Origin of the sequence: Pseudomonas sp. SJZ103 (assembly GCF_007828335.1) — a bacterium.
Taxonomy (GTDB): domain Bacteria; phylum Pseudomonadota; class Gammaproteobacteria; order Pseudomonadales; family Pseudomonadaceae; genus Aquipseudomonas.
Genome location: NZ_VIUN01000003.1, coordinates 459,314 through 515,861, shown reverse-complemented (window position 1 = coordinate 515,861; position 56,548 = coordinate 459,314). Strand labels below are relative to the sequence as shown.

The window sequence follows — 56,548 nt, the reverse complement described above, 5'->3', positions numbered from 1 at the left end:
CTGGCCCATGCGCGGCTGCGGCAGCTGACGGCGGGACAGTACCTGTTCAAGCGCGGCGACCCGCCCTGTGGCTTGTATGCGGTGCTCGACGGCACCCTGCGTGTCAGTGCGGTGAATGAGCACGGCAAGGAAGCGCTGTTGAGCCTGGTGGGGGCGCCCTACTGGTTCGGCGAGATCTGCCTGTTCGACGGTTTGCCGCGCACCCATGACGCCTGCGCCACGGGGCCGTGCACGCTGGTGCAGGTGCCGCAGCAGGCGCTGTTGAAGATCCTTGATGAATCCCCTCGGTACTGGCGCGACCTGGCGTTGCTGATGAGCCAGAAGCTGCGCCTGAGTTTTATTGGCCTCGAACAGCTCAGCCTGATGCCCGCCTCGGTTCGCCTGGCCCATCGACTGTTGATGATCGTTGAGGGTTACGGCGACATGGAACTGTCAAAGCGTGTGCTGCAACTGCCCCAGGAAGACCTGGCGGCGATGTTGAGCCTGTCGCGCCAGACCACCAATGCCTTGCTCAAGGACCTGCAAACCCAGGGCATCGTGCGCCTGGGCTACGGCGAGATCGAAATCCTCGATGCACAGCGGCTACGAGAGGCGGCGCACACCTGAGGGTGTTAGCCTGCAAACCTGATCAATCGAGGTGTGTTATGCGCGTCCTGTTAGTGGAACATGAATCCGAAGAGGCACAGCGGATGGCCCAGGGCTTGAACGAGGCCGGTTACACCGTGGAAGTTGCGGCCAACGGCATGGCGGCGCAGCGCTTTGTCGAAAGCGCTGAGTACGACCTGGTGATCCTGGATGTGATGCTGCCTGGCCTGAATGCCTGGAAGCTGCAGCAGGCGATCCGGCAGAAGGGCGAAACGCCGGTGTTGTTCCTGACCACGCCGGGCGGGATTGAGGATCGCCTGCGCGGCTTGGAGCTGCATGAGGATGATTACCTGCTCAAGCCGTTTGAGGCCAAGGGGTTGGTGATGCGGGTGAAGAAACTGTTGCGGCGCGATCGGGGTCGCTGATTGATCCCGTCACTGTAGTGCCTGAAAGATTGCCATCGGGAGCAAGCCCCCTCCCACAGGAGAACGCATTTCAAATGTGGGAGGGGGCTCCCGATGAGGCCTTCAGCCTCCCCACAAATCCCCCTACCGCAACCCATCCCGAAACTGCCCCGGCGTCATCCCCGTCCAGCGCTTGAACGCCCGGTTAAAGCTGCTGGTATCAGCAAACCCCAACAGATGACTGATCTCCGCCAACGAGCACTGTGGATCACGCAGATGCAACAACGCCAGATTCTCCCGGCACTCATTGAGCAGCGCATCAAAACGACACCCCTCATCCGCCAGATGCCGCTGCAAACTGCGCAAACTCAAGTGCAGTGCCTGGGCAATCCGCTCGGCACTCGGCTCGCCATCGGGCAGTTGCGCCTCGATGGCCGCGCGCACCTTGCGTTCCCAGGTCAGCGGTTGCAGTTGGGCGAGGGTGCGTTTGAGCACGGTTTCGTTGTGTTCGGCCAGTTCCGGGTTGGCGTCGTCCAAGTGGCTGTCGAAATCGCTGGCGGCGAATTCAAGGCGGTCTTCCTCGGCGCCAAAAAACACCGGTGCGCGGAACACCGTGTGCCAGGGCTTGGGGTCGGCAGGTTGCGGGCGCCGTAGGTAAACCGCCAACGGCGCATAGTCGCGGCCCAGGCGGTTGCGGCACGTACGCACATAGATCGCGGCAAACGCATCGATGGCTTCCAGCGCCGGCGCCGGGCTGCCCGGCGGTTGCAGCAGGCGAAAGCGGTAGCGCTCGCCATCGCCGCTGAGCTCCAGGGTCAGGGCATCGCTGACCACCTGGTGATACCGCACGATGCGCTCGAACACCTCGCGCAGGCTGCCGCTCGCCACCAACGCATAACCCAGCGCATGAAAGGTGGTCGGGCTGACAAACCGCGACACCCGCAACCCGATTGCCGGATCGCCGCTGGCCTGCACCGCCAGTTCCCACAAACGCGTGGTGGCCGACAGCGGGTAACGCGCGTTGGGGTCGTCCATCTGCTGCGGATCGAGCCCGGCCTGGGCGCACAGCGCGGCGCTGTCGAGGCCCAGGGCATCGAGCTGCTTGCGCAGGGCGCGGGTCCAGCTGGCGAGGGAAGTCGGTTCGGTCATGGCGATTGGCGCTTGCGGTCAACAGGTTGGCGTGTGGGGCTAGCGTCCTGCAAGAAGCCCTGGTGCAGGATGTAACCATCAATGAATAAGAGGATGGGAGCATGGACGGTACTTCTGCAAGTCCCCAGCAGATGAACGCGCAACAGCGTTCGGCGCATATCCGCGAGGTGGTGCTCGCCGAAGGCGTGCGCTTGCGTCGCCGGCACCCGTGGTTGCAGCATCAGGACGCCCTGGGCGCGGGCATCCTGGCCTTTGCCTTGCTGGGCATGATCGGCTCGGCGGCGCTCTATATCAGCGGTCACATGGCCTGGTGGGCCTGCCTGCTGCTCAATGCGTTCCTGGCCTCACTGACTCACGAGCTGGAACACGACCTGATCCACAGCATGTACTTTCGCAAACAGCGCGTGCCGCACAACCTGATGATGGGCCTGGTGTGGCTGGCGCGGCCGAGCACCATCAACCCGTGGATCCGTCGCCACCTGCACCTCAATCACCACAAGGTCTCCGGCACCGAGACCGATATGGAGGAGCGTGCGATCACCAACGGCGAGCCCTGGGGCTTCGCGCGGTTGCTGATGGTGGGCGATAACGTGATGTCGGCGTTTATCCGCATGCTGCGCGCCAAGACCTGGGGCCACAAACTCAAGATCCTCAAGCGCTCGCTGCTGGTCTACGCACCGCTGGCGCTGCTGCATTGGGGCGCGTGGTACCTCTTCCTCGGTTTCCATGCCGCCAACGGCATCGCCAGCCTGCTGGGCACGCCGATCGACTGGTCCACCGGCACCTTGCAGATGATGCACGTGATCGACATCGCCGCCGTGGTGATCATCGGCCCCAACGTGCTGCGCACCTTTTGCCTGCACTTTGTCAGCTCCAACATGCACTACTACGGCGATGTGGAACCGGGCAATGTGATCCAGCAAACCCAAGTGCTGAACCCGTGGTGGATGTGGCCGTTGCAGGCGTTCTGCTTCAACTTCGGCAGCACCCACGGGATTCACCATTTTGTGGTGAAGGAGCCGTTCTACATCCGCCAGATGACGGCCAAGGTGGCGCATAAGGTCATGGCCGAGATGGGCGTGCGCTTCAATGATTTCGGTACGTTTGCGCGGGCTAATCGGCTTGGCTTTCCACCGCCAGCAGCGTCTCGATCAACGCTTTCGCCGCAGGCGACAAGCGCACCCCAGCGCGGCTGATCACACCACAGCGGTTGTTCAAGCTGTCGAGGGCGTGGGGCAGGTTGCGCCAGTGCAGCACCTGCAACTCGCCCCGGGCGAATGCCTCGACTAAGGCTTCTTCAGCCCCCAGTCCGATGGCGTCCGCCGCGCGCACGAAGCTGCGGTGTTCGTTGTAGCGCAGTCGGCGAAGGTCCATGGTGTGCCCGGCATCCTGTGGGAGAACCGGGATTTTAAGAGGGTTACTTATTCCGTCAACGAAGCATTGTTGGTTTATGTAGATCTTAAATGCATGTCTATAGAGCAGGCGCAGTCCGATACGTGGCCGGGCTGAACACTCGCGTCACCACCAGCATCGCCACCGCCGTGACAGTCAGCACCACCCAGGCGCTGACAAAGTTGCCGGTCAGCTCGCGCAACCAGCCGGTCATCCACGGCGACACCGCGTTGATCAAGAAACCCACGCCTTGCACAAAGGCCGCCAGTTGCCCGGCTTGGCGCGGGTCGCGGTGGTGGTCGAGGGTCAGCAGCAGGCTCAAGGCGAAACACGCGCCCAGGCCGAAGCCGCACAACGCCACCCAGAGGTGCGCAGACGCCTGCGGCGCGACGATCAGGCCGAGGTAACCCACGGTCTGGGCCAGCAGGGCGATGCCCAGCAGCGGCCGACGGTCGATACCGCGCTGCGCCAGCACCGGCATCAACAGCGCGGCGATCACCTGGAAAATAGTCATGAACGCCAGCAGCGAACCACTGGGCAACACACCCCAGCCCAGTTGCTGATAGTAGGCCGGTAGCCACGCCACCAAGCTCATGTAGCCGCAATTGACCAGGCCGAAATACAGCGCCAGCAACCAGGCGCGGCGATTGCGCAGGTCCTTGAAGGCCGGCACCACCTGTGGATTTCTGGCCGCGCCCAGGGGCAGCCAGGCCCACAGCAGCAAGGCGCCCAGCGCCGGCAGCAGCCACACCCCCAACCCCGCCTGCCACTCCTGGAAATGCGTGGCCACCAGCGGGCTGAGCAGCGCTGCCAGCCCGCCGCCGGCCATCAGCGAGGCTGAGTACACACCCATCGCCACCGGCACGCGATGACGGAATTCGCGCTTGATCATCGCCGGCACCAAGGCCTGGATCAGCGCCACCCCCGCGCCGCCGAGCAGCGCCGTGACCAGCAGCGCCGACGCCTGGCCCATCAACCAGCGTGCCAGGCACGCCAGCAGGATCATCATCAAGCCCAGGGCGATGCCGCGCCGCTCGCCCAGACGGGCTTCCACGCGCACGCCCACCAGCGCCACCAGCCCCATGCACACCACCGGCAGGCTGGTCAGCAGGGCGCTGCTCTGGAAACTCAGGCCGGTGGCCTGGCGAATCTCGCCGAGCAACGGGCTGATGGAACTGAGGATCGGCCGCAGGTTCAGGCCGAGCACCACCAGCAGGCCCCAGCCGGCGAGGGATTTATTCAGGGTCATGCAACGCTCTTGCAGTCGGCAAATGAGGCGTGAGTATGGCCAGCACCAAAGGTATTCTGAAATTAAATATAACCATGCCAACCAGTGGCAAAGAGAATGGTGACGCTGATGTTCGATCCCGTGTTGTTGCGCAGCTTTGTCGCCGTGGTGGACTGCGGCAATTTCACCCGCGCCGCCGAGCGCCTGCACTTGACCCAGTCCACCGTGAGCCAGCAGATCCGCCGCCTGGAAGAGGCGGTGGCGTGCCAGTTGCTGGACCGCGACCAGCGCCGCGTGGTCGCCACCGCTGAGGGCGAGCGCTTACTGGCCTATGCACGGCGCATCCTCGCGCTGCATGAAGAAGCCGCCGATGTGTTGATCAACCAACAGAGCGACGGCGTGCTGCGCCTCGGCGTACCGGAAGACTTTGCCGCCGAGCGCCTGATGCCGTTGCTGTCGGCGTTTGTGCTGGCGTATCCACGGGTGCGGCTGGAGGTCACCAGCGGCCTCGGCCCCGAGTTGCAACGCCAATACCGCAGCGGCGAGTTCGATGTGTTGCTGGTCAAGCAGATGGGTGACAGCGCCGACTGCCTGGCTTCATGGCCCGAGCCACTGTGCTGGGTCGACAGTCGCAACACGCCGTGCCTGGGCCGTGATCCGTTGCCGTTGGTGGCCTTTCCGGTGGGCGGCCTGTACCGCAATGAAATGCTGCAACACCTGGAAGTGGACGGCTGGCGCTGGCGTATCGGGTATTCCAGCGCGAGCCTGGCCAGCGTGTGTTCGGCGGTGGCGGCGGGATTGGGTGTGAGTCTGTTGCCGCGACGGGTAGTGCAGCCAGGGCATGTGGAACTGGGGCCGGACAGTGGTTTGCCCGTGGTGCAAGGCGTGCGTCTGGCGTTGTATGCCCGTCATGGCCTGAGTGCCGCAGGGCAGTGCTTACAGGCTGAACTGTTCGATTTGTGCGCAAACAGCCCCGTTGAGCCATGCCTTAACTGAATATTTTGTATGCCTGAAAAGCATCAAAAAAAACCACCTCGGCGCCAAGCACCGAGTGGTGAGTTGGTCGACCTTGGGCGGCCGCACCGCGCGCCGTTGGGGCAATTGCGAACGCAGCAAACCCCGAAGCGCTTTTGCAAGCTGACGATGGAGTGAACTACGGCGAAGTGGCGCGAGCCATGGCGTCTATCGAGCGCGGGCATTACCAAGCTGTCGGTGATCACCGCACGTTAGTGGCAAAAGCCTCGACAAGTTTTTGGCCGTCTCCTTGGCAGGGTGAGGCCTTTTTTTGCCTGGAATTCAAGCCACGCCGCCAAATCCCAATGTGGAATGTGGAATGTGGAATGTGGAATGTGGAATGTGGAATGTGGAATGTGGGAGGGGGCTTGCTCCCGATGGCGGAGTGTCAGTTGGCCTGTTTGTCAGCTGATCCACCGCCATCGGGAGCAAGCCCCCTCCCACATTTGAACCTCATGCAGGTTTGAGTTTTTGGTTATTAATAAATAGCTTCTTATTCCTTAACGAATATAACCCTCGTCCCTATACTGTCCTGCAACGTTAAACGCTGCAGGAGGGCACACCCATGCACAGCGAGTCGATTCGTTACCTGATCGTGCCTGGCTGGCAAGGATCGCCAGAAGATCATTGGCAAACTCATTGGCAGAACAGCCTGCCCAACAGCGCGCGCGTTGAGCAGGCCGATTGGCTGACGCCGCGCCGCGAAGACTGGGTAGCCGCGCTGGCCGAGGCGATCGCCGCCGACAGCACCCCGGTGATTCTGATCGCCCATAGCCTGGGCTGCATCACCGTGGCCCATTGGGCTGCCACTGCACCCGTGCAGTTCCTGCGGCAGGTGCGCGGGGCCTTGCTGGTGGCTCCTGCGGACGTCGAACGTCCGGCGTGCTCGCCCGCGCTGCGCAACTTTGCGCCGATCCCGACCGACCTGCTGCCCTTTCCCAGTCAGGTGGTCAGTTCCGATAACGACAGCGCCGTCAGTGCCCCCCGGGCCTTGGAGCTGGCGCGTCACTGGGGCGCCGAAGCCGGCATCCTATCGGGGGCCGGGCATATCAATGTGAAATCCGGCCACCAACGCTGGGAGCAGGGGTTCGCCTACCTGTATCGCCTGCAAAGCCGCCTCGAGCATCACGCCCGGCGCACCGCCTGATATTTTTTCAACGCCCCGTCCCTGAGTGGATTTGGGGCGGGAGCCTGCCATGAGTCTGCATGAAACCTTTGGTCAGCCACTGCTGACCTTCCCCGACGCCGAAAAAAGCCCGCTGAGCATCCGCGCCAAGGCGCTGGTGTTTGTCGACCCACGCTCGCGCAAGCTGCGCGAAGACCTGGAAAATCTCGCCCCGCGCGCCTTGCCCGTATTGATTCGGGGCGAGACCGGCAGCGGTAAAGAGTTGCTGGCGCGGCATATTCACCGGGGCAGCGACCGCTCCGGTTTGTTTGTCTCGGTCAATTGCGGCGCCATCAGCCCAACCTACGCCGACGCCGAGTTGTTCGGCTACGCCGCCGGCGCCCACAGTGGCGCGGCCAGCAGCCGGGCCGGATGGTTTGGCTCGGCGAATGGCGGCACCTTGTACTTGGATGAGATCGGCGACTTGCCGCTGCCGATCCAGGTGAAACTGCTGGCGGCCCTGGAAAACCATGAAGTCACCCGCGTTGGCGCCCACCAGCCGAGCCCGGTGGACGTGCGCCTGGTGGCCGCCACCAGTATCGACCTGGCCCAGGCCGTGGCAGCCGGCAAGTTTCATGAGCGGCTGTTCCATTACCTCAGCGAGGGCCAGTTGGACCTGCCGGCGTTGCGTGAGCGGGTGGGCGATATCCTGTCGTTGGCTGAATACTTCCTCGGTATCTACAGCCAGCGCCTGGACCTGCCGGTGCCGTTGATCAGCGACGCCGCCCAGCGCGTACTGGAACACCACAGCTGGCCGGGTAATACCCGCGAGCTGGAGAACGTCATTCACTTCGCCTTGCTGGTGAGCAGCGGCGACGAAATTCTGCCCGAGCATCTGAACCTGCCAGTGGCGGGGTCGCCCTTGGAGCAAGTACAGCGCATCTTCGCCAATGCCGGCCTGGCTGAGCGGGAAACCTTGCGCAGCTTTCTACGTGAACAAGCCCTGCATGAGCAAAATGGAATATCAACGTGAATAAAAGATATTGTTCGGGAATAAAAAATATAGGTATTGTCCCTTCCACGCCGCGATAGCACTTCGCTGGCACACCACATAAAAAACGGTCGTCAGAGACGCCCCGCAATTCCAATAAGGACACTGCATGAAAAAGGTTCTGTTGTTTACCGCACTGGCGGCTGCCCTGACCGCAAGCTTCGCCCAGGCCAACGAGAAACTGGTGGTTGCCGCGACCCCGGTCCCGCACGCCGAGATCCTCGAACTGGTCAAGCCAGCCTTGAAAAAAGAAGGCGTGGACCTGGAAATCAAAGTCTTCACCGACTACGTCCAGCCAAACGTGCAGGTTGCCGAGAAGCGCCTGGACGCCAACTACTTCCAGACCCTGCCGTACCTGGAAAACTTCAACAAGGGCAAGGGCACCAACCTGGTCACCGTGGTTGGCGTGCACGTTGAGCCCTTCGGCGGTTACTCGAAAAAGATCAAGAATATTTCCGAGCTCAAGGATGGCGCCACCGTGGCCATCCCGAACGAAGGCTCCAACAGCGGCCGCGCCCTGTTGCTGCTGCAGAAAGCCGGTGTGATTACCCTGAAAGACCCGACCAACGCCCTGGCCACGCCGAAAGACATCGCCAGCAACCCGAAGAACCTGAAGTTCAAAGAGCTGGAATCGGCCCTGCTGCCACGTGTGCTGGACCAGGTTGACCTGGATATGATCAACACCAACTACGCGCTGGAAGCGGGTCTTAACCCGGCCAAGGACGCGCTGATCATCGAAAGTGCCGACTCGCCTTACGTGAACTTCCTGGTGGCTCGTCCGGACAACAAGGACAGCGACGCTATCCAGAAACTGTCCAAGGCCCTGACCAGCCCGGAAGTCAAAGCCTTCATCGAGAAGAAGTACAACGGTGCAGTCGTGCCCGCGTTCTGATGTAAGCCAAAACTCCCTTCAAGGTTTCAACGCCGACGGCTTGTAGAGCGTCGGCGTTTTTTTATGCCTGGAATTTGGAATGCAATCGAAATGTGGGAGGGGGCTTGCTCCCGATAGCGGTGTGTCAGTCAAAGATGTACTGACTAAACCACCGCTATCGGGAGCAAGCCCCATCCCACAATTGATCTTCATCTCACTTTGGATTGTTAGTGGTTTTAGAGCGCTCGGCTGTTAATCGCCCTGCGCAACGCCACCAACCATTTCACCAGCTCCTGCGGATCAATCGGTTTCGCTTTGTTCATTGTTCATTCCCTCGAAAACAGACCCCCCAACCATAGCTGTCACCTGCCAAACCCGCGAATCGGGGCTGAATGTTACGGTTTCTACCGCCACGCTCGTGCTACGCGACGTTGGCCCTGTCGAGACGGAAGATGAGCCTGCCCCTGTTCAATGGGTAATCCGATAGTTTTCCGAGGCGCCCATCTCGCCATTTCCTTGGCCGATTCGAATCATGTAGTGGATGGGATGGACGCCCAGGTGTTGCAGCAATACAGCTCGGGGAATATGTGTGCGAATTTGCTGCGGTGGGTTGTTGTTGAATTCGATATCCACCACCGGCCGCCGGCTGATGAAGATCTGGAGACGGTCCTTGCTCGTACCTATATCGGTCGGCTGGATGATGACCGTCGCTCCTTGGTCGGGGACATTCTTCAAGGACAGTTCATAGTGGTCGGAAGGCGGCGTCGGCGGCGTGGCTTCGGTAATCTGCAGGGGTGGAAGCATTTTTTTATCTTGGCTGCTCATTGGGTCTACCTCAGTACAGGGGGCGTGATTTGCTTGCACTGCAGCACGCGCGAATGACCGTGCAGCAAGACCGGGGTCAATGTTTACGAGGGTTGTCGAGGGCTGTCTACTGTTAGAACTCACAGGTCGCGCCGGCTTGGGAACCCTGATCTAAGCTCACAGTCGCATACACACTGGCACATCGCATCGCGCACAAGGAGTCCGCATGGGCGGTCGTATTTCCACCTGTATCGTCGGTTTGGGTTTAGTAGTGTTGCTGAGCGCTTGCGGCCAGGAAAACGCCGAACCCAAGCAGCATTCCCGAGTATTTGTGCAAACCGTGCAACCCGCGGATTTCGCCGCTGCCGTCACGTTGACCGGGGATATCCAGGCGCGCGTGCAGACCGACTTGTCCTTCCGCGTCGGCGGCAAGATCATCCAGCGCATGGTGGATGTGGGTGACCGCGTGACCGCCAGGCAAGTGCTGGCCAAGCTCGATCCCAAGGATTTGCAGACCAACGTCGATTCCGCCCAGGCCCAGGTCGTGGCCGAACAGGCGCGGGTCAAGCAAACCTCCGCCGCGTTTGTGCGCCAGGAAAAACTCCTGCCCAAGGGCTACACCAGCCGCAGCGAATACGATTCCGCCCAGGCCGCGCTGCGCAGCAGCCAAAGTGCCCTGGCCGCCGCGCAGGCGCAGTTGGCCAACGCCCGTGAACAACTCGGCTATACCGCCCTGATTGCGGATGCGCCGGGAGTGATCACTGCGCGCCAGGCCGAAGTCGGTCAGGTGGTACAGGCCACCGTGCCGATTTTCAGCCTGGCCACCGATGGCGAGCGCGATGCGGTGTTCAACGTTTATGAGTCACTGCTGGTTGAGCCGCCGCCCGATGCGCCGATCACCGTCAGCCTGCTGGATAACCCGAGCATCAAGGCCGTGGGTAAAGTGCGTGAAGTCACACCGGCCGTGGCCGCCAATACCGGCACGGTGCAAGTGAAGATCGCCCTGCAATCGTTGCCCGAAGGCATGCGGCTTGGTTCGGTGGTCAGCGCCACCGCGAATGGCCCGGCCAAATCGAGCATCGAGCTGCCCTGGTCGGCGTTGACCAAAGACCTCAGCGAGCCCGCCGTATGGCTGGTGGACGGCGAGGGCAAGGCGCAACTGCACAAGGTCACGGTGGCGCGTTACCTCACGGGCAAAGTGATTATTGCCGAGGGCCTTAAAGGCGGCGAAAAAGTCGTGGTGGCCGGTGGGCAATTGCTGCACCCCGGCATGCTGGTCGAGATCGCCCAGCCAGGAGCCCAGCCATGAAGCACCTGACGGTTGTACTCGCCGCCAGCCTGTTGCTGATGGCCTGCTCCAAGGAAGAACCGGCGCCCGAGCCCGTGCGCCCGGTGCTGTCCATGGAGGTGAAGTCCGAAGACCAGGAGACCCTCGGCCGCTTCGCCGGCACCATCCAGGCTCGCTACGAAAGCAACTTGGGCTTCCGCGTCCCCGGTCGCATCGCCCGGCGTGCCGTGGATGTGGGCGCCGAAGTGGAGAAGGGCGCCTTGCTCGCCGTGCTCGACCCTACCGACCAACAGAACCAGTTGCGCGCCGCCCAAGGCGATTTGGCGCGGGTGCAGGCGCAGTTCATCAATGCCCAGGCCAATGCCCGTCGCCAGCAGGAGCTGTTCAACCGTGGTGTCGGGGCCCAGGCCCAACTGGATGTGGCCCAGACCGACCTGAAAACCACCCAGGCCTCTCTCGACCAGGCCCGGGCTTCGGTCAATCAAGCCAAAGACCAGCTCAACTACGCCGAACTGCGCACCGACCACGCCGGCATCGTCACCGCCTGGAATGCCGAGGCCGGCCAGGTGGTCAGCGCCGGTCAGCAAGTGGTGACCCTGGCGCGCCCGGACATCAAGGAGGCGGTCATCGACCTGCCCGCCGGCCTCGCCGAGCGCCTGCCGCCGGATGGGGTGTTCCTCGTCGCCGGGCAACTCGACCCCAGCGTCAACACCACCGCCACCGTGCGCGAGATCGAACCCCAGGCCCAAAGCGCCACGCGCACCCGTCGCGCGCGCCTGACCCTGGCCGAAACGCCGCCCGCGTTCCGCCTTGGCACGGCGGTCAGCGTGACCTTGAGTTCGGCCATCGCCCCACGCATCGAGTTGCCCCTGAGCGCCTTGCAGGAAGTCGACGGCAAGACCCGCATCTGGTTGCTCGATACCCAAAGCCAGACCGTACAACCGCGCGACATCACGGTGCTTAGCCGTGACGCTGACAGCGCCTTGCTCAACGGCGGCGTCAAACCCGGCGAACGTATCGTTACCGCCGGCGTGAACAGCCTGAAGCCCGGGCAGAAAGTCAAAATCGACGAGGACAGCCCGCGATGAAAGGCAGCTTCAACTTATCCGAGTGGGCCCTCAAGCATCAGTCCTTCGTCTGGTACCTGATGTTCGTCGCGCTGCTGATGGGCGTGTTCTCCTACATGAACCTGGGCCGCGAGGAAGACCCCTCGTTCACCATCAAGACCATGGTGATCCAGACCCGCTGGCCGGGCGCGACCCAGGAAGAAACCCTCAGGCAGGTCACCGACCGCATCGAGAAAAAGCTCGAGGAACTCGACTCCCTCGACTACGTGAAAAGCTACACGCGACCGGGTGAATCCACGGTGTTCGTGTTCCTCAAGGACACCACCAGCGCCAAGGCGATTCCGGAGATCTGGTACCAGGTCCGCAAGAAGATCGACGACATTCGCGGCACCTTCCCCCAGGGCTTGCAGGGGCCGTCGTTCAACGACGAATTCGGCGATGTGTTCGGCTCGGTGTATGCCTTTACCGGCGACGGCCTGTCGATGCGCCAGTTGCGCGACTACGTGGAGCAGGTGCGCGCCGAGATCCGTTCGGTGCCGGGGCTGGGCAAGGTCGAGATGATCGGCCAGCAGGACGAAGTGATTTACCTGAATTTCTCCACGCGCAAACTGGCGGCCCTGGGCATTGACCAGCGCCAGGTGGTGCAAAGCCTGCAATCGCAGAACGCGGTGACCCCCGCCGGGGTGATCGAGGCCGGGCCGGAGCGCATCTCGGTGCGTACGTCGGGGCAGTTCGCCTCGGAAAAAGACCTGGCCAACGTCAACCTGCGCCTCAATGACCGCTTCTATCGCCTGGCCGATATCGCCGAGATCAGCCGTGGCTATGTTGACCCTGCGCGGCCGATGTTCCGCTTCAACGGCAAGCCGGCGATTGGCTTGGCCATCGCCATGCAGAAGGGCGGCAACATCCAGTCGTTCGGCAAGGCACTGCACACGCGCATGGACGAACTGACCGCCGACCTGCCGGTGGGCGTCGGTGTGCATAAGGTCTCCGACCAGGCCGAAGTGGTAGAAGAGGCCGTCGGCGGCTTTACCAGCGCGCTGTTCGAAGCGGTGATCATCGTGTTGGTGGTGAGCTTTATCAGCCTCGGCATGCGTGCCGGGCTGGTGGTGGCGTGCTCGATTCCACTGGTGCTGGCGCTGGTGTTCGTGTTCATGGAATACAGCGGCATCACCATGCAGCGCGTGTCGCTGGGTGCGTTGATCATCGCCCTCGGCCTGTTGGTGGACGACGCAATGATCACCGTGGAGATGATGATCACACGTCTGGAAAAAGGCGAAACCAAGGAGCAGGCGGCCACCTATGCCTACACCTCCACGGCATTCCCGATGCTCACCGGTACCTTGGTGACCGTCGCCGGTTTCGTGCCGATTGGCCTCAACGCCAGTTCGGCGGGGGAGTACACCTTCACCCTGTTCGCGGTGATTGCCGTGGCGATGCTGGTGTCATGGGTGGTGGCGGTATTGTTTGCGCCGGTGATCGGCGTGCATATCCTCAGTGCCAAGGTGAAACCCCACAGCGCCGAGCCGGGGCGCATCGGCCGCGCGTTCAATGGCGGCATGCTGTGGGCCATGCGCAACCGTTGGTGGGCCATCGGCATCACCGTGGGCCTGTTCGTGGCGTCGGTGTTCTCCATGCAGTTTGTGCAGAACCAGTTCTTCCCGTCGTCGGACCGCCCGGAAATTCTCGTCGACCTCAACCTGCCGCAAAACGCCTCGATCAACGAGACGCGCAAGACGGTCGACCGTCTGGAAGCGATCATCAAGGACGACCCGGACATTACGCGCTGGAGCACCTATATCGGCCAGGGTGCGATCCGTTTCTACCTGCCCCTCGACCAGCAACTGGAAAACCCCTACTACGCGCAGCTGGTGATCGTCAGCAAAGGCCTGGAAGAGCGCGGTGCCTTGATTGCGCGCCTGCAAAAGCGCCTGCGTGACGACTTCGTGGGCATCGGCAGTTTTGTGCAACCGCTGGAAATGGGCCCGCCGGTGGGGCGTCCGATCCAGTATCGCGTGTCCGGTAAAGACACCGACCAGGTGCGCAAGCACGCCATCGAACTGGCGACCCTGCTGGATAAAAATACCCACCTGGGCGAGATCATCTACGACTGGAACGAGCCGGGCAAAGTGCTGCGCATCGACATTGCCCAGGACAAGGCGCGCCAGCTCGGGCTGTCATCCGAAGACGTGGCGCAGTTGATGAACAGCGTGGTCAGTGGTGCGTCGGTAACCCAGGTGCACGACGACATCTACCTGATCAACGTGGTCGGCCGTGCCGAGGACGCCGAGCGCGGTACGCCGGAAACCTTGCAGAACCTGCAGATCGTCACGCCCAACGGCACCTCGATCCCGCTGCTGGCCTTCGCCACCGTGCGCTATGAACTGGAACAGCCGCTGGTGTGGCGTCGCGACCGCAAGCCGACGATCACCATTAAAGCGTCGGTGCGCGATGAGATGCAGCCGACCGACCTGGTCAAGCAGCTCAAGCCGGAGATCGACGCATTCAGCGCCGGCCTGCCGGTGGGTTACAAGGTCGCCACGGGCGGCACCGTGGAAGAAAGCGGCAAGGCTCAGGGCCCGATTGCCAGCGTGGTGCCGCTGATGCTGTTCCTCATGGCGACCTTCCTGATGATCCAACTGCACAGCGTGCAGAAGATGTTCCTGGTGGCCAGTGTCGCGCCGCTGGGGCTGATTGGCGTGGTGCTGGCGTTGATCCCCACAGGGACGCCCATGGGCTTTGTGGCGATCCTCGGTATCCTGGCGTTGATCGGCATCATCATCCGTAACTCGGTGATCCTGGTGACGCAGATCCACGAATATGAAGTGGCCGGCTACACGCCGTGGGACGCGGTGGTGGAAGCCACCGAGCATCGGCGTCGGCCGATCCTGCTCACGGCGGCTGCGGCGAGCCTGGGCATGATCCCGATTGCTCGGGAAGTGTTCTGGGGGCCGATGGCCTACGCGATGATTGGCGGCATCATCATCGCCACCTTGCTGACGCTGTTGTTCCTGCCGGCGCTGTATGTGGCCTGGTACAAGATCCGCGAACCCCAACAGGAAGAACACGGTTAAAAATGTGGGAGGGGGCTTGCTCCCGATGGCGGTGGGTCAGTCAAAGATGCTCCAACTGATCCACTGCTATCGGGGGCAAGCCCCCTCCCACATTTGAAGTGCGTTGCCTCTAAGGTTTGCGCCAGACACTGGCCAACCAAGGCTGCTGCTCTCGAGGCAACCCCGCCGGCCGGTAGTAATGCTCCAGCTCCACAAACCCGGCGGCGGTGAGCAGTGTTTGCCACGCCTCCAGGTCGTGATAAGCCCCATAGCGCGGCCCATTCCAGCCTTCCTGGTTCTCACCCCGCGGGTTGGAGCTGAACAGCACGCCCCCAGGTTTCAACGCCCCATGCAGTTGTTTGAGCACACGCGGCAGTTCCTGCTTGGGGATATGAAACAGCACCGCATTGGCAAAGATCCCGTCAAAGCGTTCAGCCGGTAAATCCAGCTTGAGGAAGTCCTGCTGCAACACCTCACAGCCGCTGTCTTCGCGCGCCATCTGCGCAAACCGCTCGGAGCCATCCAGGCCGACGGCGATATGCCCCATGCGCGTAAAGGTCTGCAAATCCCGCCCCGGCCCGCAGCCGAAGTCCAGCACGGTAAAGGGCGCAGTGCCTTGGATATGCCGCAGCAGCGCGTCGATGTTCTGGCTCACATCGTGATCGCGGGTGCCTTCACGGAAGTCCTCGGCCACCTTGTTGTAGTGGCCGAGGGTGGTGGACGTGATCTGGTCGAGGTCGTCGGGCTTGAGGGGCATGGTGGGCAATACCGGGTGTTGAGATGACCCGACTATACCTTGTGGCGAGCGGGCTTGCCCCGCGTTGGGCTGCGCAGCAGCCCCAGCTTTCAGCGCTTGTTCAGCACCCGCGCCAACCGATCGCCACCCAACTGGATCACCGCCACCAGGATCACCAGCAGCACAATCACCGTGAGCATGATCTGCGTATCAAAGCGCTGGTAGCCGTAGCGATAGGCAATGTCGCCCAAGCCGCCCGCACCAATGGCCCCGGCCATGGCGGACGAGTTGATCATGGTCACCAGGGTGATGGTGAACCCGCCGACAATCCCCGGCAGCGCTTCGGGCAGCAGAACATGCCAGATGATGTGCCAGCGCCGGCACCCCATGGCCTGGGCGGCTTCAATCAGCCCGTGGTCGACCTCGCGCAGACTCACTTCGGCAATGCGCGCGAAGAACGGTGTGGCGGCGATGGTCAGCGGCACAACCGCCGCCCACACGCCGTAGGTGGTGCCGACGATCAGCCGCGTGAAGGGGATCAGCGCCACCATCAGGATCAAAAACGGAATCGAGCGGAACAGATTGACGAATGCCCCCAGCACCCGGTTCAGCGCCGGTGCCTGGTAGATGCCGGCCTTGTCGCTGGTCACCAGAAACACCGCCAGCGGAATCCCCACCAGCAAGGCGATCAACGATGACACGCCGACCATCAACAAGGTGTCGATGGCACCCTGCACTAAACGATCAAACCACATAGCCCAGCACCTCCACCTGTTGTGCCCAGTTCGCGGCGCGGTTGCGCAGTTCTTCGGTGTTATGGGGTGACCCGTTCACCGCCAGCAGCAGTTGCCCCAAGGCATGCCCCTGAATCCGTTCGACACCGCCTTGCAGCAGACGCACGCGCCCGCCGAGGGCGCTGAACAGCGCGGCCAGGTCCGGTTCATCGCTGGCACTGCCGGTGAACTGCAAGCGCAGCACCACGGCGGCGTCCGGTGATTCAGGCTGGGTGTGCAAACGGTTTTGCAGTTCTTCCGGCAGCCCATGTTGCAGCGGCGCCAGCAGGGTCTTGCTGACCTCGTGCTGTGGGTTGCCAAACACTTGCCACACCGGGCCTTGCTCGACGATGCGCCCGTGTTCGAGCACCACCACGCGGTCGCAGATGTCGCGGATCACCGCCATCTCATGGGTGATCAACACGATGGTCAGGCCCAGGCGCCGGTTGATCTCGCGCAGCAGGCCGAGGATCGATTGGGTGGTCTCCGGGTCAAGGGCCGAGGTGGCTTCGTCGCACAGCAGGATCTGCGGGTCGTGCACCAGCGAACGGGCAATGCCCACGCGCTGTTTCTGCCCGCCGGACAGCTGCGCCGGGTAGGCCTTGTGCTTGTCCTGCAACCCCACCAATTCCAGCAGCTCGCGCACTTTTTGCTCACGCTGGGGCTTGGGCACGCCGGCTACTTTCAGCGGCAATTCGACGTTCTGCCACACGGTCTTGGCCGACATCAGGTTGAAGTGCTGGAAGATCATGCCGATACGCCGACGCAGCGCCACCAGGTGGTCTTCGTCGAAGTCGCCGATGTCGACCTGATCGATCAACACGCGCCCGCTGCTGGGTTGTTCCAGGCGGTTGATGGTGCGGATCAGCGACGATTTGCCGGCGCCGCTGCGGCCGATAATGCCGAACACTTCACCGCGCTGGATCGCCAGGTCGATGCCTTGCAAGGCATGCACGCCGCCGTCGTAGGTTTTGCCCAGGTTGATAAAACGCACGTGCGCGCGGTTCAGGTCCGGATGCAGCTCTGTCTGTTCGGCGTCTCTGGGCGGTGAACCCAGGTCGCGCAGTTGAGAGTGGGCGGCGGTCATTTTTTATCGTCCCAACCGACTTGGTACAACTTGCCGAGGGATTTATCCAACGCCGCGCGCACCACTGGCGAGTGCTGGTAGATGTCGACGAACTTGATCACGCGCGGGTCGGTTTTGCTCTTGGGCTGGATCACGAACTGGATCACGTATTCCGGGTGGTCGAGGCCGTCGAACAGCAGCGCCGACTCGGCATCGAAGGTCTTGGACAGGCGGATGTACGCCGGGTAGCCCTGCACCAGGTCGGCATCGTCATAGGCGCGCACCAGCTGCACGGCCTCGACTTGCAGGATCTTGATGTTTTTCGGGTTGGTGACGATGTCTTCTTCGGTGGCCTTGTAGCCCACGCCCGGCTTGAGGGTGATCAAGCCGGCCTTGGCCAGCAGTTGCAAGCCGCGACCGCTGTTGATCGGATCGTTGGCAATCGCCACGCTGGCGCCTTGGGGCAGGTCGTTGATGCTTTTGTATTTCTTCGAGTACAGGCCGACGTTGTTGATGATGCCCGGCGCGTACGGCACCAGGTCAAAACCGGCGGCGGCCTTGGCGTTTTCCAGGAACGGGATGTGCTGGAAGTAGTTCACGTCAATATCGCCGGCGGCCAGGCTGACGTTGGGCGCGATCCAGTCGGTGAACTCCACCAGTTCGACGTTCAGGCCTTGCTTGCCGGCTTCGGCGACAGCGGCTTCCAGGGGAATCGCGAAGGCGGCAGTGGTGCCGATTTTCAACGGTGCATCGGCGGCGAACACCGCCGAGCTGAACAACCCGAAGGCCAAGGCCAGTGCTTTGACTGGGTTATTGAGGAATGTCTTTTTCATAGTGGGTTTCCAGTCATAAGGTATTAGGACAAACAATGCAGATCCAATGTGGGAGGGGGCTTGCTCCCGATAGCAGTGGTTCAGTTGGCAAATGTGGTGACTGATACACCGCTATCGGGAGCAAGCCCCCTCCCACATTTTTCAATCAGTGGCGGTAGGTCGAGCCGGTGTGTTGTTCAGGTAGGCGAGCACTGGCGTGGAAGACTTTTTCCCGTAGCGTGCCGCTCTCATATTCGGTCTTGTACGACCCCCGCTTCTGCAACTCCGGCACCACCAGGTCGATAAAGTCCACATAGCTTTCCGGCGTGACAATGCGCGTCAGGTTGAAGCCATCCAGCCCGGTTTCGCTGATCCAGGATTCCAGCTCGTCAGCGACCTGTTCGGGCGAGCCGACCAGGGTGATATAGCGTCCGCCGAGGGCGTGCTGCTCGAGCAATTTGCGCCGGGTCCAGTCGTTGTTTTGCAGGTTCTTGGTGGCCGACTGGATCGCGTTGCTCTTCACGTACTGGATCGGTTCGTCGAGTTCGTATTGGGAAAAATCAATCGCGGTGGACGCCGAAAAGTGCGCCACGCCGGCCTCCGCACTTGCATAGCTCAGGTACTCGGCATGCTTGGCCCAGGCCAGTTCTTCGGTGGCGCCGACGATCACGTTGAGGCCCATGAACACCTTGATGTCTTGCGGGTTGCGTCCGGCCTCGACCGCGCTGGCGCGCACCTTGTCCACCTGCACTTTGGTCGCGGCCTTGTTTTGCCCGCTGATAAACACGCACTCGGCATGGCGCCCGGCAAACACCAAGCCACGGTCCGAACTGCCGGCCTGGAACAGCACCGGCGTACGCTGCGGCGACGGTTCGCACAGGTGATAACCCTCCACCTGATAGAACTCGCCATGGTGCTCGACCTTGTGCACCTTGCCCGGCTGCGCGTAGACCCGCGCCTGCGGATCGTTGAGCACCGCGTCGTCTTCCCAGCTGCCTTCCCAGAGTTTGTAGAGCACCTCCAGGTATTCATCGGCCTGGTCGTAGCGCCGGTCATGCTCGACCTGTTCGGTGAGGCCCATGGCCTTGGCGGCGCTGTCGAGGTAGCCGGTGACGATGTTCCAGCCCACCCGGCCACGGCTCAGGTGGTCGAGCGTGGACATGCGCCGGGCGAACAGATACGGCGGCTCATAGGTGAGGTTGGCGGTCAGGCCGAAACCGAGGTTGTTGGTTACGGCGGCCATCGCCGAGACCAGCAGCAGCGGGTCGTTGACCGGCAGTTGGATCGACTCCTTGAGCGGCACATCGATGGAGTTCTGGTACACGTCATACACGCCGACGATATCGGCGATGAACAAACCGTCGAACAGCCCGCGCTCCAGGGTTTGTGCCAGGTCGGTCCAGTACTCGATGCTTTTGTACTGGGTGGACGTGTCCCGTGGATGGGTCCACATGCCGTGGTTGATATGCCCGATGCAGTTCATGTTGAAGGCATTGAGCAGGATCTTTTTCTTTGCCATCAAATGGTCCCCCGCAGTGGCGGGTTTTCAGCGTTGAGGTAGTAATTGCCTACAGCAAAGTACTTCCAGCGCACCGGGTCGTGCAGGGTGTGCACGCGGGCGTTGCGCCAGTGGCGGTCGAGGCCGTGCTCGGCCAGGGTGGCCTGGCTGCCGGCCAGTTCGAACAGGGTGCTGCCGGCGGCCAGGGAAATCTCGGTGCTCAAGGCGCGGACTTCAGCGACGGCGATGGACGCCGCCGCCACGGTGTCGGCATTGCTGTTGGCCTGGGCGCGGTCGAGGTGTTCGCCTGCGCGTTCCAGCAATGCCTCGGCGGCGTGCAGGCGAATGCTCAGGTGGCCGAAGCTCTTCAGGGTCAGCGGGTCTTCGGTGGCTTTGTCGTTGCCGGAATCGATCCACGGGCGGGTCTTGGTGCGCACAAAGTGCAGCGCATCTTCAAAGGCCGCGCGGGCGATGCCGGTGTCGATGGCGGCGTGAAGAGTCTGCGCCAGCGGGCCGACGGTGGTCGGGCGCTCAAACGCACTCTGGAACGGGATCACGTCTTGCGCCGCAACCCACACGTTATCGAACACCACCGAGCCGCTGCCGGTGGTGCGCTGGCCAAAGCCGCTCCAGTCGTCGATAACCGTCAGCCCCTCGCTGTCGCGGGGCACGAAGGCCAGTTGCTGGATGCCGTGTTCATCCACCACCGAGGTGGGGATGCGCTGGGCATAGATCGCGCCGGTGGCGTAGAACTTGCGGCCGGTGATGCGGAAGCCGTCGCCGTCGCGGGTGATGGACGTAACACGGTCGTGGGCGGTCTTGGTGCCCAGTTCCGCCAGGGCGTTGCCGAAACGCTGGCCAGCGAGCACTTCGGCATACAGGCGTTGTTGCTGTTCAGGGCTGCCATTCACGCGCAGCACTTCGAGGGCGTAGAAATGGTTTTGCGGAATCTGGCCCAGGGAGGCATCAGCCTGGGCGATGAGGGCAATGACCTTGGCCAGGGTGACGTTGGACACACCGGCACCGCCGTATGCCTTGGGCACGCTGATGCCCCACAGGCCGGAGCGCGAGAACACGTCCAGTTCGGGCAGCGGCAGGCGGCGTTCGCGGTCGCGCTGGGCGCTGTCGCGGCGCAAGTCTTCGGCCAGGTCGCTGGCGACAATAAGGGCTTGTTCGTCGCTGGTGATAACCGCGACACGGTGAGAAAGGGTCATGAGTTTCTCCAGAGGTCTGGTCGGTTAAATCCAGGAATGGCGAGCCGGCAACGTGCCGTTCAAGCGATAGGCACCGACGGCGTGATACTTCCAGCGCACCGGGTCGTGCAGGGTGTGCACCCGGGCGTTGCGCCAGTGACGGTCGAGGTTGAACTCCGCGAGGGTGGCGCGGCTGCCGGCCAGTTCGAAGAGCTTTTCGCTGACCAGCAACGACACTTCAGTGGTGAGCACCTTCGCCTCGGCCACGGCAATCGACGCACGCGCGGCGGACTGTGCGGTGATCGGCTCGGCGCTGACCTGGTCCAGCACTTGCCCGGCCTTGCGCAACAGCGCTTCGGCGGCGTGCAGTTCGATCTTCAGCTTGCCGATATCGGCGATCACGTAGAGGTCATCGCTGGCGCGCTCGACCTTGGCGTCGATCCACGGGCGCGAACGCTCACGCACAAAGGCGATGGTGTCATCCAGCGCGCCACGGGCGATGCCGGCGTCGATGGCGGCCTGGATCAGTTGCGAAACGGCGCCCTGGATAGTCGGGCTTTCGCCGATACGCCAGTTTTCAACGACCAGATCGGCCTCCACTGGCACGCGGTCCAGCAGCACGGTGCCGCTGGCGGTGGTGCGTTGGCCGAAGCCCGACCAGTCATCCACGATGCGCAGCCCTTCGGTGCCACGGCGCACAAACGCCATGACCTGCTTGCCGTCGTCGTTCAGCGCCTTCACCGCCACCCAGTGGGCAAACAGCGCGCCGGTTGAATAGAACTTCTGGCCGCTGATCACGTAGCCGTCGCCTTGGGCAGTGATGCGCGCCTTGAGCTCCAGGGTGTTTTTGGTGCCGCGCTCCGGGCCGCCATTGCCGATGCGCCAGCCGTCGAGGACGCTCTGGAACAGCTGCTCTTTCTGGCGCCCGGTGGCGGCGCCCTGCAACACCTGCAGGATGCCGAAATGGTTCTGCGGGATCTGCCCGAGGGCCGGGTCTGCCGCGCTGATGATCGCGAAGACTTCGGCCAGGGTCACGAATGAGACTTGTGGGCCGCCGTATTCGCGAGGAATGGAAATACTGCCCAGCCCACTGCGGGTGAATTGTTCGATCTGCGCCCACGGCAGCTTACGTTGCTGGTCACGCTGGGCGGCTTGCAGGCGCGCGGCCTGGGCCAGCTCGTGGGCAGCCTTCAGCGCCTCTGCATCGTTGCGCAGCACGGTGGCCGGCAACAGCAGGGGAGCAACGTCCAGATGATTCTGGGGGGGTGTTAGAGCCAAGTTAGACATCAGTGCCGCTCCTTGGCTGCACGTAATGCCCTGGCGTTATGCACCGGGGTAATTCTGACCATACCGACCTCGCATTCAATGAAATGAAAACAGAAAAATCAAAGATGTCCGGTGGTCCGGTGCATATACCCTAAGCGTGTTAAATATTTAAATAAACTAACTTTTGGGAATATGCATAGAAGGTCTGCTACCCAGGTTCGCAGGGTCAGCCAAGGGGGCGCGGTTGATAGATCCGCGCTCTCCCGACCGGCTGGCTCGGCGCGCAGGCGGCAATGCGTAAGGTGCGGGTCGGAGCCCAGCGCGAATTGTTGCCGACACGATCGAGAATGCAGTACGTCACCTCCAGGCGGCTGTCGTCACCTGCCTCGACAATTACCGTCGAAGGCACCCACACCTGCACGACCACCCCGACGCCTTTGGCCTGGATCTTGGGCAGGTCCATGCGTACATCTCCCCAGCGCAGGGTGATGGCATCGCCCGTGGCCATATTCAGGTAAGGCGCGATGGTCAGCGGAATACCACGTCGTACCTGGCGATCGTTGACGCCGTAGCGGCGGATGGTCTCGGGCAGGCCTACAGGGGCAAGGTTCTGGTTTTCGTCGCTGCAAAGCGGGGAGGGCGGGCCTCCCGGACAGTTGGTTTTTACCCGCACGTGGGCCCTGGCCGAGCAGGCGGGTGTGTGGCCGATTTGCATGACCCGGTAGTGAACTTCAGCGGGGCCATCCTGCACAAAACTTTCCGGCACCCGCAGATGGGTTGGCAGGCCGACCTTGCCTGCGGTCACCCGCCGTGAGGCCGCAAAGCAGTTGTTCCAGAACAGCTCGATCAGATCGCCTTCATCCATGCCGGGGTAGGGCTCGATATCGATCTGCAGGTGTGCGGCCGCCAGGGCGTTGATGCCATTTCGAAGGGCCTGGGGCAGCGTCGGGGCGGTGAGCAGGGGGCGTGTCATAAGTAATCTCCTTGATGCAGCCAGCAGCAACCGTTCCGGGCCCTTGGCGCGGGTGCGCGCTGGGTCCGAAAAGAACGATTCGGTGAATAGCCGGGATAGGATCCAATCCTCTGGACGCTAGATAAGAGGGTTGGCCAAGGAGCGTCAATGGAGGCAAAAGGCTAAACGGCGGGTTGGCGCAGATTCAGAAGGGTCTGACTGGGCGGGGGATTTTAAGGGGGGAGTGGTGGGGAGATTTACTCGGTGGAACGAGGCGTTCCTGTAGGAGCTGGCTTGCCAGCGAAGAACGTCCAGACGACACGGTTAATTCGGTTAAACACGTTATCGTTGACGATTTTCGTTGGTAAGCCAGCACCTGCAGGTGGATCTCAGTGGGCCAGGAATTTGCTCAGGAACTGCCGGGTGCGTTCCTCCTTGGGGTTGGCGAACAACGCCTTGGCTTCGCCTTGCTCCACGATCACACCCTTGTCGAAGAAGATCACCCGGTTGGCGACATCGCGGGCAAAGCTCATTTCGTGGGTGACGATGACCATGGTGCGGTTTTCTTCGGCGAGGCTGCGGATGGTTGCCAGTACTTCGCCGACCAGCTCCGGGTCCAGCGCCGAGGTGGGTTCGTCGAAGAGGATCACCTCCGGCTCCATGGCCAGCGCGCGGGCAATCGCCACGCGCTGTTGCTGGCCGCCGGAAAGACGCCGTGGGTAGGCGTCTTCCTTGCCCGCCAGGCCGACCCTGGCCAACAACTTGCGCCCCAACGCGATAGCCTCTTCACGCGGCATCTTCTTGACCACGGTCGGCCCTTCGATGACGTTTTCCAACGCCGTGCGGTGGGGGAACAGGTTGAAGTTCTGGAACACAAAACCCACGTGCTGGCGCAGGCGCCGCACCAGGCCTTGTTGCTGGTTGAGCGGTTTGCTGCCGTCGATCTGGATGTCGCCCACCTTGATGCGGCCGCTGGTGGGTTCTTCGAGAAAATTCAGGCAGCGCAGGAAGGTGGTTTTGCCGGAACCGCTGGGGCCGATGATGGCGACGACTTCGCCTTCCTTGACCTCCAGGTCGATGCCGTTGAGTACCACCTGACCGTTGAATTGCTTGGTCAGTTTTTCAACCACGATCATGCTTCAAGACTCCAGGTCATGCCGGTTGACCCGGTCTTCCAGGCGGTTTTGGAAATGCGCCAGGATGCTGGCCAGTACCCAGTAGATCAGGGCAGCGGACAGATACATGGTGAAAATTTCGAAGGTGCGCGCAGACACCAGTTGAGCCTGGCGGAACAGCTCTGGCACCTGGATGGTGGCGGCCAGCGCGGTGTCCTTGACCAGCGAAATAAAGCTGTTGCCCAACGGTGGCAGGGCGGTGCGCATCGCCTGCGGCAGGATGGCCCGGCGTAGAGTCTGCGCACGGGTCATGCCGATACTGGCGGCGGCCTCCCACTGGCCACGCTCGATGGAAGCGATGGCGGCCCGCAGGATTTCACAGGCGTAGGCGGCCATGTTCAGCGAAAAGCCGATCATGGCGGCCGGGATCGGATCCAGCTCGATGCCCACTTGCGGCAAGCCGTAGTAGATCAGGAACAGCTGTACCAGCAAGGGCGTGCCGCGAAAGAACGACACGTAGACGCGGGCTGTCCAGCTCAGCAGCTTGAAGCGCGACAGCCGCATCAAGGCCAGGCCGAAGCCCAGCAGCAAGCCGAAAAACATCCCGCCAAGGCTGAGAATCACCGTGTAATACGCGCCCTTGAGCAAAAAGGGCGCGGAGTCCAGCGCGAGTTGGAAACCTGCTTCCATTATTGAGTGACGTCAGCGTTGAAGTACTTCTCGGACAGCTTCTTCAAGGTGCCGTCGGCGCGCAGCTTGTCGAGGGCCTTGTTCACCGCTTCAAGCAGCTCGGGCTCGCCTTTGCGCAGGGCGATACCGGCTTCCTGGCGGGAGAAGGCGTCGCCAGCAGCGGCGGTGTCCGGGGCTTTCTTGGCGTATTCCAGCGCAGCCAGGCGGTCGATCAGGATGGCGTCGATACGGCCGATGCGCAGGTCCTGGAACTTGGTCGGGTCATCGTTATAGGTCTTGATAATGGCTTTGGGTTGGTTGTCCTTGAGCCATTGTTCGTAGTTGGTGCCCAGGCCTACCCCGACTTTCTTGCCGGCCAGGTCGTCGGCGGTCTTGATGGTGTCGACGTTCTTTTTCAGCACCAGCGCCTGAATACCGGACACGGTGTAGGGCGTGGAGAAGTCGTACTTCTTCTTGCGCTCTTCAGAGATGGTGACTTGGTTGACCACCGCGTCCAGACGCTTGGATTCCAGGGCCGCGAGGATGCCGTCCCATGGTGTGGCCTGGAGCTTGACCTTCACGCCCAGCTCTTTGGCCAGGGCTTCGGACAGCTCGACTTCGAAACCGCTGAGCTTGCCGCTTTCATCGACGAAGCTGAACGGCGGGTAGGTGCCTTCCAGGCCGATTTTGATCTCGCCGGCCTTTTTGATGTTGCCCAGTTGCTCGCCGGCAACCGCCTGGCCCAGCCAACCGGCACCGAGAGCCAGACCCAAAGTGCCAACCAGCAACGTGCGACGGAATACAGAAATAGTCATGAAGAGCCCCTGTGTTTTTTATGTTGAGCGAAGCAGGTGACGCAGTAGTCGTATCCTGCCTTAAAGCGCGTAGCGCGTCTTCGTCTACGGCGCGATGATAAAGCCGGGGTTTAAGACTTGAAAACAATATAAATCTTAATTGATATTCTATTTTTGAATATGTGTTGGGTCTAATGTGGGAGGGGGCTTGCCCCCGATAGCGGTGTATCAGTAACAGGTGAGCTGGCTGACACTCTGCTATCGGGGGCAAGCCCCTCCCACATTTAGCCCGCGTTTATTCAGTTGAAAACCGAGTCATAGGCAAACAACGCCGGTGCCCCACCGGTATGCAGGAAAATAATCGGGCCATCTTCAAATCGCTGGCGGCCGATACCGTCGAGCAAGCCGGCCATGGCCTTGCCAGTGTAGACCGGGTCCAGCAGCAGGCCTTCCTGGCTCGCCAATAGCTTGACCGCTGAAAGGGTGCCGGCGTTCGGTTCGCCATAACGGGGGCCGAAATATTCGTCCCACAGGATCACCTTGAACGCCTCGGGGATGTTCACGCCGAGCAACTCGGCCGTGCGTTCGGCCAGGCCCTGTACTTTCGGAAACTGCGCTTCTTCAGTGCGCGATACGGTGATGCCGATCACGGGCAGTTGCGGCAGTACTTCACTCAAGGCCAGGGCCAGGCCGCTGTGGGTACCGGCGCTGCCGGAGGCCAGCACCACGGCGGCGAATTCGATGCCGCTGTCTTCGATCTGCCCGGCCAGCTCCAGCCCGGCGCGCACATAACCGAGGGCGCCGAGGGCATTGGAGCCGCCGATGGGCACAAGGTACGGCTTCTTGCCGTTGCTGCGCAGGCGATCGGCGAGGGCGTTGAGTTGGTCGTCGACGTTGTCGAGGTTTTCCACCAACTCTACCTTGGCGTCGAACAGCTCCAGCAGCAGGCGGTTGCCGTTGCCCAGGTAGTTGGGGTCTTCGGTGCCGGTGGGGTTTTCCAGCAGGGCGACGCAGCCCAGGCCGAGCCTGGCGGCGAGGGCGGCGGTCTGGCGTACGTGGTTGGATTGGATCGCGCCGGCGGTCACCAGGGTATCGGCACCCTGGGCGATGGCATCGGCCGCCAGGTATTCGAGTTTGCGCAGCTTGTTGCCGCCCATGGCCAGCGGCGTGGTGTCGTCGCGCTTGACGTAGATGTCGCGTCCCAACCAGGTCGACAGCCGTTCGAGTTTTTCCAGGGCGGTGGCACCGCCAAGCAGTTCCAGGCGGTTAAAACGGTCGAGCTGTTGCTTGATCATGGCTACGCACGGTGGCTAAGGGATGGAGGGACTATAGGCAGGCACTTTTCATCGGGCAACCGTCAATCGCTTATGCCCGATGGTTCTTAGCATCACACCATTGGTTCTTAAGGGCGGTCAGGGTGCATACCGTAAAGTGATGGCCATTACGTCAGGAGTGAATACCGTGAGTGAGCGTTCCAGCCATTGGCAATTACAGACCATCGTCAGCCAACTGCGCGACGCCCGTGACCAGTGGCGAACGCGCAATGGCCGTTTGAGCGGCGAGCATGGCGGCCGTGAATTGCCGTCCCGGGAAGCCGTTGCGCAGATTCTCGAAGCCCTGTGTGGTGCGCTGTTTCCGATGCGCCTGGGGCCGGCGGACTTGCGTGAAGAGAGTGAAGATTTCTACGTCGGCCATACCCTCGACGTCGCGCTGAATGCCTTGCTGGCCCAGGCGCGTCTGGAGTTGCGTTATGCCGCGCGCCAGGGCGGCCAGGATGACAGCCAGATCGACGCCCATGCCATCCGGCTGATCCAGGATTTCGCCCTGGCCTTGCCTTCCCTGCGCAGCCTGCTGGATACCGACGTACTCGCCGCCTACCACGGCGACCCGGCCGCACGCAGTGTGGATGAAGTGCTGCTGTGCTACCCGGGGATTCTCGCGGTGATTCACCATCGCCTGGCCCACCACCTGTACCGCGCCGGCTTGCCGCTGCTGGCGCGGATCAGCGCAGAAATCGCCCACTCGGCCACCGGTATCGATATTCACCCCGGCGCGCAGATCGGCCCGAGCTTCTTTATCGACCACGGAACGGGCGTGGTGATCGGCGAAACCGCGATCATCGGCGAGCGGGTGCGCATCTATCAGGCGGTCACGTTGGGGGCCAAGCGCTTCCCGGCGGATGAGGATGGGCAACTGCAGAAGGGCCATGCGCGCCATCCGATTGTCGAGGATGACGTGGTGATCTATGCCGGGGCGACGATCCTCGGGCGCATCACCATCGGCAAGGGGTCGACCATTGGCGGCAATGTATGGCTGACGCGCAGTGTGCCGGCGGGGGCGAATATTACGCAGGCGAATTTGCAGCATGATGATGGGGCGCAGAAGTAGACAACCTGCACCGGTCACCTGTGGGTGGGGGCTTGCTCCCGATGGCGGTGGTTCAGCCAGTGCATCTGTGACTGACAGACCGCTATCGGGAGCAAGCCCCCTCCCACAGTTTGACGGCATTCCACGCGGAGGCCGTATTTCATTCAGCAGTCGCTGAACGATTTCCTTTGCTCACCCGTCATACCACTCAGCCCTGCGATTAGTCCCAAACCGCCTATTTATGTTTAACTTGAACGCTTGTTCAAGTTAAACCCGGTGGTTCGCTGCCCGCTCACAACAGGAGGCTTACCTTTGCTGAGTCCGTTTTATACAGCCACATCCCTCACCCTCGGGGTGCACCTTTCATGAGTGCATCGTCCACCCCATCCAGCGGCCTGGTGCGCATGAACGCGCCGGTTTTCTACTTTGCCGCTACCTTCATTTTGCTGTTCGGCATCATTGTCATCGCTATCCCGCAACAGGCCGGTGCCTGGCTGCTGGCGGCGCAAAACTGGGCGGCCAACACGGTCGGCTGGTACTACATGCTGGCGATGACCCTGTATCTGGTCTTCGTGGTGGTCACCGCGCTATCGGGCTACGGCAAGATAAAACTCGGTGCCGACCACGACGAGCCCGAATTCAGTTACCTGTCCTGGGCCGGCATGCTGTTCGCCGCCGGGATCAGCATCACGCTGTTCTTCTTCTGCGTGTCCGAGCCGCTGACGCACCTGGTGCAACCGCCCCAGGGCGAGGCCATGAATGCCGACGCTGCACGCCAGGCCATGCAGGTGCTGTTCCTGCACTGGGGCCTGCACGGCTGGGGCGTGTTTGCCTTTGTCGGCATGGCGCTGGCGTATTTCGCCTACCGGCATAACCTGCCGCTGGCGTTGCGCTCGGCGCTGTACCCGCTGATCGGCAAGCGCATCAACGGCCCTATCGGCTATGCGGTGGATGGCTTCGGCATCATTGCCACGGTGTTCGGCCTCGGTGCCGACATGGGCTTCGGCGTGCTGCACCTCAATTCCGGCCTCGACTACCTGTTCGGCATTGCCCACACCCAGTGGATCCAGGTCGGCTTGATCACCTTGATGATGGGCGCGGCGATTCTGGTCGCCGTCGCCGGCGTCGACAAGGGCGTGCGGGTGATGTCCGACATCAACATGCTGCTGGCCTGCGCGCTGCTGCTGTTCGTGTTGTTCGCCGGGCCCACCCAGCACTTGCTCAACACCCTGATCCAGAACATCGGTGACTACCTGGGCGCATTGCCGACCAAGAGTTTCGATGTGTACGCCTACGACAAACCGAGCGACTGGCTGGGCGGCTGGACGGTGTTCTACTGGGCCTGGTGGATCGCATGGTCGCCGTTCGTGGGCCTGTTCATTGCACGCATTTCCCGTGGCCGGACCATCCGCGAATTCGTGTTCGGCGTGCTGCTGATCCCGCTGGGCTTCACCCTGGCGTGGATGTCGATTTTCGGCAACAGCGCCATCGACCAGGTGCTCAACCACGGCATGACCGCACTCGGTCAGTCGGCCATCGATGACCCATCGATGAGCCTTTACCTGCTGCTGGAAACCTACCCGTGGAGCAAAACCGTGATCGCGGTCACGGTGTTTATCAGCTTCGTGTTCTTCGTCACGTCGGCCGACTCCGGCACCGTGGTGCTCTCTACCCTGTCGTCCAAGGGCGGCAACGCCGACGAAGACGGACCGAAATGGCTGCGGGTGTTCTGGGGCGCGATGACGGCACTGGTCACCAGTGCGCTGCTGTTTGCCGGCAGCATCGATTCGCTGAAATCGGCGGTGGTGCTGACCTCGCTGCCGTTCTCGCTGATCCTGCTGCTGATGATGTGGGGGCTGCACAAGGCTTTCTACCTCGAGTCGCAAAAGCAGATCGCCCAGTTGCATTCGCTGGCGCCGGTGTCGGGCTCACGCAAAGGCACCGGCGGTTGGCGCCAGCGTTTGAGCCAGGCCGTGCATTTCCCGTCGCGGGATGAGGTGTACCGGTTCCTTGAGACCACGGTGCGTCCGGCGATTGAAGAAGTGACGGCGGTGTTTGTTGAAAAAGGCCTCAACGTCGTGACCCAGCCCGACCCGTCCAACGACAGCGTCAGCCTGGAAATCGGTCACGGCGAAGAGCATCCGTTCGTGTACCAGGTGCAGATGCGCGGCTATTTCACGCCCTCATTTGCACGCGGTGGCATGGGTTCCAAACAGCTCAACAATCGTCGCTACTACCGGGCGGAAGTGCACTTGAGCGAGGGCAGTCAGGACTACGACCTGGTGGGCTACACCAAAGAGCAGATCATCAATGACATCCTCGACCAGTACGAGCGCCACCTGCAGTTCCTGCACTTGGTGCGCTGACGCTCAACTCCCAGAAAAGCCCCGTTCTACGGGGCTTTCTTAAACTTAATTTCATCCGTCAAGGCGCTGTTTTGACGCGTAACTGTCATCTGGTCACTGCGTAATTGTGTGAAGCGTTTGACGCTTTCATTTCAGAACAGTGACGGAGACCGGTACCCATGAAGACGTTTTTAAGCCCTGTGGTGGGAGCCGCCATGGCGAGCTTTATGCTGTCCGCCCATGCGGATTTTATCGATGACAGCCACGCCGACGTGACCCTGCTCAACCGCTATCTCAACCAGCAGGGACGTGACGTGGTCGGCAGCAATGCCAAGGCCCATAGCGTTCGGGATTGGGGCCAGGGTTTCGAGTTCAACTTCAAGTCCGGCTACACCGAGGGGCCGGTGGGCTTCGGTCTGGACCTGCAGGCGTTCTATGGCTTGAAACTGGATTCCGGTGGCGACCTCAACGACAAGGATCACCAGGGCCGCTATCCCGGCAGCATGTTCCCGCTTGATAACGGCAAATCCGCCGACCAGTTCGGCGTGCTCAGCCCGACCTTCAAGATGCGCTTTGCCAAGGATGAGCTGCGCGTCGGCACGCTGTACGGCAACAACCCGGTGCTGGCCAACACCGACGGGCGCCTGTACCAGCAGACCAACACCGGTGTGCAACTGGTGTCCAAGGACCTCAGCGACTTCACCTTCACCGGCGGTGATATTTTCAAGACCAAGATCCGCAACGAAACCGGCGACCAGGGCATGATCACCGCCGGTGGAACCAAAGAAAGTGACCGCTTCCTGTTTGGCGGTGCGGACTACACCGGCATACAGAACACCACTGTCAGCCTGTGGTACTCCAACCTTGAGGATTACTACCAGCAGTTCTTCCTCGGCGCCAAGCGCCATGACGCCTTGTCGGTCGGTGCGATCGATACCGACATACGCGTGTTCCGCAGCCTGGGTGTGGGCGGCAACGCCGACGGCGACAAGGACTTTGCCGCCGCGGGCCTGTACGGCGACGGCGTAAACAAGGGCCGCATCAACCAGTCCACCGTCAGTCTGCTGGAAAGCTACAGCCTGGACGGCCATACCGTCGGCCTGGGCCTCCAGAAAAACAGCGGCGACAGCGACTTCCCGTACCTGGATTCCGGCCTCAACAGCGGTGACGCTCGACAAGGCCCAGGCTCGGGTGCCGACACCCCGGCACTGACCAACATGCAGCTGAACAAATTCCAGCATGCCGGCGAACGTACCTGGCTGGCGCAGTACAAATATGATTTGGGCAAACTCGGTCTCAACGGCCTGACGTTCTCCGCTGCCTACGCCCACGGCGATGACATCCGCACCGCCCAGGGCACCACCAGCGAATGGGAGCGAAACGTGGCCGTGGCGTATCAAGTGCCCACTGGTACGCTCAAAGGCCTTGGCGTGACCTGGAAAAACGCCCACGCCAGCCCGGACATTACCGGCGCCACCGTGCAGGATGAAAACCGCTTCTATGTCAGCTATGTCGTTCCACTCTGGTAGGAAATTGCTGTAAAACGGAAGGGCAGACTTAAGCGATTCAGCTGGTTAAAAGGCTTGGGAATATCGTTATTCCCAGGCCTTATTTGCCTATGTCCAAGAGAGGATTCGATGACTTACATTGCTGCCGAAAACCGCTATGAATCTATCCCGTATCGCCGCGTAGGCCGCAGTGGATTGGTGCTGCCGGCACTGTCCCTGGGGCTGTGGCACAACTTTGGCGACAGCACCCCGATCGACACCCAGCGCGCCCTGCTGCGCACCGCGTTCGACCTGGGCATCAACCACTTCGACCTGGCCAACAACTACGGCCCACCCTATGGCAGCGCCGAGATCAACTTCGGTCGCCTGCTGCGCGAAGACTTCAAGCACTACCGTGACGAATTGATCATCTCCAGCAAGGCCGGCTGGGACATGTGGCCGGGCCCTTACGGCCAGGGCGGCGGCTCACGCAAATACGTGCTGGCAAGCCTGGACCAGAGCCTGCAACGCCTGGGCGTCGACTACGTGGATATTTTCTACTCCCACCGTTTTGATGCCGACACACCCCTGGAAGAAACCGCCAGCGCCCTCGCCACCGCCGTGCAACAGGGCAAGGCGTTGTACATCGGTATCTCGTCTTACTCCGGGGTGAAAACCCGCGAAATCGCCGCGCTGCTCAAAGAGTGGAAAGTGCCGCTGCTGATCCACCAACCGGCCTACAACCTGCTTAACCGCTGGGTAGAAAAAGACCTGCTGGACACCACCGAAGAACTCGGCGCCGGCGTGATTGCCTTCACGCCGCTGGCCCAGGGCTTGCTCACCGACAAGTACCTCAACGGCGTGCCGGCCGACGCACGGGTTAACCGTCCGGGGGGTGGTTCGTTGCAGGCCAAGCACCTGTCGGAAGCCAACATCGCCCACGTACGTGCGCTGAACGAAATCGCCCAGCGCCGTGGTCAAAGCCTGGCGCAATTGGCGCTCGCCTGGACCTTGCGCGACCCACGGGTGACCAGCGCGCTGATCGGCGCCAGCCGGCCGGAGCAGATCATCGAAAACGTCGGCGCGTTGAAGAACTTGAGCTTCAGTGCGGAAGAACTGGCGGAGATCGATCGGTTTGCGCAGGAAGGTGGAATCAACTTGTGGGAAAAGCCATCCAGCGCTGAATAACCTGACACCACTGGGTCAATGTGAGAGGGGGCAAGCCCCCTCTCACATTTGATTTGCAGTGTGGTTTAGAACGGCACATCCCCAAGAATCGTCGCCCGATGCATCACCCGCCGCTGCGGCCGGTAGTCATCCACCGCGTAATGCTGGGTCACGCGGTTATCCCAGAAGGCCACGTCGTTCTCCTGCCAGCGCCAGCGGAGGGTGAATTCCGGCCGTGTCGCGTGGGCGAACAGCAGCTTCAGGATCGCTTCGCTCTCCGCTGGCTCCAGCTCATTGATCCTGGTGGTGAACCCATCACTGACAAACAGCGACTTACGCCCGCTGACCGGATGCGTGCGCACTACCGGGTGCGACAGCGGTGGGTTTTTCCTGCGGGTTTCTTCCCAGCGCGCCAGGTCTTCGGCGGTGTTGCCAAAGCGTTCCAGCGGAAAGGATTTGGTGAAGTCGTGGGTAGCCGTCAGCCCATCGAGCAACCGCTTCAACGGCGCGGACAACGCCTCATACGCCGCGATGCCACTGGCCCACAGCGTATCGCCACCAAACGCCGGCAACAGCTTGGCGCTGAGTACCGCGCCGAGGGCCGGGGTGGGCAGGAAGGTCACGTCGGTGTGCCACACGGCGTTGTCGCGCACGTCGGTGACGGCGGTGTCGAGGATCAGCACTTCGGGCTGTTCCGGCACGTTGGGGTAGATCGGGTGGATGTGCAGGTCGCCGAAGTTCGCCGCGAACCGCGCCTGCTGCTGCGGGGTGATCGGCTGGCCACGGAAGAACAGCACCGAGTGGGTGAGTAATGCCTGCTCGATGGCATCGCGGTGTTCGGCGCTCAGCGGCTGGGTGATATCGACGCCACTGATCTGGGCGCCCAAGGCGGTGCTCAAGGGGGTAACGGTCAGGCTGCTCATGGGGTTCTCACTCAATGTGCCTGGCCATGCCAAGGCACTAACTTACGCTGCAGGGCGCGCAGGCCCATTTCCATGGCGAAGGCGATCAGGGCGATCACCAGGATCCCCAGCACCACCACATCGGTGACCAGGAACTGCGCCGCCGACTGCACCATGAAACCCAGGCCGCTGGTGGCCGCGATCAGTTCGGCGGCGACCAGGGTCGACCAACCTACACCCAGGCCGATGCGCACACCGGTTAGGATGTCGGGCAGGGCGCTCGGCAGGATCACATGGCGAATCAGTTGGGCACGGGTGGCGCCCAGCGACTGCGCCGCACGCAGCTTGGCCGGGTCGACGGTGCGCACGCCGGTCGCGGTGGCGATCGCGATGGGCGCAAAGATCGCCAGGTAGATCAGCAGCACCTTGGACAGCTCGCCGATACCGCACCAGATCACGATCAACGGCAGGTAAGCCAGGGGCGGAATCGGCCGGTAAAACTCGATCAGCGGGTCGAGAATGCCGCGGGCGATGCGGTTGGAACCGATGGCAATCCCCACCGGCACGGCGGTCAGCACCGCGAAGCCCAGGCCCAGGCCGATCCGGCTGAGGCTCGCGCCCAGGTGCTGCCACAAGGTGGAATCCATATAGCCCGCAGTCGCCAGCAGCCAGCCTTTTTGCAGCACGGCGGAGGGCGGTGGCAGGAACAACGGTTCGATCAGGCCCGTGGCGGTGACGGCCCACCAGAGGGCCAGCAAGGCGATCAGGGTCAACAGGCTGATCCAGCGTGTGCTCAGGCTGCGCCGCACCGGGATAACTGCGTGGGCCACCGGCTTGGCGGCGGTGGCGGGGAGTTCGTAGCTGCTCATGCGGACACCTGCCGTTGCGAGAACACTTTGCCCAGCACGTGCTCACGGGTTTCGATAAAGCGCGGGTCGGACTTGATCGCCCGCGCCGACTCGCCGGCGGCGTAGCGCTGGCCGAAGTCCAGGTGCAGACGCTCGACGATCTGCCCCGGGTTGGGCGCCAACAGGATCAGGTCGGTGGCGAGGAACACCGCTTCTTCGATGTCATGGGTAATCAGGAACACCGGCTTGGCCGTGCGTCGCCATACTTGCAGCAACAGTTCCTGCATCTGTTCGCGGGTGAAGGCATCGAGGGCGCCGAAGGGTTCGTCCATCAGCAGCACGCGCGGGTCGGCGGCCAAGGCGCGAGCCAGGCCGACGCGTTGCTTCTGGCCGCCGGAGAGTTGCCAGATGCGGCGATTGTCGAAGCCGGCGAGGTCCACCAGCGCGAGCATTTCCCTGGCACGCACTTCACGCTGCGCCTTGGGCACGCCGGCCAGTTCCAGGCCGAAACCGACATTGGCCAACACGTCCTGCCAGGGCAGCAGCGCGTCGTCCTGGAACACCACGCCGCGTTCGGCGCTGGGGCCTTTGACCGGTACGCCATCGAGGGTGATGAGCCCGGCAGAAGGCTCGACAAAGCCGGCAATCAGGTTCAACAGCGAAGTCTTACCACTGCCGGACGGACCGAGGGCCACCAGCAATTGCTGGGGCCCCAGGTCGAGTGAAATGTCGGACAGCACCGGTTCTGTGACGCCTGGGTACTGTGCGCTGATGCGCTCCAGCTGTAGCAAGGCCATCGCGATGAACTCCTGGATCAGTGGGTGATGAACTTGGCGCTGACGTAAGGGGCGTAGTCCGGCAGCACGGCGTCGACCTTGCCTTGTTCCTTGAGGAACGCAGCGGTATCGGTCACGGCCTTGGTGGTCGGTGCGCCCAGGAGGGTCACCTGGTCAGCGGCCAGCGGGTAGACGTTGCCTTGCAGCAACAGCGGGATGTCACTGGCTTTGGCGCCGGAGAGCTTCACCAGTTTGTCGACGTTGCCTTTTTCGGCGAGCCAGGCTTGTGGGTCTTTGCGGTACGCGGCGTAGGCATCCAGAGTGACTTTGGCGAAGGCTGTGACGATTTCCGGGTGCTTCTCGGCGAATTCCTTGCGCACGATCCAGGCATCGAAGGTCGGCGCGCCGAACTTGGCCAGCTCGCCGGAGGTGATCAGCACCTTGCCGTTTTCCTTGGCCACGCCCAGTGCTGGGTCCCATACGTAAGTGGCGTCGATGTCACCGCGCTTCCAGGCCGCGATGATCGCCGGCGGGGCGAGGTTGAGGATGGTCACTTTCGACGGGTCAATGTTCCAGTGCTTCAGCGCGGCCAACAGGCTGTAGTGGCCGGTGGAAACGAAGGGCACGGCGACCTTCTTGCCGATCAGGTCCTGAGGGCCGTTGATCCCGGAACCGTTGCGCGCCACCAGGGCTTCGGCACCGCCGATCTGAGTGGCAACCAGGAAGGTTTCCACCGGCACTTTACGGGTGATCGCAGCGGTCAGCGGGCTGGAACCGAGGTAGCCGATCTGCACGTCGCCGGAGGCAATGGCGGCGATGATGTCGGCGCCATTGTCGAATTTGCGCCAGTCGATCTTGGCGTTAGTGGCTTTTTCGTACGCACCGTCGGCCTGGGCAACTTTGGCCGGGTCTACGGTGGTCTGGTAAGCGATGGTTACATCCGCCGCCTGGGCAAACAGGCTGGCACCGGCCAGGGACAACGCGGCCAGGAGGCGCAGAGGGGTTAACAGTTTCAAGGGGAAGCTCCTCAATCAGGCGGCCGAGGGTCGGCGTGTGAGGAGACTAAATGATCTAAGAATTCGAAAATAAATAACATTTTCGAATTAGCTTATGGGCGGAAGGTTGAAGCGAATTTTGAGCTTGATTGCGGGCAAATGTGGGAGGGGGCTTGCCCCCGATGGCGGTAGATCAGTCAGTGATGGGTTGACTGACCCAGTGCAATCGGGGGCAAGTCCCCTCCCACAATGGACCGAGTTCGGTCTTAGTTACTGATCGCCAGAATGCTCGCCTGGTACGACCCGACAAACACATCAAAGTCGCCCACTTCGTTCTGCTCCAGCTCCGCCTGCTGTGCCAGCGATGTGCGCGCCAGCTCTTCAAAGCGTGCTTGTTCCTCAGCCGGCAACGGCTCGCGGCGGAAATACTCGGCATGCACCTCGCTCTGATGCAGGGAGAACTGCGCAAAACTCTCTTTGCGCTCGGCCATCGCCGCCAATACCTGCGCCGAAGGGGTCAGGGACGGGTCCTTGACCTTGGCCAACTGGGCGTCCAGTGCCTGGCTGTGTTCGGTGATGCCGTGGCTTTCATCCAGCAGCGCAGCCAGCGGGGCAATCTTCTCCAGCAGCTCCGTAGCCCACTCCTTCATGTCCACGGCCTGGCCCTTGCGCTGCAATTGCAGGCCCGGGCGCCGGCCTTCCTTGACCACGCTGAGGAAGTTGGACGTGGCGTTGCCGCACTCGTTGTCGGCGAACAGCGGGCTGTCGTTCAGCGCGCAGTACAGCAGGAATGCGTCGAGGAAACGCGACTCTGGCAGGTCGATGCCCATCGGCAGGAACGGGTTGATGTCCAGGCAGCGCACTTCGATGTACTGGATGCCACGGGCCATCAGCGCCTGGATCGGCCGCTCGCCGGTATAGGTCACGCGCTTGGGGCGGATGTTGGAGTAGTACTCGTTTTCGATCTGCAGGATGTTGGTGTTGAGCTGTACCCACTCACCGTCCTTGTGGGTACCGATTTCGACATAGGGCGCGTAGGGCGTTGCAACTGCTTCGCGCAGGCTGTCGGTGTAGCTGGCCAGGTCGTTGTAGCACGGCGTCAGGCCGGCCTGGGCGTTGCTCTGGTAACCCAGGTCGCTCATGCGCAGGCTGGTGGCGTACGGAAGGTACAGGGTGTCGGCGTCGAGTACTTCCAGTTGGTGCGAGCGACCACGCAGGAAACCCGCGTCCAGGGCCGGCGAGGCACCGAACAGGTACATCAGCAGCCAGCTGTAGCGGCGGAAGTTGCGGATCAGCGCGATATAGGCGGTGGACTGATAGTCGCGGTCGGTGCCGACGAAGCCTTCAGTCTCCTTGAGCAGCGGCCACAACGGTTCCGGCAGGGAAAAGTTGTAGTGGATGCCGGCGATGCACTGCATGGTCTTGCCGTAACGCAGGGCCAGGCCCTTGCGGTACACGTACTTGAGCTGTCCGATATTGGAGGTGCCGTAGTAGGCAATCGGAATGTCTTCCTCGGCCGGCAACGGGCACGGCATCGAGGGGCTCCACAGGTACTCACTGCCGAGCTTGGTGTAGGCAAAGCGATGGATCTTGTCCAGGCTGCTCAGGGTATCGGCCGGGTTGGGCAGGGCCGGAGTAATGAACTCCAGCAGCGATTCCGAGTAGTCGGTGGTGATCTGTTCATGGGTCAACGCGGCGCCCAGGGCTTCGGGGTGCGGCGTTTGCGCCAGGCGACCGTCACCGGTGACACGTAGGCATTCACGCTCGATGCCGTGCAAGCACTGTTCTAGCAGGGAGAGGTGTTCGCGCTTGCCGAGCAGGGCCAGGCGGCGGTTGAGAAGTTCGCTCAAGTTGGATTCCTTCACGCGTCAGTCGCCCCAATATGGGGGTGGGCAGGACGGTCTACAAGGGTGAAGTTGAAACTGGCGTGATCGCCTGGTTTTGAGTCGATTTGACCCGCGTTAAAAAAGCCTACTTCACTCCATGAATTGGGCTATAGCGCAGCAAGAAAATTCCGACGCTGTTATCGCAGCGCCGAAATTAACTCAAATCGGGGGCTTGGAGCTATAGGACAGCGAACGTGCCCTGTGCTTTTGCGACAAGTCTTTCGTCCTGATACACATCGGCTTCGACCACCAGCGTGCGCCGACCGGCGTGAATCACGCGGCTGGTGCACAGCACGTCACCGTCTTCCACGGCGCGGATGTAGTTGATCTTGCATTCGATAGTAGCGCTCTGCTGGTCAAAACCATGGGTGCTGGAACAGGCCAGCCCCATGGTGATGTCGACCAGGCTGAAAATCGCCCCGCCGTGGAGCTTGCCCGCGCGGTTGCGCAGTTGCGGCTCCAGGGTCAGGGCCACTTCGGCAACGCCTTCTTCGAGGCGTTGCAGGCGGCAGCCGATCAGTTCGCTGAACGCGCTCTGGGTCAAGCCGGCGGGGATTTCCATCAGCGTTTCTTCAACTGCTTGGCGTTGGCGAACAGCGAGGCCATGGCGTTGTTGCTTGGCGCTGCGGTAGCGGTTTCCTTGCGCGGTTGACTGTTTTCAGAGCGGTTCTGCGACTGGCGCGGTGCCGAGCCAGGACGTGCACCACGGGCGCCGTCGATTTTTTCGCCTGGGGTGTCGCCCATGCGCATCGATAGGCCAACGCGTTTGCGCGGGATGTCGACTTCCATGACCTTGACCTTGACCACATCACCGGCTTTCACCGCTTCGCGCGGATCTTTGATGAACTTCTCCGAAAGCGCAGAAATGTGCACCAAACCGTCCTGATGCACGCCGATGTCCACAAACGCGCCGAAGTTGGTCACGTTGGTGACCACACCTTCGAGGATCATGCCCAGTTGCAGGTCCTTGAGGTCTTCCACGCCGTCCTGGAACTCGGCGGTCTTGAACTCGGGACGCGGATCGCGGCCAGGTTTTTCCAGCTCTTGCAGGATGTCGGTGATGGTCGGTACGCCGAAGGTTTCGTCAGTGTACTTCTTCGGATCCAGGCGCTTGAGGAACGCGGCGTCGCCGATCAGCGAACGAATGTCGCGACCGGTTTCGGCGGCGATGCGTTGCACCAACGGATAGGCTTCCGGGTGAACGGCTGACGAATCCAGCGGGTTGTCGCCGTTCATCACGCGTAGGAAGCCGGCGGCTTGCTCGAAGGTTTTTTCACCCAGGCGTGCGACTTTTTTCAGCGCGGCACGGGTTTTGAACGCACCGTTTTCGTCGCGATGAGTGACGATATTCTGCGCCAGGGTGGCATTGAGGCCGGAGATGCGCGCCAGCAACGCCACGGAGGCAGTGTTCACGTCCACGCCCACGGCGTTTACGCAGTCTTCCACCACCGCATCCAGGCCGCGCGCCAGTTTCAGCTGCGACACGTCGTGCTGGTACTGGCCGACGCCAATGGATTTAGGATCGATTTTAACCAGCTCTGCCAGCGGATCCTGCAGGCGACGGGCAATGGACACCGCGCCACGGATCGACACGTCGAGGTCCGGGAATTCCTTGGAGGCCAGTTCCGACGCCGAGTACACCGAAGCACCGGCTTCGGAGACCATCACCTTGGTCATCTTCATGGCTGGGTATTTTTTGATCAGTTCGGCGGCCAACTTGTCGGTTTCACGGCTGGCGGTGCCGTTGCCGATGGCGATCAGGTCCACCGCATGCTTGGCGCACAGGGCGGCCAGGATGGCGAGGGTCTGGTCCCACTTGTTGTGCGGCACGTGTGGGTACACGGTGGCGTGGTCCAGCAGCTTGCCGGTGGCATCCACCACGGCGACCTTGCAGCCGGTGCGCAGGCCGGGGTCGAGGCCCAGGGTGGCGCGCGGGCCGGCCGGTGCGGCCAGCAGCAGGTCGTGCAGGTTGTGGGCAAATACGTTGATCGCTTCGGTTTCGGCGCCGTCGCGCAACTCGCCGAGCAGGTCGGTTTCCAGGTGGGTGTAGAGCTTGACCTTCCAGGTCCAGCGCACGACTTCACCGAGCCACTTGTCCGCAGGACGATTCTGATTCTGGATGCCGAATTGTTGCCCGATCATGCCTTCGCACGGGTGCATGGTGCCCGGCAGTTCGTCGCCGACTTTGAGTGCGGAGCTGAGAATACCTTCGTTGCGGCCGCGGAAAATCGCCAGCGCACGGTGGGACGGCATGCTTTTCAGCGGTTCGTCGTGTTCGAAGTAGTCGCGGAACTTGGCGCCTTCTTCCTCTTTGCCGACGATGACGCGGGCGCTGAGGGTGGCTTCCTGTTTCAGATAGTTGCGCAGTTTTTCCAGCAGGTTGGCGTCTTCGGCGAAGCGCTCCATCAGGATGTACTTGGCGCCTTCGAGGGCGGCCTTGACGTCGGCAACGCCTTTTTCAGCGTTGACGAAGCGTGCGGCTTCGGTGTCCGGGGTCAGCGACGGGTCGTTGAACAGGCCGTCGGCCAGTTCGCCCAGGCCGGCTTCCAGGGCGATCTGGCCCTTGGTGCGGCGCTTCTGTTTGTACGGCAGGTAAAGGTCTTCGAGGCGGGTCTTGGTGTCGGCGAGCTTGATGTCGCGTTCCAGCTGCGGGGTCAACTTGCCCTGTTCCTCGATGCTGGCGAGGATGCTGATACGCCGTTCGTCGAGTTCTCGCAGGTAGCGCAGGCGTTCTTCCAGGTGCCGCAGTTGGATGTCGTCGAGGCTGCCGGTCACTTCTTTCCGGTAACGGGCGATGAAGGGCACCGTGGAGCCTTCATCCAGTAGAGCGACGGCCGCTTCGACCTGTTGTGGGCGTACACCGAGCTCTTCGGCGATGCGGCTGTTGATGCTGTCCATAAAACCACCTGAAATTCTGAAAAGCAGCCCGCTGGCCCAAAAAACAAGGCCTTGCGCGGCTGGTTGAGCGGCCCGACTGGCGCCGCTACCTGGGTCAAGAGGCAGCCTATTGACCCTCGAAATCGAAAAAATCACGACAAGCGGGTGAAAAAGCCCGGTATTAAACGGCAACGATCTGACGTTGCCCTGCACGAAGGCGCCGCATTATAACCAGCGTTCTGCCCTTGGGGGGTACTGCGCCAATGGTTGGAAGGGGCGGGTTCGCTGGCAGCAGAGGAAAAATCTGCTAACAATGCACACGGTGCGTATAACGGCAGCTACGCCATAATGCGCGCCGAGATAAGAGGAGCATCCAATGAGCAGCACTGCACAAACTGCTGAAGGCGAAAAAATTCTCATCGTTGATGACGATCCGGGGCTGAGCAGCCTGCTGGAGCGTTTCTTCAACTCCAAGGGCTATCGTGCCCGCGCGGTGCCGAACACCGAGCAGATGGACCGTCTCCTGGGGCGCGAAGTATTCAACCTGGTCGTACTCGACCTGATGCTGCCCGGCGAAGACGGCCTAACCGCCTGCAAGCGCCTGCGCGGCGCGAACAACCAGATTCCAATCATCATGCTTACCGCCAAGGGCGATGAGCTGAGCCGCATCAAGGGCCTCGAGCTGGGCGCTGATGACTACCTGGCCAAGCCCTTCAACCCTGACGAGTTGATGGCGCGGGTCAAAGCCGTGTTGCGTCGTCAGGCACCGCCGGTACCGGGCGCGCCAGGCAGCGAAGACGAAAGCGTTACCTTTGGCGACTACGAACTGTCGCTGGCGACCCGCGAACTCAAGCGTGGCGACGAAGTGCACATGCTCACCACCGGTGAATTCGCCGTGCTCAAGGCCCTGGTGATGAACGCGCGTCAGCCGCTGACCCGCGACAAACTGATGAACCTGGCCCGCGGTCGCGAATGGGACGCCCTGGAGCGCTCCATCGACGTGCAGATTTCCCGTCTGCGCCGGATGATCGAGCCGGACCCGTCGAAGCCTCGGTATATCCAGACGGTATGGGGTGTGGGTTATGTGTTTGTGCCGGATGGTTCCGCCACGAAGTGACCGATGATTTGCAGGGCGGGCATCCTGGCGTTTGACTCCATGAGGGTCGACGGGATGCCCGGCGTCTGCAATTCTGCGAGCGCCGCTCGTTCCTGCAAGGTGTCCAGCTGTCTTCTATGAAAACCCCTCTGTGGTTCCCGCAAAGTTTTTTCTCCCGCACCCTTTGGCTGGTGCTGATCGTCGTGCTGTTTTCCAAGGCGTTGACACTGGTTTATCTGCTGATGAACGAAGACGTGCTGGTGGACCGGCAGTACAGCCATGGTGTCGCCCTGACGCTGCGTGGTTACTGGGCTGTAGACCCTGAGAACCGGGAAAAAGTAGCCAAGGCGTCGACGTTGACCCGCGTTGACGGGGCGGGTGTGCCCGAGGGTGAGCAGCATTGGCCCTACAGCGAGATCTACCAGCGCCAGATGCAGGCCGAGCTGGGCGAGGACACCGAGGTGCGCTTGCGCATGCATGTTTCACCTGCGCTGTGGGTGAGGGCGCCGAGCCTTGGCGATGCTTGGATCAAGGTTCCGCTGTATCCGCATCCTTTGCGGGGGCAGAAGATCTGGAACGTGTTGGGCTGGTTCCTGGCTATCGGCTTGCTTTCCACCGCGTCCGCGTGGATTTTCGTTCGTCAGCTTAACCAACCGCTTAAACGCCTGGTATTTGCCGCCCGGCAACTGGGCCAGGGGCGCAGCGTGCGCCTGCCGGTCAGCGATACGCCCAGTGAAATGACCGAGGTGTATGGCGCCTTCAACCAGATGGCGGAGGATGTCGAACAGGCCGGGCGCGAACGCGAGCTGATGCTGGCGGGGGTGTCCCATGACTTGCGCACGCCATTGACGCGATTGCGCCTGTCCCTGGAGCTGATGGGCAACCATAGCGACCTCACCGACGACATGGTTCGCGACATCGAAGACATGGACGCGATTCTCGACCAGTTCCTGGCGTTTATCCGTGATGGACGTGACGAGGTGGTGGAGGAAGTCGATCTCACGGACCTGGTGCGTGAGGTTGTCGCGCCCTACAACCAGAATGGCGAGCAAGTGCGCATGCGCCTTGAACCGATCCAGCCGTTTGCGTTGCGTCGGGTGTCGATGAAGCGCCTTCTCAACAATCTGATCGGCAACGCTTTGCACCATGCCGGTTCGGATGTGGAAGTGGCTGCGTATGTGTCCGGCGACAGTGCCGCGCCGTACGTGGTACTGAGTGTGATGGACCGGGGGGCGGGCATCGATCCGGACGAGCTGGAGGGTATCTTCAACCCCTTCACCCGTGGCGACCGTGCCCGGGGTGGCAAGGGGACCGGTCTGGGGCTGGCGATCGTGCGGCGGATTGCTTCGATGCACGGCGGAAATGTCGAGTTGCGTAACCGCGAAGACGGTGGCCTGGAAGCGCGGGTGCGCTTGCCGCTTGGGCTGATGCTGCCAAGAGATGCGGTATAGAAACAGCTGCAAGTTTCAAGCTTAAAGCCGCAAGAGAAAGGCAGGCAGCTTTTGCCCTTTCTTGCAGCTTATAGCTTGAAGCTAACGCCGCGTCTCTAACCCTTGCCTTTGGTCCTGGTCATATTCGGTCCACCATTCTTCTCCAGATGCTGAATGATGATCCCCGCCACATCCTTCCCTGTGGTGGTCTCGATCCCTTCCAGGCCCGGCGACGAGTTCACCTCCATCACCAGCGGGCCGTGATTGGAGCGCAGGATATCCACACCCGCCACGGCCAACCCCATGACCTTGGCCGCTCGCAACGCGGTCATGCGTTCTTCAGGGGTGATCTTGATCAGGCTGGCGCTGCCGCCGCGGTGCAGGTTGGAGCGGAACTCTCCGGGCTTGGCCTGGCGCTTCATGGCTGCGATCACCTTGTCGCCCACCACGAAGCAGCGAATATCCGCACCGCCGGCTTCCTTGATGTACTCCTGGACCATGATGTTCTGCTTGAGGCCCATGAACGCCTCGATCACGGATTCCGCTGCGGTCGCGGTTTCACACAGTACTACACCGATGCCCTGGGTGCCTTCCAGCACCTTGATCACCAGCGGCGCGCCGTTGACCATTTCGATCAGGTCGGGAATGTCGTCGGGGGAGTGTGCAAAGCCAGTGACCGGCAGGCCGATGCCCCGCCGCGAGAGCAGTTGCAACGAGCGTAATTTATCCCGCGAACGTGCAATGGCCACGGATTCATTGAGGGGGAAAACCCCCATCATTTCGAACTGGCGCAACACGGCGCAGCCATAGAACGTCACCGAGGCGCCAATACGCGGGATCACCGCATCAAACCCTTCGAGGGGCTTGCCGCGATAGTGGATCTGCGGCTTGTGGCTGGCAATGTTCATATAGGCACGCAACGTGTCGATCACTACCATTTCATGGCCACGTTCGGTGCCGGCCTCGACCAGGCGGCGGGTGGAATACAGACGCGGGTTTCGCGACAGCACAGCAATCTTCATGCAGCACCTGGGGCAGAAATAGTAGAGACCGGGAACACCGGCTTGTCTTGAACGTACTTGACGCCGGGATTGACCACCAGATGGCCGTCAATCAGCGCCTTGGAACCCAGTAACAGGCGGTAACGCATGGCTTTGCGACAGGCCAGGGTGAACTCCACTCGCCATACCCGATCACCCAGCGCCAGGGTGGTGCTGATCACGTAGCGCACCTGCGCATGGCCATTGGAGCTCTTGATGGTTTTCATCGTCACCAGGGGCGCCTCGCAGCGGCGGTGACGCAGTTGCACAACGCTGCCCAGGTGCGCGGTAAAGCGCACCCATTTCTCACCGTCGCGCTCAAAAGGCTCGATATCGGTGGCATGCAGGCTGGAGGTGCTGGCACCTGTGTCGATCTTGGCGCGCAGGCCCGCCACTCCCAAGTCGGGAAGTGCCACCCACTCACGCAGACCTACAACGGTCAAATGGTCAAATGTCTTCAATTATGGGTAACCGATCAATTCGCCCAGGCTTTCGGTGAAACCTCGGCCAGGGCTTTGAATGCAGGCTTGGCGAACCAGTAGCCTTGCATCAGAAATATTCCACAGTCAGACAGAAAGTCGCGCTCGCCGGCACTTTCGATGCCTTCGGCGATGACAGTAACGTTCAACTGCTCACAGATTGTGACAATTCCCTGGACGATCACCTGACGGACACGATCCTGGTCGACATCGCGGATCAGTGCCATGTCGAGTTTGATCAGGTCAGGTTGGAAATCGGCCAGCAGATTCAGCCCCGAATAGCCCGCGCCGAAGTCGTCGATGGCGGTCTTGAAGCCGAACTCGCGGTATTCACGCAGAATATTCGTCAAATGGCGATAGTTATCTACATGCTCGCTTTCCAGCGTCTCGAAAATCAGTTGGTCCAGCGGAAAATTGTGCGCGCGAGCCGCCTCAAGGGTGCTTCGGATGCACAACTCCGGACGGTACACGGCATTGGGCATGAAGTTGATGGATAGGCGGGTTTGCATCCCCAAGGCTGCAGCACCGGCAATCGCCTGGGTGCGGCAGCGCTGGTCGAAGCGGTAGCGGTTGCTGTTATTGACCTTCTCCAGCACCGATATCGCCCCTTCGCCCTGTGTACCGCGCACCAAGGCTTCGTGGGCATAAATCGAATGGTCCCGAAGGTCTACGATAGGCTGGTAGGCGAAAGCAAAATCGAAACCCAGGGGTTCGCTTTGCTGGCAGCCTGCGCAACGCTGGTCAGGCGAGGTGAGTGAAGTGGGAAAGTCGGTCACGGCGTATCCTCGCGAAAACAGGGTGCTACCTGGCGTATCTTAGGTGAGCCTTGAGGTTTATGCGTCGAAGGGTTTCAACGTTACAGTTGCGACATTTGTCAGAGCGAGGAATTCAAGTGGCTCAAAAGCAGGAAGAGGAAGAAAAGGTCCGTCTGGACAAGTGGCTGTGGGCGGCGCGTTTCTTTAAAACCCGTGCCTTGGCCAAGGCCGCGATTGAGAGTGGCAAAGTGCATCATCGAGGCGAGCGCTGTAAACCGGGCAAAGAGCCACGTGTCGGTGATGAGTTGCAGATTCGGATAGGTTTTGACGAAAAGACTGTCGTGGTGCAGGCACTTTCGATCGTGCGCCGTGGCGCCCCCGAAGCACAGGCGCTGTACACCGAAACCGAAGCGAGCATTGCCAGGCGCGAAAATGCGGCAGCCATGCGCAAGGCGGGCGCCACGGGGATGACCACCGATGGCAAGCCGAGCAAGAAACAGCGCCGTGACCTGTTCAAGTTTCGCGGCAGTGGCAATGATGACTGATTGCGCAGCGGCCCATTCAAATGTGGGAGGGGGCAAGCCCCTTCCCACATTTGGCCTGCAGCGTTAAGGGGATGTGCGCACGACGCTCAATCCACCGATCACCGGCAGCTTGCCGAGTAACCCGAAGATCGGCATCGTCACTTGTAACAAAGCGCCCGACACCTTCGCCGCAAACGGCGTGTAATACCCCCAGCCCAACGCCAACAGCGCCAGCAACACACCGCCGATGTAATCGTCCTGCCCCCAATGTGCGCCCGCCACCAGCCGCGGCATCATGAACAACAGCGCCAGGCCCCAGATCACCAGCACCTGGCCGACGCGCTTGGCGAACACGGTCATGAACATTGCCCAGATCAGCAACACCGAGGCGTGATCCCCCGGAAAGCTTTGGCTTGAGCGGTCCTTCAGTTCCCAGGTCCTCTCCAACCCCGGGAAATAGTCACTCATCTGGATAGCCCCGGCGATGACCATCGACGGGCTACTGTGTTGCCAACCCATCTGCGCCGCGAGTTTGGAAAACAGCATGCGGATAAACAGCAGGAGCAACAAAATGCCGACAAAACCTAACAGTGCCTGGCGGACCTGCACGGCCTCGAACACCCAGTCGCCACGAATCAGCAGCATCAGCAGGATCACCCCGACCACTGCATCAAACGGCCGCAAACTGGCCACGGCCCATACGTGCAGCCATGTTGCGTTGCTCGCCAGCGGGTCGTTGAGAAGGTGAAACAGCCACTCGTCGAAAATCACACACAGCATCTGTCCCGTGGGCCACAGCCAAAAACACAGCAGCCCGATAGCGAGTAGATTGCACAGAGCCCATCGCCGGAGGTTCCACTTGGCTTGGAACAAACCCGGATTGTTCATAAACTGTCCCTCTTCGCTCTATATAAGCTCTCTGTTTCCAGGAGAAAGCCGCACCAAGATGGTGCTAAAGCGTTTAATTTTATAAACCTTGTAACCAATTTGTCATCAATTCAGATACCCAGACCTATGACTGATCTACCGGATACCGACTTCACCCAACGCTTCATCTTCGACGAGAGCGACGCCCGCGGCGAAATGGTTTCGTTGGAGCGCAGCTACGCCGAAGTCCTCGCCAAGCACCCCTATCCGGAGCCGGTCGCACAACTGCTCGGTGAGCTGATGGCAGCTGCTGCGTTGCTGGTAGGCACCATGAAGTTCGACGGTTTGCTGATCCTGCAGGCCCGATCCGAAGGGCCGATTCCGCTGTTGATGATCGAGTGCTCAAGCGAGCGCGAAATCCGCGGCCTGGCCCGTTATGAAGACGACCAGATTGCCCCGGACGCCACCCTGGCCGAGCTGATGCCTAACGGCGTCCTGGCGCTCACCGTCGACCCGACCGTAGGCCAGCGTTACCAGGGCATCGTCGACCTCGACGGCAAAACGCTGTCGGAATGCTTCACCAACTATTTCGTGATGTCCCAGCAAGTGGGTACCAAGTTCTGGCTCAACGCCGACGGCAAGCGCGCCCGTGGCATGTTGCTGCAACAACTGCCGGCCGACCGTATCAAGGACGACGAAGATCGCGCTGAAAGCTGGCGGCACTGCATTGCCTTGGCCGATACCCTGAAAGCCGAAGAACTGCTGGGCCTGGACAACGAAACCATCCTGCACCGCCTTTACCACGAAGACCCCGTGCGCCTGTTTGACGCGCAGACTCTGCACTTCCACTGCAGCTGCTCCCGTGAGCGTTCAGGGAACGCCCTGGTCAGCCTGGGCCTGGAAGATGCGCAGAACCTGGTGGTGGAACACGGTGGAAATATCGAGATCGACTGCCAGTTCTGCAACGAGCGCTACCTGTTCGACGCTGCCGATGTAGCGCAATTGTTCGCTGGCGCAGGTATCGACACGCCTTCCGACACCCGCCACTAAAACGTTTAAGCACAGGTAAATCACCTGTCAAATGCCGGATTAGAGGCGTTCTGACGGGAGGGCCCTACTCTTTTTGGGCTTTTCTGGCATAATCCGGCCCACTTTTTTCGCGGTAGTAGTGCGCAACTTTCTACTACAAAACGTTTGGAGCACTCGGCCACAGGCCGACGGGGAACCTCATGACGCAAGCCAATAACGCCGTATACACCGATCTGAGTGTTGACGATCTGGTCAAAGAAGCCCTGCAGCGCGGTGAAGGCGTGCTTGCCGATACCGGCGCGCTGGTCGTCGAAACCGGTCACCGTACCGGCCGTTCGCCAGTCGACCGTTTCATCGTTGAAGAGCCTTCTACCCAGGATTCCATCGCCTGGGGCCCGATCAACCGCAAGTTCCCGGCCGACAAGTTCGATGCCCTGTGGGCACGCGTCGAGGCGTTCAATAACGCGCAAGAGCATTTCGTTTCCCACGTTCACGTAGGGGCTTCCGAAGACCACTACCTGGCCGTGAAAATGACCACCCAGACTGCCTGGCAGAACCTGTTCGGTCGTTGCCTGTTCATCAACCCTGCCCAGTACAACCCGGCCGGTCGTGACGAGTGGCAAGTGCTCAACGTAGCCAACTTCGAGTGCGTGCCGGAGCGTGACGGCACCAACTCCGACGGTTGCGTGATCCTCAACTTCGCGCAGAAAAAAGTGCTGATCGCCGGCATGCGCTACGCCGGTGAAATGAAGAAAGCCATGTTTTCGGTGCAGAACTACCTGCTGCCGGCTTCCGACGTACTGCCGATGCACTGCGCCGCCAACATTGGCGAAGCAGGCGACGTGACCCTGTTCTTCGGTCTGTCGGGCACCGGCAAGACCACCCTGTCCGCCGACGAAAGCCGTTACCTGATCGGTGACGACGAACACGGCTGGGGCGAAGGCGTGGTGTTCAACATCGAAGGCGGTTGCTATGCCAAGTGCATCGACCTGTCCGAGAAGAACGAACCGGTTATCTGGAAAGCCATCAAGCACGGCGCCGTGCTGGAAAACGTCGTGATCGACGACGCCAAGCACGCCGACTATGCCGACGTCAGCCTGACCCAGAACAGCCGCGCCGCCTACCCGCTGGAGCACGTTGCCAAGCGTTCCGAGAAGAACCTGGGTGGCGAGCCAAACGCGGTGATCTTCCTGACCTGCGACTTGACCGGCGTACTGCCGCCCGTGTCCATCCTCAGCGAAGAACAAGCGGCCTACCACTTCCTGTCCGGCTACACCGCACTGGTGGGCTCGACCGAAATGGGTTCGGGCAGCGGCATCAAGTCGACCTTCTCCACCTGCTTCGGCGCACCGTTCTTCCCACGCCCGGCCGGCGAATACGCAGAGCTGCTGATCAAGCGCATCCGCGGCTTCGGTTCCAAGGTCTACCTGGTCAACACCGGCTGGACCGGCGGCGGCTACGGCGTTGGCAAGCGCTTCAACATCCCGACCACTCGCGGCGTGATCGCAGCGATCCAGAGCGGCGCGTTGATCGGTGCTGAAACCGAACACCTCGACACCATCAACCTCGACGTGCCATTGGCCGTACCGGGCGTTGAGACCGGCCTGTTGAACCCACGTAACACCTGGGCTGACAAGGCGGCTTACGATGAAGCAGCGAAGGCGTTGGCTGGCCTGTTCATCGAGAACTTCAAGAAGTTTGAAGTGAGTGATGCGATCAAGGCTGCGGGTCCGAAGTTGTAAGATTCGGTCGCTGTTAAAAAGCCGCCCCTTGTGGGCGGCTTTTTTGTGCGTGAAAGGTTAGTCGACGATATGCAAGAGCACCGCCCCGACCAGCACCAGCACAACTCCCAGCACTTGCACCGCCGACAACCGTTCCTTGAAAAACACAAACCCCAGAATCGCCGCAATCCCCCCTGATAACGTACTGATCACCGTCACCACCGACACCGACCCCGCCATCGCTCCCCACGAAAACGCCGAAAATCCACCCAGGTTCATCAGGCTTGCCCCTGTCAGCGTGGCGCAGTTTTTCAGCGGCGGAATCTTCAGGCCGTCCTTGATCTTCAGCACCATCAACACCAGCACGCACAGCCCTACCAGATAGCCGAGCCAGAGCATGGTGATCGGCCCCAGCGCAGGTAGCGTGTAGCGACCTTGCAGCCAGAAACTGGTGCCGTATAGCAAGGCGGCAAGCATGGCGTAGACGATGGAGCGGTTTGAACTGTTGTGCGGGATGCCATTGTCCTTGTGGAGGCTGGAAAGGATCACGCCGATGACGCACAGGGCGATGCAGCCGAGTTGGATCAGGCTCATGTGTTCGCCGCTGGCCCAGGACAGCAGGGTGGTGACGACGCCGTAGGACGTCACCAGTGGCGCCACGATGGCGGCTTTGCCCAGGGCGAAGGCCTTGGACAGGGCAAGGGCGCCGGAGACGGTGAACAGTGCGGCGGCAATGCCCAGCAGCCAGACGCTCAGCGAGGCGTTAAGGGACTTGAACAGCAGGGCCGGGAAGATGGCCAGCAGCAGGGTCATGATCACGAAGCCGAGGGCCTGGCCGAAGTACACCGCGCGCTTGACGCCCACGGCCCGGGCGTTGAGACCCACGAGGAAATCCGTACCACCCCAGAGCAGGGCGGCCAGCAGGCCCATTGTTACGTCCATGTAAGGTCCTTGTTGTTTTGAGCGCGGCTTGCCAGGTTAGCGCAGATCCAATGTGGGAGGGGCTTGCTCGCTATAGCCGGGTGTCGGTCATCGATCGGCTGGCTGATACACCGCTATCGGGAGCAAGCCCCCTCCCACATGGGATCTGCGGTGTGCCTCGGGCCGGTGTTCGCTCAGCTGAGGTTCTCCAGCGTTTGTGTGTCCCAGCTGTGAGTCTTGATGGCCAGGTAGAGCATGCCGATGGTCAGCGGGACCTTGTCGGCATGCCCCTTGGCCCGACGTTTAAGGAACACGTCAAAGACCGGTGGGTTGAAGTAACGATAAGTGTCGTAGTCGCCCAGGTCGAGGGCGAATTCCTGCTCCAGCGCTTCCATTAGTTGCTTGGCTTCACTGCCGTCACAGCCCAGGTCGAAATTGAGTGAGGTTTGCAGGCGGATGGTCTTGTGTTTCGGCAGGCCGATTTCTTCGTGCAGCAGTTGCAGAAGTTGCTGCATCACGGGGTCTTCGGGGAAGTTGGGGGCGAGGTTCATGGTGGGGGCACGCAGGAGTGGATGGATGGGGGCGGATGATTTTATGCGCCGGTACTCGTTTCGCTCCCGGATCAAGCCGAGACCAGTGATGAGAACCATGGAGGCAATGGTGCTGTTTATGAGTGTATGGCGAGACAGCGTTATTCCAGACACTGGTGCGAATATGAGTATCAAACCGCCGACTAGCAAGCTGAGCCCCAAGCTTATCCGTACTTTGTAATTTCTTATCAGCCAGAAGATCAGCAATTGCACAGTTACGATCAAGGCTAACTCTAAGTAAAAGCTCAAGGTGTTTCTGCCGAGACGGTTGAGAGAACGCTATTTTCATTCAGCTACGGGTAACTTCTGTAGAGGGTCAAGCGGGTGTTTGGAGCAGTTTGGGAAGGGGATGTCGCGGTATTTGGAGGTTTCCTACGGCCGTTTCCGGCATTTGTGGCTTGGCAGTGACTTAACAAGCAAAGCTGGTCAATTGTAGGAGCGAACTTGTTCGCGAAAAACTCAAGGACGCCGCGTTTCTTCTGGTTTACCGCGTCGTCGTTGATGATTTCGCGAGCAAGCTCGCTCCTACAAAGGGTGTTGCTTAGATTTCAGAGCATTCCCACGCAGGGCGTGAGGAATGATCACTGCCCTGCAGGCCTGCTGATACACCGCTCAAAAATCGCCTCCAACCCCCGATAATCACACGCCACCGCGTCAATATTCGCCGGTATCCATGCCGCGTGCTTCACCAGCCACCAGTTCACTGAAAACCCCGCGTTCACGATGATCTGTTCAAACAAAATCCGCTGCGCCCGGCCGTTGCCCTCGCGGAAGGGGTGGATGACGTTGAGGTCGCCATAGGCTTCGGCAATCTTGCTTATCAACTCGGTTTGGCTGGCACCAACAAACCAGTTTGCCTCTTCCATCTGCCGGATAATCTTCGCGGCTTCCGGAGGGATGCGCTCCGGGGTGCAGAACAGGGTGTCGCCTTTCTGGATGTTCACGCTGCGCAACTCACCGGCCCAGTCGTAGATGTCACCGAACAGCGTGCGGTGGATGTGTTGCAGGCGGTCGAGGTCGTAGGGCGGGGGGAAGAGCGGGAGGCTGCCTACGGCGATTTCGGATAATTCCCGCTCGGCCTGGTGCAGGCGGGCTTCGTCGAGCAAATCGAGGCGGTTGCGCAGGACGCTGCTATCGGGATAGCAGTACGGATCCTGGCCCACCCCGTATTTGTCGAGCATCAGCGTGGGGTATTGCGGTACTTGGCAAGCACGGATTCGCGGGTCGGCAGGGGTTTGTCGACGTCGGCCGGCTGGGTGTCGAACCCTTCCAGGCGCAGGCTGGCCAGGTAATTGGAACGGCGGATCTTGTGGTAATGATCCTGTTTTTGCTCAAACGTCAGTTCGCTCATCGCAGCGCACTCCTGGGTAGCAAGGTTTGATTGTAGCGCAATGCTTCAACGGGAAGGCGGGATAAAAACCACGTCACATTCTGTACAAAAAATCCGCCGACACCCGGAATTCAGCGTATGTTTCACCGCAAAATCTTGTAGGGCGATTTCCGCCCGCTACTTAAAGGGAGTTAAGCATGGGTTTGCTTCGTGTTGCTTCGGCGGTGTCATTGTGTGCGGTGGCTTTTTCGGTCCAGGCCGGACAGTTGCCGATCGAAGTGCTCAGTGCGGTGGTCAAGGACCAGAAAATCGCCGATGCCGAAGTGCTGCTGCAACGTAACGGCGCACAGAATGTGGTGGGCCGCACCAACGCGCAGGGCCAAGTGACGCTGACCAGTGAGGCCGCCGATGATGCGAGCAACCTGCTGATCATCAAGAAGCCCGGCTACTCCAACCTGGTGGTGAAGTGCCCATGCGCGGGCATGACCTACGCCATCAGCCCGGTGATGGAAAACCTCGATGGCCTGCGTGTGGTGCTGACGTGGGGCAAGACGCCGAGTGACCTCGACTCCCACATGATTTTCCCCGGCAATAACATCTATTTCGAGAACCAGAAGGGGACCGACGCCGAGTTGGATGTGGATGACACCGACAGCTACGGCCCGGAAACCATCACCCTGCAGAAAAAACACTACGGCGAAAGCTACGTCTATGCCGTGCACGACTACAGCAATGGCGGCAACCCAGGCTCGCGCCAGTTGTCTGACAGCGAAGCCAAGGTGTTCGTGTACATGGGTCAATCGCTGGTGCGTACCTACTACGTGCCTAAAAACCGCAGCGGCAACCTGTGGACGGTGTTCCGCATGACCGGCAGCGGCGACTTCCAGGACATCAACACCTTCAGTGGCGTGACAGTGAATGCCGCCAATGTGCTGAACGAAGTCAAGCCGCTGCTGGATGACAGCGTCGCGGTCACCGCAGTCACCGTCAGCTCTTCCGTACAAACCGACGCGAAGCGTCTGAACCTGCAGGGTGAAGCGGCCTACCAGGCCGGCAAGCTGGACCAGGCCATTGACCTGTTCCGCCAGGCCATCGAACTGGACAATGGCTTCGGCAAGGCCTACGGCAACCTCGGCCTGGCTTATCAGAAAGCCGGTAACACTGCCGAGTCGATCTGGGCCAACCGCAAGGCTATCGCCCTTGCCACCGGCGCCAATGCTGCCACCGTGCGTGCAGGTGCCTACTACAACATTGCGCGGATCTACGAAGCGGCGGGGCAGTTCCCGGATGCGTTGCGTCACTACCAGTTGGCCAAGGAGCAGAAGGCCAACCCGGTGTATGACACGGCGATTGAGCGGGTACAGAATCGCTGATTCAGCTGTAGCGCAGTTCTGAAATGTGGGAGGGGGGGCAATCCCCCTCCCACATTTGGTTTGTGGTGTTCCTACAGCCACAGTCGAACTTGTCGAATTTGGCCCAAGGCCATTGCTGCACCCTGTGTATCATCCTGTCTCTTTTTTCCATGCGACCTTTCTCGATTCGCTGAGCTCAGTGGGCTACGTTTTTAGGCCACCTTCAGCGGTCAATGGAGTGACAGCTTATGCACGACACCCTCCAGCAGGTCTTTGGTTATCCACAGTTTCGTTTGGGCCAGGAAGAAACGGTCAGCGCCGTACTGGCGGGTCGTTCGGCTGCGGCCATTTTTCCTACGGGGTCGGGCAAGTCCCTGTGTTACCAACTGTCGGCGGTGTTGCTGCCGCACCTGACACTGGTGGTGTCGCCGCTGCTGGCCTTGATGCAGGACCAGTTGGGCTTCCTGCAACGCCACGGTATTTCGGCGGGCAGTATCGATTCGGCGCAAAGCCGCGAAGACGCCAATGACGTGATGGCCCGCGCACGTTCCGGCGAGCTGAAAATCCTGATGATCTCGGTGGAGCGCTTGAAAAACGAGCGTTTTCGCCACTTCCTGCACAGTGTGCAGATCTCGCTGCTGGTGGTGGATGAGGCGCACTGTATTTCCGAGTGGGGCCACAACTTCCGCCCGGATTATTTGAAGCTGCCGGACTACCAGCGCCAGTTCAAGATCCCACAAGCGCTGCTGCTGACGGCGACGGCCACGCCCAAGGTGATTGCCGACATGCAGGCCAAGTTCGCCATTGCGCCCGACGACGTGGTCACCACGGGCTTCTACCGGCCCAACCTCAACCTGTTGGTGGAGCCGGTCGCCGGTGCGGACAAACGTCGTCGCCTGGTGCAGTGGATGAGCGAGCGGGCCAACCAGCCCAGCATCGTCTACGTCACCTTGCAGAAAACCGCCGAGCAGATTGCCGAGCACCTGAACCGCAACGGCATCCAGGCCGAGGCGTATCACGCCGGCTTGCCCCACGACAGGCGTGAGGGCATCCAGCAGCGCTTCATGGGTGGGCGCTCCAATTGCATCGTCGCTACCATCGCGTTTGGCATGGGTATCGACAAGAGCGATATCCGCAATGTCGTGCATTTTGACCTGCCCAAATCCATCGAGAACTACAGCCAGGAAATCGGCCGCGCGGGGAGGGATGGGCAGCCCTCGGACTGCCTGGTGCTGGCCAACCGCGACAGCCTCAATGTGCTGGAAAACTTCGTGTATGGCGATACGCCGGAGCAGGACGGCATTCGGCGGGTGCTGGAAGAGTTGCAGGCAGCGCGCAGTGAAGGGCAATGGGAGTTCCTGCTGAGGTCGCTGTCGGACCACAGCAATATCCGCGAATTGCCGCTGAAGACGTTGCTGGTGCAACTGGAGCTCAAGGGCGTTATCGCGCCGCGCTACGCGTTTTATGCCGAGTACCGCTTCAAGTACCTGGTCGAGCCCGAGGCCCTGCTGGCGCGTTTTTCCGGCGAGCGCCAGCAGTTTGTCGCGGCGATCATCCAGGTGTGCAAACGCGCAAAAACCTGGGCGACCGTGGATTTCGACGCGCTTTACCAGCAACACAATGCTGAGCGCAGCCGGGTGGTGAAGGCCCTGGATTACTTCCAGGAACAAGGCCTGATCGAGTTGGAAAGCAAGCAGATGACCGAAGTCTACAGCCTGCTGGATACCGACTTTGATCCACAGGTGTTGAGCCTCGAGTTATACACAGGCTTCAAGCAGCACGAGGTGACGGAAGTGGCGCGGATTCACGCCATGCTTGATCTGTTCGCCACCGAACATTGCCTGGGGCAGCGGCTGGCGCATTACTTTGGTGATGAAAA

The 56,548-nt window shown here is 61.2% G+C and carries 51 protein-coding genes and 2 pseudogenes (2 of these 53 cut by a window edge); 22 read left to right on the top strand and 31 right to left on the bottom strand.

The window, feature by feature from the left end; translation table 11 throughout:
- Positions 1-606: the 3' portion of a Crp/Fnr family transcriptional regulator gene (locus tag FBY10_RS10415; protein ID WP_145335760.1), read on the top strand. Its footprint begins 81 nt before the window's first position; the window shows 606 of its 687 coding nt (coding positions 82-687); its start codon lies beyond the left edge, outside the window; the stop codon is at positions 604-606.
- Positions 607-644: 38 nt separating this feature from the next.
- On the top strand, positions 645-1,010 hold the full coding sequence (locus FBY10_RS10410; RefSeq protein WP_131697004.1) for a response regulator: 366 nt from the start codon (positions 645-647) through the stop codon (positions 1,008-1,010).
- Positions 1,011-1,133: 123 nt separating this feature from the next.
- On the opposite strand, the gene FBY10_RS10405 is transcribed toward FBY10_RS10410, so the two are convergent.
- Positions 1,134-2,138, bottom strand: a complete 1,005-nt coding sequence (locus FBY10_RS10405; protein ID WP_131697003.1) for an AraC family transcriptional regulator — start codon at positions 2,136-2,138, stop codon at positions 1,134-1,136.
- A gap of 101 nt (positions 2,139-2,239) precedes the next feature.
- Here FBY10_RS10405 and FBY10_RS10400 point away from each other — a divergent pair, with 101 nt between their 5' ends.
- Positions 2,240-3,334, top strand: coding sequence for a fatty acid desaturase (locus FBY10_RS10400; protein ID WP_145335762.1), 1,095 nt, complete (start codon positions 2,240-2,242; stop codon positions 3,332-3,334).
- On the opposite strand, the pseudogene FBY10_RS10395 reads toward FBY10_RS10400, so the two are convergent.
- Positions 3,252-3,461: pseudogene (locus FBY10_RS10395) on the bottom strand (LysR family transcriptional regulator); the annotation flags it as partial. The gene FBY10_RS10400 and the pseudogene FBY10_RS10395 overlap by 83 nt on opposite strands.
- A gap of 148 nt (positions 3,462-3,609) precedes the next feature.
- A complete protein-coding gene (locus FBY10_RS10390) occupies positions 3,610-4,779 on the bottom strand; it encodes a CynX/NimT family MFS transporter (RefSeq protein ID WP_131697001.1) in 1,170 nt (389 codons plus the stop codon).
- A gap of 108 nt (positions 4,780-4,887) precedes the next feature.
- Between FBY10_RS10390 and FBY10_RS10385 the strand changes: the two genes are divergently transcribed.
- The 5 genes and pseudogenes from FBY10_RS10385 (at position 4,888) to FBY10_RS10365 (ending at position 8,820) form a co-directional block, all read left to right on the top strand.
- Positions 4,888-5,754, top strand: a complete 867-nt coding sequence (locus tag FBY10_RS10385; RefSeq protein ID WP_131697000.1) for a LysR family transcriptional regulator — start codon at positions 4,888-4,890, stop codon at positions 5,752-5,754.
- Between the two features lie 131 nt (positions 5,755-5,885).
- Positions 5,886-5,988: pseudogene (locus FBY10_RS10380) on the top strand (biopolymer transporter ExbD); the annotation flags it as partial.
- Between the two features lie 349 nt (positions 5,989-6,337).
- Complete coding sequence (locus FBY10_RS10375; RefSeq protein WP_131696999.1) at positions 6,338-6,919, top strand: alpha/beta hydrolase; 582 nt, start codon at positions 6,338-6,340, stop codon at positions 6,917-6,919.
- Between the two features lie 49 nt (positions 6,920-6,968).
- Positions 6,969-7,910: a sigma 54-interacting transcriptional regulator gene (locus tag FBY10_RS10370; RefSeq protein ID WP_145335764.1), complete on the top strand. Its 942-nt coding sequence runs from the start codon at positions 6,969-6,971 to the stop codon at positions 7,908-7,910.
- Positions 7,911-8,037: 127 nt separating this feature from the next.
- Positions 8,038-8,820, top strand: a complete 783-nt coding sequence (locus FBY10_RS10365; protein ID WP_145335766.1) for a MetQ/NlpA family ABC transporter substrate-binding protein — start codon at positions 8,038-8,040, stop codon at positions 8,818-8,820.
- Between the two features lie 447 nt (positions 8,821-9,267).
- Here the strand turns inward: FBY10_RS10365 and FBY10_RS10360 are convergent, their stop codons facing one another.
- Positions 9,268-9,624 (bottom strand): hypothetical protein, encoded by a 357-nt coding sequence (locus FBY10_RS10360; protein WP_131696996.1) that lies wholly within the window; start codon positions 9,622-9,624, stop codon positions 9,268-9,270.
- Positions 9,625-9,829: 205 nt separating this feature from the next.
- On the opposite strand from FBY10_RS10360, the gene FBY10_RS10355 reads away from it, so the two are divergent.
- The 3 genes from FBY10_RS10355 to FBY10_RS10345 are packed head-to-tail and all read left to right on the top strand — an operon-like array spanning position 9,830 to position 15,032.
- Positions 9,830-10,912 carry an efflux RND transporter periplasmic adaptor subunit gene (locus FBY10_RS10355; RefSeq protein WP_145335769.1) on the top strand — a complete coding sequence of 361 codons (1,083 nt, stop codon included), beginning with the start codon at positions 9,830-9,832 and terminating at the stop codon, positions 10,910-10,912.
- Entirely contained in the window at positions 10,909-11,979 is a 1,071-nt protein-coding gene (locus tag FBY10_RS10350; protein ID WP_131696994.1) for an efflux RND transporter periplasmic adaptor subunit, read from the top strand. Before FBY10_RS10355 ends, FBY10_RS10350 begins: the two co-directional genes overlap by 4 nt.
- A complete protein-coding gene (locus tag FBY10_RS10345) occupies positions 11,976-15,032 on the top strand; it encodes an efflux RND transporter permease subunit (RefSeq protein WP_131696993.1) in 3,057 nt (1,018 codons plus the stop codon). Before FBY10_RS10350 ends, FBY10_RS10345 begins: the two co-directional genes overlap by 4 nt.
- A gap of 109 nt (positions 15,033-15,141) precedes the next feature.
- Here FBY10_RS10345 and FBY10_RS10340 read toward each other — a convergent pair whose 3' ends face one another.
- The 12 genes from FBY10_RS10340 to FBY10_RS10285 all read right to left on the bottom strand — a co-directional run bounded on the left by FBY10_RS10340 (position 15,142) and on the right by FBY10_RS10285 (position 27,180).
- Entirely contained in the window at positions 15,142-15,768 is a 627-nt protein-coding gene (locus FBY10_RS10340) for a bifunctional 2-polyprenyl-6-hydroxyphenol methylase/3-demethylubiquinol 3-O-methyltransferase UbiG (protein ID WP_145335771.1), read from the bottom strand.
- A gap of 89 nt (positions 15,769-15,857) precedes the next feature.
- Entirely contained in the window at positions 15,858-16,502 is a 645-nt protein-coding gene (locus FBY10_RS10335; protein WP_145335773.1) for a methionine ABC transporter permease, read from the bottom strand.
- A complete protein-coding gene (locus FBY10_RS10330) occupies positions 16,492-17,607 on the bottom strand; it encodes a methionine ABC transporter ATP-binding protein (protein ID WP_145335775.1) in 1,116 nt (371 codons plus the stop codon). The genes FBY10_RS10335 and FBY10_RS10330 overlap by 11 nt, the downstream gene beginning before the upstream one ends.
- The gene (locus tag FBY10_RS10325) at positions 17,604-18,419 is read right to left on the bottom strand and encodes a MetQ/NlpA family ABC transporter substrate-binding protein (RefSeq protein WP_145335776.1); all 816 of its coding nucleotides are present in this window, start codon (positions 18,417-18,419) and stop codon (positions 17,604-17,606) included. The genes FBY10_RS10330 and FBY10_RS10325 overlap by 4 nt, the downstream gene beginning before the upstream one ends.
- A 145-nt stretch (positions 18,420-18,564) precedes the next feature.
- Complete coding sequence (locus FBY10_RS10320; protein ID WP_145335778.1) at positions 18,565-19,917, bottom strand: LLM class flavin-dependent oxidoreductase; 1,353 nt, start codon at positions 19,915-19,917, stop codon at positions 18,565-18,567.
- Entirely contained in the window at positions 19,917-21,110 is a 1,194-nt protein-coding gene (locus FBY10_RS10315; RefSeq protein WP_145335780.1) for an SfnB family sulfur acquisition oxidoreductase, read from the bottom strand. The genes FBY10_RS10320 and FBY10_RS10315 overlap by 1 nt, the downstream gene beginning before the upstream one ends.
- 24 nt (positions 21,111-21,134) lie before the next feature.
- Positions 21,135-22,376 carry an SfnB family sulfur acquisition oxidoreductase gene (locus tag FBY10_RS10310; RefSeq protein ID WP_145335782.1) on the bottom strand — a complete coding sequence of 414 codons (1,242 nt, stop codon included), beginning with the start codon at positions 22,374-22,376 and terminating at the stop codon, positions 21,135-21,137.
- Positions 22,377-22,581: 205 nt separating this feature from the next.
- Positions 22,582-23,328, bottom strand: coding sequence for a hypothetical protein (locus FBY10_RS10305; protein WP_145335784.1), 747 nt, complete (start codon positions 23,326-23,328; stop codon positions 22,582-22,584).
- A gap of 368 nt (positions 23,329-23,696) precedes the next feature.
- Positions 23,697-24,443: an L-cystine ABC transporter ATP-binding protein TcyN gene (gene tcyN, locus FBY10_RS10300; protein WP_053140245.1), complete on the bottom strand. Its 747-nt coding sequence runs from the start codon at positions 24,441-24,443 to the stop codon at positions 23,697-23,699.
- Positions 24,444-24,446: 3 nt separating this feature from the next.
- Positions 24,447-25,112 carry a cystine ABC transporter permease gene (tcyL, locus tag FBY10_RS10295; RefSeq protein WP_032884921.1) on the bottom strand — a complete coding sequence of 222 codons (666 nt, stop codon included), beginning with the start codon at positions 25,110-25,112 and terminating at the stop codon, positions 24,447-24,449.
- A complete protein-coding gene (gene tcyJ, locus FBY10_RS10290) occupies positions 25,112-25,906 on the bottom strand; it encodes a cystine ABC transporter substrate-binding protein (protein ID WP_108573701.1) in 795 nt (264 codons plus the stop codon). The genes tcyL and tcyJ overlap by 1 nt, the downstream gene beginning before the upstream one ends.
- Positions 25,907-26,184: 278 nt before the next feature.
- On the bottom strand, positions 26,185-27,180 hold the full coding sequence (locus FBY10_RS10285) for a D-cysteine desulfhydrase (RefSeq protein ID WP_145335786.1): 996 nt from the start codon (positions 27,178-27,180) through the stop codon (positions 26,185-26,187).
- A 166-nt stretch (positions 27,181-27,346) separates the two neighbouring features.
- Between FBY10_RS10285 and epsC the strand changes: the two genes are divergently transcribed.
- From epsC to mgrA, 4 genes are all read left to right on the top strand, one after another.
- The gene (gene epsC, locus FBY10_RS10280; RefSeq protein WP_145335788.1) at positions 27,347-28,273 is read left to right on the top strand and encodes a serine O-acetyltransferase EpsC; all 927 of its coding nucleotides are present in this window, start codon (positions 27,347-27,349) and stop codon (positions 28,271-28,273) included.
- Between the two features lie 383 nt (positions 28,274-28,656).
- The gene (betT, locus tag FBY10_RS10275; RefSeq protein WP_167656032.1) at positions 28,657-30,618 is read left to right on the top strand and encodes a choline transporter BetT; all 1,962 of its coding nucleotides are present in this window, start codon (positions 28,657-28,659) and stop codon (positions 30,616-30,618) included.
- Positions 30,619-30,776: 158 nt separating this feature from the next.
- Complete coding sequence (locus FBY10_RS10270) at positions 30,777-32,126, top strand: OprD family outer membrane porin (protein WP_178116733.1); 1,350 nt, start codon at positions 30,777-30,779, stop codon at positions 32,124-32,126.
- A gap of 108 nt (positions 32,127-32,234) precedes the next feature.
- Positions 32,235-33,272, top strand: a complete 1,038-nt coding sequence (gene mgrA / locus FBY10_RS10265) for an L-glyceraldehyde 3-phosphate reductase (RefSeq protein ID WP_053140257.1) — start codon at positions 32,235-32,237, stop codon at positions 33,270-33,272.
- Between the two features lie 65 nt (positions 33,273-33,337).
- Here the strand turns inward: mgrA and tauD are convergent, their stop codons facing one another.
- The 7 genes from tauD to FBY10_RS10230 form a co-directional block, all read right to left on the bottom strand.
- Complete coding sequence (gene tauD / locus FBY10_RS10260) at positions 33,338-34,174, bottom strand: taurine dioxygenase (RefSeq protein ID WP_145335792.1); 837 nt, start codon at positions 34,172-34,174, stop codon at positions 33,338-33,340.
- A gap of 11 nt (positions 34,175-34,185) precedes the next feature.
- Entirely contained in the window at positions 34,186-35,022 is an 837-nt protein-coding gene (tauC, locus tag FBY10_RS10255; RefSeq protein ID WP_145335794.1) for a taurine ABC transporter permease TauC, read from the bottom strand.
- Positions 35,019-35,798 carry a taurine ABC transporter ATP-binding subunit gene (gene tauB, locus FBY10_RS10250; RefSeq protein ID WP_145335796.1) on the bottom strand — a complete coding sequence of 260 codons (780 nt, stop codon included), beginning with the start codon at positions 35,796-35,798 and terminating at the stop codon, positions 35,019-35,021. Before tauB ends, tauC begins: the two co-directional genes overlap by 4 nt.
- Before the next feature lie 17 nt (positions 35,799-35,815).
- Entirely contained in the window at positions 35,816-36,793 is a 978-nt protein-coding gene (gene tauA / locus FBY10_RS10245) for a taurine ABC transporter substrate-binding protein (RefSeq protein WP_145335798.1), read from the bottom strand.
- A 245-nt stretch (positions 36,794-37,038) separates the two neighbouring features.
- Positions 37,039-38,622, bottom strand: coding sequence for a glutamate--cysteine ligase (gshA, locus tag FBY10_RS10240; protein WP_145335800.1), 1,584 nt, complete (start codon positions 38,620-38,622; stop codon positions 37,039-37,041).
- 214 nt (positions 38,623-38,836) lie between these two features.
- Complete coding sequence (locus tag FBY10_RS10235; RefSeq protein ID WP_145335802.1) at positions 38,837-39,220, bottom strand: PaaI family thioesterase; 384 nt, start codon at positions 39,218-39,220, stop codon at positions 38,837-38,839.
- Positions 39,220-41,556: a Tex family protein gene (locus FBY10_RS10230; protein WP_145335804.1), complete on the bottom strand. Its 2,337-nt coding sequence runs from the start codon at positions 41,554-41,556 to the stop codon at positions 39,220-39,222. Before FBY10_RS10230 ends, FBY10_RS10235 begins: the two co-directional genes overlap by 1 nt.
- 355 nt (positions 41,557-41,911) lie before the next feature.
- Here FBY10_RS10230 and ompR point away from each other — a divergent pair, with 355 nt between their 5' ends.
- Both ompR and FBY10_RS10220 read left to right on the top strand, forming a co-directional pair.
- A complete protein-coding gene (gene ompR, locus FBY10_RS10225; protein ID WP_145335806.1) occupies positions 41,912-42,652 on the top strand; it encodes a two-component system response regulator OmpR in 741 nt (246 codons plus the stop codon).
- 116 nt (positions 42,653-42,768) lie between these two features.
- Complete coding sequence (locus FBY10_RS10220; RefSeq protein WP_115487864.1) at positions 42,769-44,082, top strand: ATP-binding protein; 1,314 nt, start codon at positions 42,769-42,771, stop codon at positions 44,080-44,082.
- 95 nt (positions 44,083-44,177) lie between these two features.
- On the opposite strand, the gene rimK is transcribed toward FBY10_RS10220, so the two are convergent.
- Genes rimK through FBY10_RS10205 form a run of 3 tightly spaced genes read right to left on the bottom strand, consistent with a single transcriptional unit; the run spans position 44,178 to position 46,356 of the window.
- Positions 44,178-45,083, bottom strand: a complete 906-nt coding sequence (rimK, locus tag FBY10_RS10215) for a 30S ribosomal protein S6--L-glutamate ligase (RefSeq protein ID WP_003171022.1) — start codon at positions 45,081-45,083, stop codon at positions 44,178-44,180.
- Positions 45,080-45,544 carry an ATP-dependent zinc protease gene (locus tag FBY10_RS10210; RefSeq protein ID WP_174245656.1) on the bottom strand — a complete coding sequence of 155 codons (465 nt, stop codon included), beginning with the start codon at positions 45,542-45,544 and terminating at the stop codon, positions 45,080-45,082. Before FBY10_RS10210 ends, rimK begins: the two co-directional genes overlap by 4 nt.
- A gap of 32 nt (positions 45,545-45,576) precedes the next feature.
- On the bottom strand, positions 45,577-46,356 hold the full coding sequence (locus FBY10_RS10205; protein WP_145335807.1) for an EAL domain-containing protein: 780 nt from the start codon (positions 46,354-46,356) through the stop codon (positions 45,577-45,579).
- A gap of 116 nt (positions 46,357-46,472) precedes the next feature.
- Here FBY10_RS10205 and FBY10_RS10200 point away from each other — a divergent pair, with 116 nt between their 5' ends.
- Positions 46,473-46,880: an RNA-binding S4 domain-containing protein gene (locus FBY10_RS10200; RefSeq protein ID WP_131696975.1), complete on the top strand. Its 408-nt coding sequence runs from the start codon at positions 46,473-46,475 to the stop codon at positions 46,878-46,880.
- Between the two features lie 63 nt (positions 46,881-46,943).
- Here the strand turns inward: FBY10_RS10200 and FBY10_RS10195 are convergent, their stop codons facing one another.
- Positions 46,944-47,747, bottom strand: a complete 804-nt coding sequence (locus FBY10_RS10195; RefSeq protein ID WP_145335809.1) for a phosphatase PAP2 family protein — start codon at positions 47,745-47,747, stop codon at positions 46,944-46,946.
- 126 nt (positions 47,748-47,873) lie between these two features.
- Between FBY10_RS10195 and hslO the strand changes: the two genes are divergently transcribed.
- Positions 47,874-48,776 carry an Hsp33 family molecular chaperone HslO gene (gene hslO, locus FBY10_RS10190; protein ID WP_145335811.1) on the top strand — a complete coding sequence of 301 codons (903 nt, stop codon included), beginning with the start codon at positions 47,874-47,876 and terminating at the stop codon, positions 48,774-48,776.
- 179 nt (positions 48,777-48,955) lie between these two features.
- Entirely contained in the window at positions 48,956-50,497 is a 1,542-nt protein-coding gene (locus FBY10_RS10185; RefSeq protein ID WP_131696972.1) for a phosphoenolpyruvate carboxykinase, read from the top strand.
- A gap of 57 nt (positions 50,498-50,554) precedes the next feature.
- Here the strand turns inward: FBY10_RS10185 and FBY10_RS10180 are convergent, their stop codons facing one another.
- From FBY10_RS10180 to FBY10_RS10165, 4 genes are all read right to left on the bottom strand, one after another.
- Positions 50,555-51,406: a DMT family transporter gene (locus tag FBY10_RS10180; protein WP_145336115.1), complete on the bottom strand. Its 852-nt coding sequence runs from the start codon at positions 51,404-51,406 to the stop codon at positions 50,555-50,557.
- A 185-nt stretch (positions 51,407-51,591) separates the two neighbouring features.
- The gene (locus tag FBY10_RS10175; RefSeq protein ID WP_131696971.1) at positions 51,592-51,948 is read right to left on the bottom strand and encodes a DUF1493 family protein; all 357 of its coding nucleotides are present in this window, start codon (positions 51,946-51,948) and stop codon (positions 51,592-51,594) included.
- 620 nt (positions 51,949-52,568) lie between these two features.
- Positions 52,569-53,168, bottom strand: a complete 600-nt coding sequence (locus FBY10_RS10170) for a putative adenosine monophosphate-protein transferase Fic (RefSeq protein WP_131696968.1) — start codon at positions 53,166-53,168, stop codon at positions 52,569-52,571.
- Positions 53,168-53,338 carry a YhfG family protein gene (locus FBY10_RS10165; protein ID WP_131696967.1) on the bottom strand — a complete coding sequence of 57 codons (171 nt, stop codon included), beginning with the start codon at positions 53,336-53,338 and terminating at the stop codon, positions 53,168-53,170. The genes FBY10_RS10170 and FBY10_RS10165 overlap by 1 nt, the downstream gene beginning before the upstream one ends.
- A 176-nt stretch (positions 53,339-53,514) precedes the next feature.
- Here FBY10_RS10165 and FBY10_RS10160 point away from each other — a divergent pair, with 176 nt between their 5' ends.
- Both FBY10_RS10160 and FBY10_RS10155 read left to right on the top strand, forming a co-directional pair.
- Positions 53,515-54,690, top strand: a complete 1,176-nt coding sequence (locus FBY10_RS10160) for a tetratricopeptide repeat protein (protein ID WP_145335813.1) — start codon at positions 53,515-53,517, stop codon at positions 54,688-54,690.
- Positions 54,691-54,917: 227 nt separating this feature from the next.
- A protein-coding gene (locus tag FBY10_RS10155) for an ATP-dependent DNA helicase RecQ (protein ID WP_145335815.1) crosses the window boundary here: on the top strand, positions 54,918-56,548 show its 5' portion. Its footprint extends 307 nt past the window's final position; only the first 1,631 of its 1,938 coding nucleotides appear in the window; it begins with the start codon at positions 54,918-54,920; the stop codon falls past the right edge of the window.

Bases quoted from the DNA above. Each gene is read 5' to 3' on its own strand.
- FBY10_RS10410 (WP_131697004.1), top strand. From the start codon at position 645: ATGCGCGTCCTGTTAGTGGAACATGAATCCGAAGAGGCACAGCGGATG.
- FBY10_RS10405 (WP_131697003.1), bottom strand. From the start codon at position 2,138: ATGACCGAACCGACTTCCCTCGCCAGCTGGACCCGCGCCCTGCGCAAG.
- FBY10_RS10400 (WP_145335762.1), top strand. From the start codon at position 2,240: ATGGACGGTACTTCTGCAAGTCCCCAGCAGATGAACGCGCAACAGCGT.
- FBY10_RS10390 (WP_131697001.1), bottom strand. From the start codon at position 4,779: ATGACCCTGAATAAATCCCTCGCCGGCTGGGGCCTGCTGGTGGTGCTC.
- FBY10_RS10385 (WP_131697000.1), top strand. From the start codon at position 4,888: ATGTTCGATCCCGTGTTGTTGCGCAGCTTTGTCGCCGTGGTGGACTGC.
- FBY10_RS10375 (WP_131696999.1), top strand. From the start codon at position 6,338: ATGCACAGCGAGTCGATTCGTTACCTGATCGTGCCTGGCTGGCAAGGA.
- FBY10_RS10370 (WP_145335764.1), top strand. From the start codon at position 6,969: ATGAGTCTGCATGAAACCTTTGGTCAGCCACTGCTGACCTTCCCCGAC.
- FBY10_RS10365 (WP_145335766.1), top strand. From the start codon at position 8,038: ATGAAAAAGGTTCTGTTGTTTACCGCACTGGCGGCTGCCCTGACCGCA.
- FBY10_RS10360 (WP_131696996.1), bottom strand. From the start codon at position 9,624: ATGAGCAGCCAAGATAAAAAAATGCTTCCACCCCTGCAGATTACCGAA.
- FBY10_RS10355 (WP_145335769.1), top strand. From the start codon at position 9,830: ATGGGCGGTCGTATTTCCACCTGTATCGTCGGTTTGGGTTTAGTAGTG.
- FBY10_RS10350 (WP_131696994.1), top strand. From the start codon at position 10,909: ATGAAGCACCTGACGGTTGTACTCGCCGCCAGCCTGTTGCTGATGGCC.
- FBY10_RS10345 (WP_131696993.1), top strand. From the start codon at position 11,976: ATGAAAGGCAGCTTCAACTTATCCGAGTGGGCCCTCAAGCATCAGTCC.
- FBY10_RS10340 (WP_145335771.1), bottom strand. From the start codon at position 15,768: ATGCCCCTCAAGCCCGACGACCTCGACCAGATCACGTCCACCACCCTC.
- FBY10_RS10335 (WP_145335773.1), bottom strand. From the start codon at position 16,502: ATGTGGTTTGATCGTTTAGTGCAGGGTGCCATCGACACCTTGTTGATG.
- FBY10_RS10330 (WP_145335775.1), bottom strand. From the start codon at position 17,607: ATGACCGCCGCCCACTCTCAACTGCGCGACCTGGGTTCACCGCCCAGA.
- FBY10_RS10325 (WP_145335776.1), bottom strand. From the start codon at position 18,419: ATGAAAAAGACATTCCTCAATAACCCAGTCAAAGCACTGGCCTTGGCC.
- FBY10_RS10320 (WP_145335778.1), bottom strand. From the start codon at position 19,917: ATGGCAAAGAAAAAGATCCTGCTCAATGCCTTCAACATGAACTGCATC.
- FBY10_RS10315 (WP_145335780.1), bottom strand. From the start codon at position 21,110: ATGACCCTTTCTCACCGTGTCGCGGTTATCACCAGCGACGAACAAGCC.
- FBY10_RS10310 (WP_145335782.1), bottom strand. From the start codon at position 22,376: ATGTCTAACTTGGCTCTAACACCCCCCCAGAATCATCTGGACGTTGCT.
- FBY10_RS10305 (WP_145335784.1), bottom strand. From the start codon at position 23,328: ATGACACGCCCCCTGCTCACCGCCCCGACGCTGCCCCAGGCCCTTCGA.
- tcyN (WP_053140245.1), bottom strand. From the start codon at position 24,443: ATGATCGTGGTTGAAAAACTGACCAAGCAATTCAACGGTCAGGTGGTA.
- tcyL (WP_032884921.1), bottom strand. From the start codon at position 25,112: ATGGAAGCAGGTTTCCAACTCGCGCTGGACTCCGCGCCCTTTTTGCTC.
- tcyJ (WP_108573701.1), bottom strand. From the start codon at position 25,906: ATGACTATTTCTGTATTCCGTCGCACGTTGCTGGTTGGCACTTTGGGT.
- FBY10_RS10285 (WP_145335786.1), bottom strand. From the start codon at position 27,180: ATGATCAAGCAACAGCTCGACCGTTTTAACCGCCTGGAACTGCTTGGC.
- betT (WP_167656032.1), top strand. From the start codon at position 28,657: ATGAACGCGCCGGTTTTCTACTTTGCCGCTACCTTCATTTTGCTGTTC.
- FBY10_RS10270 (WP_178116733.1), top strand. From the start codon at position 30,777: ATGAAGACGTTTTTAAGCCCTGTGGTGGGAGCCGCCATGGCGAGCTTT.
- mgrA (WP_053140257.1), top strand. From the start codon at position 32,235: ATGACTTACATTGCTGCCGAAAACCGCTATGAATCTATCCCGTATCGC.
- tauD (WP_145335792.1), bottom strand. From the start codon at position 34,174: ATGAGCAGCCTGACCGTTACCCCCTTGAGCACCGCCTTGGGCGCCCAG.
- tauC (WP_145335794.1), bottom strand. From the start codon at position 35,022: ATGAGCAGCTACGAACTCCCCGCCACCGCCGCCAAGCCGGTGGCCCAC.
- tauB (WP_145335796.1), bottom strand. From the start codon at position 35,798: ATGGCCTTGCTACAGCTGGAGCGCATCAGCGCACAGTACCCAGGCGTC.
- FBY10_RS10235 (WP_145335802.1), bottom strand. From the start codon at position 39,220: ATGGAAATCCCCGCCGGCTTGACCCAGAGCGCGTTCAGCGAACTGATC.
- FBY10_RS10230 (WP_145335804.1), bottom strand. From the start codon at position 41,556: ATGGACAGCATCAACAGCCGCATCGCCGAAGAGCTCGGTGTACGCCCA.
- ompR (WP_145335806.1), top strand. From the start codon at position 41,912: ATGAGCAGCACTGCACAAACTGCTGAAGGCGAAAAAATTCTCATCGTT.
- FBY10_RS10220 (WP_115487864.1), top strand. From the start codon at position 42,769: ATGAAAACCCCTCTGTGGTTCCCGCAAAGTTTTTTCTCCCGCACCCTT.
- rimK (WP_003171022.1), bottom strand. From the start codon at position 45,083: ATGAAGATTGCTGTGCTGTCGCGAAACCCGCGTCTGTATTCCACCCGC.
- FBY10_RS10195 (WP_145335809.1), bottom strand. From the start codon at position 47,747: ATGAACAATCCGGGTTTGTTCCAAGCCAAGTGGAACCTCCGGCGATGG.
- hslO (WP_145335811.1), top strand. From the start codon at position 47,874: ATGACTGATCTACCGGATACCGACTTCACCCAACGCTTCATCTTCGAC.
- FBY10_RS10185 (WP_131696972.1), top strand. From the start codon at position 48,956: ATGACGCAAGCCAATAACGCCGTATACACCGATCTGAGTGTTGACGAT.
- FBY10_RS10180 (WP_145336115.1), bottom strand. From the start codon at position 51,406: ATGGGCCTGCTGGCCGCCCTGCTCTGGGGTGGTACGGATTTCCTCGTG.
- FBY10_RS10175 (WP_131696971.1), bottom strand. From the start codon at position 51,948: ATGAACCTCGCCCCCAACTTCCCCGAAGACCCCGTGATGCAGCAACTT.
- FBY10_RS10170 (WP_131696968.1), bottom strand. From the start codon at position 53,168: ATGCTCGACAAATACGGGGTGGGCCAGGATCCGTACTGCTATCCCGAT.
- FBY10_RS10165 (WP_131696967.1), bottom strand. From the start codon at position 53,338: ATGAGCGAACTGACGTTTGAGCAAAAACAGGATCATTACCACAAGATC.
- FBY10_RS10160 (WP_145335813.1), top strand. From the start codon at position 53,515: ATGGGTTTGCTTCGTGTTGCTTCGGCGGTGTCATTGTGTGCGGTGGCT.